This window comes from Myxococcus sp. CA039A (assembly GCF_013336645.1).
GTDB lineage: Bacteria > Myxococcota > Myxococcia > Myxococcales > Myxococcaceae > Myxococcus > Myxococcus llanfairpwllgwyngyllgogerychwyrndrobwllllantysiliogogogochensis.
Genome location: NZ_JABUMQ010000041.1, coordinates 1 through 45,682 on the forward strand (window position 1 = coordinate 1; position 45,682 = coordinate 45,682).

Sequence of the window (45,682 nt, forward strand, 5' to 3'; positions counted from 1 at the left end):
GGGTGCCAGGGGGGAGCTGGGACTTCCGACCGGAGGCGCTCGCGGCGGGAGTGACGCTGGAGCTGGCCGGGCGCGTGGTGCTGCTGTTGCACCGGGTGGCGGTGGACGAGGAGCGGTCCGCGGACACGTTGGGCATGGTGGGGCAGAGCTCCGCGCTGGGCCGGGTGCGCACGCGCGTCCGCCAGGTGGCGGACCTGGACGTGCCGGTGCTCATCCGGGGCGAGACGGGCTCGGGCAAGGAGCTGGTCGCGCGCGCGCTCCACCAGCGTGGCCCTCGTCGCAAGGGGCCCTTCGTCAGCGTCAACCTGGGCACGCTGGCCCGCGAGCTCGCCGCGGCGGAGCTGTTCGGCGCGCAGCGGGGCGCCTACACCGGCGCGTCCCAGAGCCGCGAGGGCTTCTTCCGCGCCGCGCACGGCGGCACGCTGTTCCTGGACGAAGTGGGCGAGGCCCCCGCCGAGGTGCAGGTGGCGCTCTTGCGCGTGCTGGAGACGGGGGAGGTGTACCCGGTGGGCGCGCACACTCCCATCGCCACGGACGTGCGACTGGTGGCGGCGACGGACGCGCCCCTGGAGGACCTCATCGAGCAGGGCCGCTTCCGGGCGCCCCTGCTGCACCGGCTCTCCGGCTACTCCATCCAGATGCCCCCGCTGCGCGAGCGGCGGGAGGACATCTCGCTGCTCTTCCACCACTTCGCGCGGGTGGAGTTGGAGGGGCTGGGGGAGGCCTGGCGCCTGGAGCCCACGGACCCCTATGCGGAGCCGTGGCTGCCGGCCGCCCTGGCGTCACGGCTGCTGCGGCACGACTGGCCCGGCAACGTCCGCCAGCTTCGCAACGTGGCCCGCCAGCTCGTCATCAGCGGCCGGGGGCAGGCTCGCCTCCAGGTGGACGCCGCGCTGGAGGCGGAGCTGGCACCGAAGCCCTCGGGCGAGGAGGCGCCAATCCATGAGCCCACGCTTGTTGCCCGTCGCAAGCCCTCGGACGTGACGGAGCCCGAGCTGCTGGAGGCGCTGCGCGAGTGCTCCTGGGACTTGAAGAACACGGCGGAGAAGCTCGGCATCACCCGGGCGTCGCTCTACAACCTCGTCGACCGCAGTCCCCACATCCGCACGGTGAAGGACCTGGGCGCGGAGGAAATCACCCGCTGCTTCCAGGCCTGCGGTGGCGACCTGGACGCCATGGTGCGGAAGCTGGAGGTGTCCCGTCGCGCCCTCCAGCGGCGGGTCAGGGAGCTGGGCCTCGAGCCTCCCGAGTCATGAAGCCGTGGGGCGTGGCAAGCTCCACGGGCCACCGTCCGGGTCGGGCCAGTCCCGCGCATCCCAAGCGACGTGGCGGGGAGGCTTGCACCATGGATGGGCACTTGAAGCATTGGCCGGGCGTCGTCATGTTGTCGCTGGGGTGGAGCTGCGCGCCCGACACGTCGGGGCCCGCGGAGGTCGATGCGCGGGGCGTGCAGTCCCAGGCGGAATACGACGCCTCCGCCTGCGCCAAGCTCCATGCCGTGCCCTGTCCCATGGTGGACGGGGATTGCCCCAAGCCCGAGGAGGGGACGCTGTGTTTCATCACCATCTCCCTGGGGGCCGACCCCGTGACGCCTCCCCGAAGCTGCGTCTGGCAGCGACACCTGCTCAAGTTTCAGCTCGCCCCGGGTGTCCCCTGGGCGTTGCTCAAGTTCCATGGAGAGGGCGCCGACGCCATCTTCGAGAACTACAACAAGGACGACATCAAGCTGGTGGCGGGGCCCATGTCGAGCTGGTGCCGCAGGGTCCGTCGCAATGCGGTCTGGAAGGACTACCCCTTCGTCGTCTCGACCGACACGGGCGAGGGCCAGCCCGGGGACCTGGAAGTGGTCAGGGATCCCAACGAGCCCGAGGAGGAGTGACGCTCCAGCTCTTCACGGAGGCGTCGCGCGGGAGCGGCCCGGCTCCGTGAGCAGGGGCGCCCAGGTCCGAGCGAGCAGGGGGCGCGCGGTGAGCGCGCTCGACAGGGCTTCCCGCGCGCGTGCCTGCTGACCGGGATGCTCGGCCGGGAAGGCCCGGGCCTGGGTGAGCTCCAGCGCCGCATGCAGCGCGCGCGCCTCTTCATCGTGGGGGCGCGCTTTCAGCACCGGGGCCACCCATGACAGGCCGCGCTCCAGCACCTCGCGAGGGTCCTTGTCCGCGCGCCGCCGCGCCAGCGCCCAGTCCAGGTGAAGCCGCGCCAGCGCGCGCCGGTCATCGTGGGGACGGGAGCTGACGGCGAGGGCGGCCTCGTGGGCCTGCTCGGCGCGAGTGAAGGCGGCCTCCCAGTCCTTCGCGTGGAGGACACTCCAGGCCGCGCTCAGGCCGCGAGCCTCCGCGGCGTAGCGCAGCGCTTCCTCGTCCCGGGGGTTGCGTCGCAGGGCCTCACCCAGGGCCTGCTCGGCGGCGTCGAGCTCGGGCCTGGCGTCTGTGCCTCGCTCCAGCGCGAAGGCGGCGAGCACCCGGTGGGCCTGTCCCAGGTTGGCCCAGGCCGTCGAAAGGTCCGGCTGGAGCGCGAGCGCGGCGCGGGCCTCGCGTTGCGCGGCGCGGGCGTCGTCTCGCGGGTCTTCTCCCCGGGCCAGGCGATGGGCCGCGCGGGTGGCGTGGGCTTCCGACAGGTTGCTGTGCGGCAGGCCCTGCTTCGGGGCCAGGGCCAGGGCGCGGCTGAAGGATGCATGCGCTTCGTCCAGGGCGGGGAAGGGGGCCTCGCCGCGAAGCCACGCGGCCCGCGCGCGCTCCAGGTGCACCAGCCCCACGCCCCCGTGGAGCTGGGGCACGTCCGCGTTGAGGGCCAGCGCGCTCCGGTACGACGCGAGCGCGGTGTCCAGGGAAGGACTCGCGTCGCCTCCACCGTCGCGCAGTCGCGTGGCGCGCAGCGCGTGGACCTGGGCCTCGTAGAAGTGGCTGACGAGGTTGCGGGGATTGAGCGTCCGCGCCTTCTCCAGCGCCTGTCGCGCGCGCTCCAGGTCCGCGTCCGCGTCGGGGTTGCGAGGGTTCGACGCGCGCTTGAACCAGGCGCTGCCCAGGTTGATCCACGCGTCGGGAAGCGCCTCGTCGATGCGGATGGCGGTGAGGTACGCGTCGATGGCGCGCTTGCGATGGCCGAGCGAGTCCTCGCCCACCGCGTCCTCGTGGTCCGCCCACACCTTGAAGATGAGGCCCAGGTTGGAGTGGTAGTCGTAGCCGCGCTCCTGGAGCGCCACGCCGTCGAAGGCCTCGATGGCCTGCTTCAGCGATTCCCGGGGGTCCTCGCTGCGCGCCTGTTGAATCCGGGCGCGCTGCCAGAGCACCAGCCCCAGCGCGTGGCGGACCTCGCTGCTCACGGGGTCCACGTCGAGCGCGGCCCGGGCCGCCTTCAGCGCCGCCTGGAGCGCGGCTTCCGCGTCGCCACCCTGTCGGCTCCGGAACTCGGCGAGCCTGCGATGGAGGTGGGCCTTGCGCACCAGGGACGGCAGGTGTCGGGGCGACGCGGTGAGCGCGCGCTCCAGGGCTTTGAGCGCCCGCTCGATGTGCGGTGTCACGTCACCCTGGCCATACAAGCCCATGCGCAGGGCCACCTGCTCGACGCCGGCCAGGGCCAGGTGTGACTCCGGCAGGCTCTCCGCCAGGGACGCGGCGCGGACATGGGCCTTCCTCGCCGCCTCCAGGTCTTCTTGCGCGCGCTCGCGACGTCCCGCGTCCCAGTGCCCGGTGGCGCGCGCCACCAGCACGTCACCCCTCAGGAGCGGGGCCTCGAAGAACCAGGGCAGCCGGTCTCCCAGCGCATCCAGCCGCTCCAGCGCGTCCTCGTATCGCTCCTCGTGGTACGCGAGCAGGGCCGCGACGTACTCGGCCGGGGGCAGGTCGGCGCCGCTGCCCTGTCGCAACCACGCCAGCGCGGGCTCCCGGTAGAGCGTCACCAGCTCGCGCCGCCGCGCCTGTCGCTCCGAGGCGGGCAGGTGCTCGTAGGCGCGCAGCCGCTCCTGGTAGAGCTGCCCGAGCGCGAGCGCCAGCGCGCACGCGACGCGAGGCGTGCGGGTGCCATGCTTCCACGCGGCCTCCAGGTGCTCCCGGGCCCGCGCCGGTTCTCCGAGCGCCAGCCAGCCCCGGCCCAGCGCCTCGTTGCCCGGCCCGAGCGCGTGCTCGCCGCCCTCGCGCATCTCCCCCGCGATGTCCTGGAGGCGCGTCTCCAGTACGTGCCGCTCATTCCGGGTGTCGTGCAGTCGCGTCAGGGCGGTGTAGCGCGCGCGGGACTCCACGTGCTCGGCCAGCTCGGAGAAGCGCCGCGCCAGGTGCTCGCGCACGTCCGCGTCCCGGCGGGCCAGCACGGCCTGCACTCCGGCCAGCAACATCAGCAGGCCCGCCACCGCCGCGAGCAGCAACCCACGCCAGTGTCTGCGCGTCAGCCGCGCCAGCCTCCAGGCCGTCCCCACCGAGCGCGCGAGCACCGGCTCCCCGTCGAGGAAGCGTTGCAGGTCCTCCGCGAGCGCGCGCGCCGAGTCGTAGCGGGCCGCGCGCTGCTTCTCCAGACACTTGAGGACGATGGCCTCCAGGTCCGCGGGAACCTCGGGCGCGAGCACGCGAGGCGGTGTGGGGTCCTCGGTGGGGATGCGGCTGAGCACCTCCAGCGCGTTGCCCCCGGGGATGGGCGGCTGGCCCACCAGGAGCGCGTAGAGCGTGGCGCCCAGGGCATAGACGTCCGCGCGGCGGTCCAGGCGGTTCACCTCTCCGCGCGCCTGCTCCGGCGCCATGTAGTGCGGCGTGCCGAGGATGGAGCCCGTGGCGGTGGCCCCCTCTCCCGGGTCCCTGGCGAGGCCGAAGTCCATGACGTACGGCTTCCACTGCCCGTCGGCCGTGCGCTCCACCAGGATGTTGGACGGCTTGAGGTCCCGGTGGATGAGGCCCGCGCGGTGGGCGGCGTGTACGCCCTCGGCGGCCTGGGCCAGTATCAGCGCCTTCTGCTCCAGGCTGAGCACGCCCGCGAGCTGGTGGAGGGGCTGTCCATCCACGTACTGCATGGCGATGTACGCGCGGCCCTGGACCTGGCCCACTTCGTACACCTTGCACACCCGCTCGTGGTCCACCCGCGCCTGGGCCTGCGCCTCGGCGACGAAGTGCCGCGCCCGGTCCGAGTCGTCGTCCCTCACGAACTTGAGCGCCACGGGGCGACGCAGCACCGGGTCCTGGACCAGGAAGACGCGCCCCATGCCGCCTTGTCCCAGGAAGCGGATGGGCGCGTAGCGCTCCCAGCCCGGCACGGGGAAGCCAGGCTCCGGCTCCGGCTCCAGCGCCTTGGGGGGGCCCACCTGTCCGGTGGCCGTGGGGGCGCCCACCAGCGCGCCCTGGAGGGCCGCGCGCGACGCGCTCCGCAGCGAGGCGAGCGTGTGCTCGGACAGTCGCCCCCGCTCCCGCAACAGCTCCAGGGGCGCGGCCTCGCGTCGCAGGGCCTCCGCCCGCAGCGCCTCCACTTCGCTGTCCGAGAGCAGGCCCTCGAAGAGCACCGCCCGCAGCTCCGCCTCGTAGTCCTCGCGCATCGGCGTTCCCAGGCTCGTGTGTCCGCGGCCTTCTCTACCGAGACGACGGGCGGGACGTTTTGTACCACCCGCCCCCCACGACATCCCCCGTGCACGGGGCGGGCCTCGTTGATATGCAGGGGGCGCCGGACGGCGGTCGTCGTCGTCCCGCGTGTCCCCTGGAGGCCCCATGCACGCCGACATTCATCTTGCCGCGGTGGGAGTCCTGTTCACCCGGAGGACGCGGGCCTGGTAAGGCCGGCGTGAAGGCCCGTCACAGCGCGGTCCACGTCCCCCCGGGTGCCCCTGAAGAACCGAGGTGCGCCGCAGGCACCGCTCTGTCCGGAGTCTTTCCACGTGTCACTTGAAACCTTTGGTTGGGGGCCCGAGCTGGCCCAGGCTTTCTCCGTCGTCGTCGCATCGTCCCCTCTGCCCCTCGTCCCCGGCCGCGTGGTGCGCCAGCACCGAGGGCTCGTCTCCGTGCAGACCGCCGAGCGCACCCTGTGGGCGCGCACGGCGGGAAAGCTGCTCCACCAGGCCCCCGGCGCCGAGTCGCTGCCCACCGTGGGGGACTGGGTCGCGATGCTCATGCCTCCCGGAAAAGGGGAGGGAATGCTGCACGCCGTCCTGCCGCGCAAAAGCCTGCTCGTGCGCCGGGAGGTCGGCCGCGAGCAGGGCGGCGGCCAGCTCATCGCCGCCAACCTGGACGTCGTGCTGCTCGTCGCCGGGCTGGATTCGAACTTCAACCCCCGCCGCATCGAGCGCGCGCTCACCCTGGCCTGGAGCAGCGGCGCCACCCCCGCGGTGCTGCTCACCAAGGTGGACCTCCACGACGACGCGACGTCGCTCGTCCAGGCCGTGGAGGCACTGGCCCCCGGGGTCCCCGTGCTCGCGCTGAGCTCATGGACTGGCGAGGGGCTCGACGCGGTTCGGGCGCTGCTGCCCTCCGGCAAGACGGGCGCGCTTTTGGGCTCCTCCGGCGTGGGCAAGTCCACCCTCGTCAACCGGCTGCTGGGCGAAGAGCGCCTGGCCACCCAGTCGGTTCGCGTGGAGGATGACAAGGGGCGTCACACGACGACGCACCGCGAGCTGTTCCTCCTGCCCCACGGCGCACTGCTCATCGACGGCCCCGGGATGCGCGAGCTGGGGCTGATGGGGGATGAGGAGGAAGGCATCGAGCAGACCTTCGCCGACATCCTCGAGCTGGCGGAAGGGTGCCGTTTCAACGACTGCACCCACCAGGGCGAGCCGGGGTGCGCCGTGCGCGCCGCCGTCAAGGCCGGAACACTTCCCGAGGAGCGGCTCTCGAGCTTCGAGAAGCTCCAGAAGGAGAAGGCGTTCCAGTCGCGCCAGGCGAGCCCCGCCGCGCAGCGTGAGCAGCGCAAGTTCGAAAAGGGCCGCACGATGATTGGCTGGGAAGTCTCTCGCGCCAAGCGCCGCCGCGACTGAACCCCCCGGGCTGAAAATCGCCGCGGAAATCCCGCGCTCAAGGATTTGGACCCGTCGCGTTTGGATATTTCGAAAGGTGGGGACACCCGGGCAGAGCCGGGGTGTCCAAGGGGTTCAGACGCAGAGCGTCTGAAGGGCGGTTGGGGGGAGTGTCCGGGCGGTTTGCCGGCACTCGAGTTTTCGAACGCACTGCGTTCGAGGGGGGACGAGGCGCGCCGGGGGGCTCGCCTCTGACCTTGTGAGGGGGCGCCCCTGGGGAGGGGCGTGGCTTCCGGAGGGCATGCCGAGGGGCGTGCCCGACGTTGGACCGGAAGTTCGAATTCGAGCAGTCCATACGGCGGGGAGCGCGTCGAGGGGGCGCGCTCCCCGCGGTTCTTTTCAGGGCCTGTCCAGGCCCGCCGCACGTGAGCTACCGCGCGGAGTCGGACGAGGGCATCAGCTTGATGGGCTGACCGTCGTCGCCCGTCACCACGTCACCCGTGGTCTTCTGCTGCTGCACGCTGGGCTCTCCCACGGAGAAGGTGGCCACCTTCGTCATCGGAGCGCCTCGGAAGGTGCCGCTGATGGCGACGACGAGGAGCGAGCGCCCGTCGCCCGGGGTGAAGTCCACGTCCAGGGTGGTGGTGGTGGCCTGCTCGAAGCGGGCGCCCCGCATGGGCGTGGTTTCGCTCGTCACGCGCAGCCCGTCCAGGCCGGAGATGTCCACCTGGACGTCGTCCGCGGGGCCCTGGAAGCGCAGGGTGACGGTGGCCTTGTCGCCGGCCAGACTGGCGCCCACCTCCACGGGCGCGCTGATCTTGCCGGTGGTGGCCCCGTTCGCCTGCGACGCGGTGTCCGCCGTGCCACTCCCGGCGGGGCTGCTCTTCGCGGGAGACGTGCAGGCCACCGGCGCCACGAGCGCGAGGAGGCCGGAGAGGAGCGCGGGTGCGATGCGATTCATGAGAACTCCTGGGGGAGACTGAAAGAGGCGAGGTCCGTTCATGGGCTGGTGATGGAGACGGAGTAGTTGTAGGTGCCCGTGCTGTCCTTGAAGCCCGTCACGATGAGCACGTATTGACGGTCCGCCTGGCTGGAGAAGCGGAAGGACTCCGTGCCTCTGAGGAAGTCGTCGGCGAAGCCCGCTCGGGTGCCCTGCTGGAGGGCCTGGATGCCCACGTCCTCGGTCGAGTTGGCGGAGACGATCACCGTCCTGCCCGTGCCGTTGAAGACGTAGTACCGGTTCTGCTGTTGCTGGTTGGAGGGCTTGCCACCCGTGAGAGTGCCGTTGGCGTTGTACGGCAGCGACGACACCGTGGTGTACATGGCCGCCAGTTGGGTGTCGCCTTCGCCGAAGGCGGAGCGAATCGAGCCGATCTGGTAGTGGGCCGCGAGCGTGTCCAGGGCCGCCGCGTTGACGCCCGGCTGCGCCTTGAGCCCGTAGATGAAGGAGCCGATGGTCGTCAGCGCGGGCGTCGTCTTCTGCGGTCCCACCAGCACGTCGTACAACGTGCCGAGACCGATGTTCACCTGGTCATACGAAGCCTCGGCCGCGCTCGAGGCGTCGAAGATGTCATAGAGCAGCCGCATGACGCTGAACTCGGAGAAGACGCTTGGCGTCGGGTCGTCCGCGGCCGCCGTCTCCATGTCGAAGCCGAAGGCGGTCTGCCGGCCTGCTCCCCAGGAGGTGTCGACGTAGAGGGGGTCCGGCAGGAGGATGGCGGAGAGCGCGTTGCCGTAGCCCTCGCCGAAGGCGATGCGCGGATCCAACACGTCGCCGCCGATATGCTGGCCGCCCGGGTTGTCCGAGCGGGAGAGGTTGGACTCGAAGTAGTGCCCCCACTCGTGGACGATGACGTGGTTGTCGAACTCGTCTGTGTCCGCGCCCTCCTTGCCCAGCACGTAGACTTCGTTCTCCGAGGGCGAGAAGTGCGAGGTGCCAATCTGCCCGGTGGACGTGTCGCCGCTGTTGTTGCGCTCCGCGATGTTGTTCGGGCTCCAGTTCACCTTGAGCGGCGGAAAGGGGACCGTGCGCACGGCGAGGAAGGCCCGTGACGCGGTGTACATGCTGTCCAGGATGGCGAAGGGCGCGGCGACCCGCTGGCTCGGGTTGTAGGAGGAGCCCGTCCAACCGTGGCCCGCGTGCAAATCCCTGCTCGTGGTGCCGCCGGTGATGGTGGCGGACACGGCCCAGATGGCGTTGCGCGCCGTGTTGTCCTCCACCTGGATGGCGGGCGTGGTCGTCTTGGCCAGGGTCGCGAGCGTCAGGTTGGCGCCGGTGCCGGCGGTGTAGGTGAGCTGGTAGCGGCCGTCCTCGTCCGTGGTCGCCGTGCCGAGCACGGTGGTGCCCCGCATCACCTGGACGGTGGCGTTGCGCACGGGCCGCACGCTCGTCTGTGCGAAGGCCAGCATGCCGCCACGGGTGGGCGTGGTCGTGAGAATGGCCGGAACAAAGTCGTACGTCACCCTGCCGGTGAGGGTGGCGGTGATCGGCGGGCCCGCATCGGGCTCGGGCACCCCCGCATCGGGATTGCCTCCGCCGTCGGGCTCGTCGTCGTTGCCGTTGTCGGTACAGCCGAACATGGTGAGACTGAGCGCGAGCGCCAGCATCGCGCTGGTGCGGCCCCAGACCGATTTGCGAGACACGTACATTCCGTCCTCCCCCTTCCTTTCGCTTTCGATGGGTGGCGGGCATTCTCGGCGGGTCCTCCTGGAACTTCAAACGTTGGAGGGCGGATGCGGCCCGTGAGCCGCGAATTGTCGGGGAAGGGTGTGCACTCTGGCCGGGAGCGTCCGGGCGTGCGGGCCCGTCCTCGAGGCTCGGCAGGCAGGCCGGCCTCGCCTCGGACCCAGGTGTGGGTTGGCGTTGGAGCAGGGCGCGCGCATCGTTCACGCAGGCGTCGCGCGCGCGGGGGGCGAGCGACCCCCTGGCCCATCGTCTCCTCGCCATGCCCTCTTCGACCGACAGTCCGAGCCTGCCTCACCCCGTCGGGAGGGATGTGCCTGTCGAGGGCGGCGAGAGCTTCTTCCAGTCCGTCGTCACCAGCATGGCGGAGGGCGTGGTGGTGGCGGACGAGCAGGGGAGGTTCGTCTTCATCAACCCCACCGCGGCGCAGTTGATGGGGGTGGACGCCTCGGGCACGGCGCTCTCCGAGTGGTCGTCGCACTTCGGCCTCTTCCTGCCGGACCAGGTCACGCCGTATCCCCCGGAGGACCTGCCGCTGGCGCGCGCCATCCGGGGCGAGTCGATGAGTCAGGTGGAGATCTTCCTGCGCAACCCCGAGAAGCCCTCGGGCGTCTGGCTGCTGGTGAGCTGCCGACCCGTGCGGGACGCGAGCGGAGCACCGCGCGGCGGGGTCGCCGTCTTCACCGACATCACCGAGTTCAAGCGGGCCGAGCAGGCCCTGCTCGAGAGTGAGCAGAAGCACCGGACGATCTACAACAACACGCCGGTGATGATGCACTCCATCGACCGCGAGGGCCGGCTGATCAGCGTCAGCGACTGCTGGCTGTCCACGCTGGGCTACCGGCGCGAGGAGGTGCTGGGCCACGACTCGGTGGAGTTCCTGTCCGAGGAGTCCACGCGGCTTGCCCGGGAGAAGGTGCTGCCCGCCTTCTTCGCGACGGGCTTCTGCAAGGACGTCCCGTACCGGCTTCGCAAGAAGAACGGCGAGTACCTCGACGTGTTGCTGTCCGCCATCGCCGAGCGCGACTCGAGCGGCGCGTGGGTCCGCTCGCTCGCGGTGCTGCTCGACGTGACGGAGCGCAAGCGCGCGGAGGAGGCCCTCCTGCAGAGCGAGCAGCAGCTGCGGGCCATCCTGGACAACGCCACCTCCATCTTCTTCCTGCTCGACACCCAGGGCCGCTACGTCTTCGTCAACCGGCAGTGGGAGCTGATGTTCCGCCGCACCCGCGAGGACGTCATCGGCAAACAGGTCCACGACCTCTTCCCGCCGGAGGTCGCGGACGGCTTCCATCGGATGACCGACGCGGTGCTCCAGCGACGGATGCCGCTGGTCCAGGAGGAGCGCATCCCCCAGAAGGACGGCCTCCACACGTACATCACCCAGAAGTTCCCGCTCATGGACGCCCTGGGCGTGCCCTATGCCGTCTGCGGCATCTCCACGGACATCACCGAGCGCAAGCGCCTGGAGGAAGCGCAGCGGTTTCTCGCCGAGGCGAGTCGCGAGCTGGGCACGTCGCTCGACTACGAGACGACGCTCCAGCGCGTCGCGGAGCTGACGGTGCCCCGGCTGGCGGACGTGTGCGTCGTCTTCATCCCGGGGGAGGGCGGGCGACTGCGTCCGGTGGCGGTGTCGGCCCGAGAGCCCGGGCAGGCCGAGGATGTGCGAGCGCTGCTCTCGGCCCACCCGCTGCTTCCAGACGTCCACCGGGGCCCGGTGGCGGTGATGGCGACGGGGCGCTCGGAGTGCTCGCGATTGCCTGGGGGCATCCTGGACAAGGATGGGCTGGATGCGAGGCAGTGGCGCCGCGTGCGCGCGCTGGGCGGTCGGCCCTCCCTCAGCGTGCCGCTCCAGGCGCGCGGCCGGAGCCTGGGCGTGCTGACGCTCCTGTCGACGTCGCGGTCCGCGCGAAGCTTCGGCGCGGACCAGGTGGCGCTGGCGGAGGAGCTGGGGCGCCGCGCGGCCTTCGCCATCGACAACGCGCAGCTGTACCGCAAGTCCCAGGAGGCCATTCGCGTCCGCGACGAGTTCCTCTCCATCGCCTCCCATGAGCTGAAGACGCCGCTGACGTCCATGAAGCTGCGCATGCAGCAGATGGCGGCCCTGCTGTCGCGGCCCCGGCCCGACTCGACGCTCGCCGCCAGGCTGTCCAGCATGCTCTTCGTCTGCGAAAGCCAGCTGTCCCGGCTGTCCCGACTGGTGGAGCACCTGCTCGACGTCTCCCGCATCCACGAGTCGCGGCTCGCCCTGCGCCCGGAGGAGATGGACCTGTCGGTGGTGGCGCGTGACGTGGCGGCCCACCTCCGGGAGCAACTGGAGAAGGCGGGCTGCGAGCTGGTGTTGGAGGCGCCGCCGTCGCTGCCGGGCCGCTGGGACAGGCTTCGCGTGGAGCAGGTGATGATGAATCTGCTGACCAACGCGGTGAAGTATGGGGCGGGCCAGCCCATCTGGATGCGGCTGGCCTCCCACGACGAGCGGGTGTGGCTGAGCGTGGAGGACCGGGGGATGGGCATCCCCCGCGAGGCCCAGGCGCGCATCTTCGAGCGCTTCGAGCGCGCCGCCTCACCCAACTACGGAGGGCTGGGGCTGGGCCTCTTCATCACCCGACAAATCGTGGAGGCCCACGGTGGCCGGGTGTGGGTGGAGAGCGAGCCGGGGCGGGGCGCCCGCTTCGTCGTCGAGCTGCCCCAGTGGACTCACGTCAGCGGGCCTTCCACCAGCCGCAGCACGTCCGCCAACACGCCGGACGCCGTCACCGCCGCGCCCGCGCCGTAGCCCCGGATGACGAGCGGCGTGGGGCTGTAGCGCTCGGAGAGGAAGCTGAGCGCGTTCTCTCCGCCCTTCACCGCCGCCAGCGGGTTCTCCAGGGGCACGGCCTTCAGGCCCACCGCGCAGCCCTCCTGTCCGACGCTGCCCACGTACCGCAGCACCTTCCCCTCGTCGCGCAGGCGCTCCACGCGGCGCTGGAAGGCGGCGTCGATGCTCGGCAGCCGCTCCAGGAACGCGTCGAGCGGGCCGTCCGCGTCGAAGTCCGTGGGCAGGAGCGACTCCAGCGCCACCTGCTCCAGCTCCACCTCGCGTCCCAGCTCCCGGGCGAGGATGAGCACCTTGCGCGCCACGTCGGTGCCCTGCAGGTCGTCGCGAGGGTCCGGTTCGGTGAAGCGCTTCTCCATGGCGGTGCCCACCGCCTGTGACAGCGGCACGCCCTGTTCGGTGAGGCCGAGGATGAAGGACAGCGAGCCGGAGAGGATGCCTTCGATGCGGTGCACCTGGTCTCCGGTGCGCAGCATGTTCTTCAGCGTGTCGATGACGGGCAGCGCCGCGCCCACGTTCGTCTCGTACAGGAAGCGGCGCTGGTGGCGCGAGGCCGTCTCGCGGATGGCGCGCCAGTGGGCCATGCGTCCCGCGTTGGCCTTCTTGTTGGCGGTGACGACGTGGAGCCCCGAGGCCAGGAGGGACGGGTAGGCGAGCGCCACGTCCTCGCTGCTGGTGCAGTCCACGAAGATGGGACGGCCCGGGCGCTTCTCGCGCGCCTGCTCGCGGAAGGAGTCCAGCGACGCGGACGCGGTGCCCGCCTCCAGCTTCTCCTTCCACTGCTCCAGGGGGATGCCCGCCGGCTCGATGACGCCCTTGCGGCTGTTGGCGATGGCGCACACCCGCAGGTCCACGCCCTGGGCGCGCAGGTGGGGGGCCTGCTGACGAATCTGCCGCATCAGCTCCCCGCCCACGCTGCCCACGCCGGCCACCAGCAGCTCCACCACCTCCGTGGTGCCGAAGTAGCGGTGGTGCACGTGGGCCATGGCGCGCGGGCCGTCCGCCTCGGTGATGACGGCGGAGATGCTGCGCTCACTGGAGCCCTGGGCGATGGCGGCGATGCTGCAACCCACGTCGGCCAGGCCACTGAAGAAGGTGCCGGCCACGCCCACGCGGTGGCGCATGCCGTCGCCGACGATGCTGAGCACCGCCAGCTGGCCCTGGCGCTCAATCGTGTCCACCTTGCCGGCCTCGCGCTCCACCTCGAACTCGGTCTCCAGCGCGCGCACGGCGGCGTCGGACTCCGACTGCTGCACGCAGAAGCTGATGGAGCACTCGCTGGAGCCCTGGGTGATGAGGACCACGGAGATGCCGGTGCGGGCCATGGACGCGAAGACGCGCGCGGCGGTGCCCGGCACGCCCTTGAGGCCCGCGCCGGCGATGTTGATGAGCGCCACGTCGCGCAGGAAGGACAGGCCGCGCACGGGGTGGTCCGGCGGCGCGGCGGAGTCCGTCACCAGGGTGCCGGGGTGCTCGGGCCGGAAGCTGTTGCACACGCGCACGGGGATGCCGCGCTCACGGGCGGGGGCAATCGTCTTGGGGTGGAGCACCTTGGCGCCGAAGTACGCTAGCTCCATCGCCTCCTCGAAGCTCACCTCCGCCAGCGGGAAGGCCTCCGGGACCAGCCTCGGGTCGGCGCTGAAGATGCCGTCCACGTCCGTCCAGATTTCCAGGAGCCGGGCATCCAGCGCGGCCGCGGCCAGCGCCGCCGAATAGTCCGAGCCACCGCGTCCCAGCGACAGCGTCTTGCCGCGCTCGTCACCGCCGAAGAAGCCCGGCATCAGCATCAGCCCGGGGCCGCTCGCGTCGCGCAGCGGGGCGAAGCGCGCGCGAATCTCGTCCATGCGCGGCGTGGCCTGGAGCGGGTCTCCCGTGCAGATGAGCACGTGGCGCGGCTCCACCGCGTGCGGGGACAGCTTGCGCGCCGACATCAGCGCCTCCAGCAGCAGACAGGAGGCGCGCTCGCCCAGTCCGGACAGGTGGGCGAGCACGGAAGGGGAGCACTCGCGCAGGAGGCCCACGCCCTGGAGCAGGCCGCGCAGCTCGGTGGAGATGGCCGCGAGCCCCAGCTCCAGCGGCGCGAGCGCCTCCAGCTCGCTCCCCAGCTCCCGGGCGATGGAGAGGTGGGTCTGCTCGAAGCGGGAGAGCGCGGCGTCCACCGCGCCGCCCTCCTGCGCGAGCCGCGCCGTGTCCACCAGGAGGTTGGTGATGCCGGTGACGGCCGAGGCCACCACCATCACCCGTGTCTCCTTGCGGGCCTGCTCCACCAGGTCCACCACGCGCCGAATCTGCGCGGTGCCGCCCACGCTCGTCCCGCCGAATTTCATCACGCGCATGACGGCACCTCGTGGAGGGCAGGGAGGCGCGAGACTGCGGACTGGCGGGGCGTCGTCGAGGTCTGGGTCTGCATGGCGTTCCAGGTGGGTGGAGGAAAACGAAAAAGGCCCCGCGCCGGGGAGCGCGGGGCCAGGTCGGAAGCACTGCCGATTCCGAGCTAGACCTCCCGCGCTCCGCGAGGAGTCGTGGTGGTAGTGGTCGTCGTCGTCGTCGTGCGAGTGGAGGGAGCGGTCGCCGCGCGCGCGAAGGACGAGGACGTCTGTCCCCGGGTCCACGCGAAGTCCTGGCGCATGCCGTTCACGAAGTGGAACGCTGACCGATGACCCTGGTGCGAGTCAAGCCACCCTCCCGAACGAGCGGGCGAGGGCCGTGTCGCTCCATCAGTCCCACGCCACCTGGTGGAGCGTCAGGGCGTCCTGCTTGCCCTTGACCCGGGTGGGCGGCAGCGTCGTCAGGCGCCAGGTCGACTCGCGCAGTCGGGCGCGCGTGGCCTCCGAGAGGACGACCTCTCCCGCCTTCGCCACGCCGCACACGCGACTGGCCACGTTGGTGACGTCACCCAGGGTGGCGTACTGCAGATAGTGCCCGGAGCCGATGTTGCCCGCCGCGGCGGGGCCGCTGTTGAGTCCCACGTGGATGCGCAGCTCCGGGTGGCCCTTCGCGCGGAAGCGCGCGTTGAGCGCCACCAGCGCGCGCTGCATGTCCACCGCCGCGCGCACGGCCCGGTCCGCGTCGTCGTCCCGGGAGAAGGGCGCGCCCCAGACGGCCATCAGCGCATCGCCGATGTACTTCTCCAGCGTCCCTTCGTGACGGAAGACCGCGTCCGCCATCACCGGGAAGTACTCGTTGAGCATGTCCACGACTTCCCGGGGACGCAGCGACGCCGACAGCGGCGTGAAGTCGGAGATGTCCGCGAAGAGCACCGTCACCTCCGTCTCCACCACCTCCAGCGACGCGCCCGGTGACGCGTTGAGCCTGCGGACCACGGCGGGAGGGAAGAAGCGCAGGTACGTGTTGCGCAGCACGGCCTCCTCTTCCAACCGTCGCGCCAGCCGCGCGTTGTCGATGGCGACCGCGGCCTGGTTGGCGAAGGCGGTGAGGAACTCCAGGTCCTGCTCCGTGAAGAGCCCGCCCTGCGAGCGGTTGTCCACGTAGAGCACGCCCAGCCAGGTGTCGCGCGGACGCAGCGGCACGCACATGGCGGAGAGGATGGCCTGCGAGCGGATGGAGGCGGAGCTGTCCAGGCGCACGTCTCGCTGGGCGTTGGCGAAGAGGGACGCCAGGCCGTGGGTGCGCACGAAGTCGACGATGCGCTGGCTGAAGAAGCGCTCCGGGAGCGTCTCTCCGCTCGCCGCGCGCGCCACGCGAGAGCGCAACTCTCCGGTGGCTTCGTCCACCAGCAACAGCGCCGCGCGGTCCACGCCGAGGATGCGGAAGACGAGCTGGAGGATGCGCTCCAGCAGCGTGTCCAGCGAGCCGGGCGAGGCGAGCAGCTGCGCCACGGCGAGCAGCACCTGGAGCCGCTCCCGCGTCGTGTCGCCCTCGGGTTCCGGTCGCACCCGCAGCCGGGGCGCGTCCGCGTCCAGCAGGGTCTCCAGGGGAGACAGGGTGAAGCGCGTGTCCAGCGTGCGCGTGTGCAGCGGACTCAGCTCCTCCTCGCGCTCGGGGTCGCCCGCAAGCAGTTGGAACCACACCTCGCCGCAGCGGAAGGCCTCGCCTTCCTGGAGCACGTGCCGCTCGACGCGGACCTCCCCCATGAACGTGCCGTTCTTGCTGCCCTGGTCCACCAGCACCACGCGCGAGCCCTGGCGCTCAAGCCGCGCATGGCGCCGCGAGATGCTCTTGTGGAGCACGCAGACGGAGCTCTCGTCCGTCCTGCCGATGGTGGTGGTGCCCTCGGAGAGCAGGAGCTCCTGCTCTCCCTCCCGCCCGGGGTTGAGGATGAGACGCATGGAGTGGGGAATGCTAGCACCCGCCCGCGGGCCTCCCGAAGGAAGTGGCCGGCGCGGGCGGGCAGGGGGATGCCGGACTCAACCCACCAGCCGGACGACCACCTGGGTAAGCCCGTAGACGAGCAGCGCCATGAGCGCGGCGGCGGGGATGGTGAACACCCAGGCCCAGATGATGCGGCCGGCCACGCCCCACTTCACCGCGCGCCAGCCGCGCGTGGAACCCACGCCGACGATGGCACCGGTGATGGTGTGGGTGGTGGACACGGGGATGCCCAGCTCCGCCAGCGCGATGATGGTGACGCCGCCACCCGTCTCCGCGCTGAAGCCTCCGATGGGCGCAAGCTTCGTGAGGCTGTGGCCCATGGTGCGGATGATGCGCCAGCCGCCGAAGAACGTGCCCAGGGCGATGGCCGCGTGACAGGAGATGATCATCCACCAGTCGATGTGGAACGGGCGGTCCTTCCAGATGGTGCCGAAGAGGACCACCGCGATGATGCCCATCACCTTCTGCGCGTCGTTGGTGCCGTGGCTGTACGAGAAGATGGCGGAGGACACGAGCTGGAGGCGGCGGAACCACCGGTCCACGTAGGTGGGCGTCTGCTTGTGCACCACCCAGGTGCTGATGAGCATCAGCGTCATGCCCAGGAACGTGCCGATGAGGGGGGAGAGCACGATGAAGGCGGCGATCTTCGCGATGCCCGCGCCCATCAGTCCCTTGAAGCCCAGCACCGGCACCGTCGCGCCAATCATTCCTCCAGCGAGCGCGTGTGACGAGGAGGAGGGCAGGCCCCACCACCACGTCAGGAGGTTCCAGGCGATGGCGCCCATCAGCGCGGCGAAGATGACCGACAGCACGGCCGAGGGGCCCGCGCCGCGCAGCATGTCGAAGTTGATGATGCCCTTGCCCATGGTGTTGGCGACATGGACACCCCCGCTGAAGGCGGCGATGAAGTTGAAGAAGGCGGCCCACGCCACGGCCAGGTTCGGTGACAACACCCGGGTGGACACCACGGTGGCGATGGAGTTCGCCGCGTCGTGGAAGCCGTTGATGAAGTCGAAGATGAGGGCGACTCCGACGATCAGGATGACGGCGGCGAGTAGCATCTCAGGAGTGCTCCAGCACCACACCCTCGATGACGTTCGCCACACCCTGACACTTGTCCGTGGCGGTCTCGATGAGGTCGTAGATCTCCTTCCACTTGATGATGGTCAGAGTGTCGACCCCGCTCTTGAAGAGCCGGCCCAGCCCGGAGCGCAGCACCTCGTCCGCCTGCGTCTCCAGCCGCTTGATTTCCTTGCAGCCGGCCAGAATCTGCTCGGGCTTCTTGATGAGCCGCAGCGCCGCCACCACCTCCTGCACCTTCTCTGAGGACAGGACCAGCAGGCGCGCCAGCTCCGTCGCATCCGGCAGGCTGCTCTGGATTTCGTAGTAGTGCAGCCGGGACGCGGCCGCGTTCGCCAGGTCCAGCACGTCGTCGATGCGCGACAGCAGCGAGTGAATCTGCGTCCGGTCGAACGGGGTGATGAACTGTTTGTGCAGACGGTTGAAGGCGGTGTGGGTGACTTCGTCGCCGTGGTGCTCCACGTCCTTGAGCGCGCGGACCCGTGCGGGCACATCGCGATAGTCGCTCAACAGTTCGTACAGCATCTTCGCGCCCTGGACTGTCGCGGCGCACTGCTTGTCGAAGTCGTCGAAGAACTCGTCCGACTTGGGCATCAGCCTTTCGAGCATGGCTACCTCCCGGTTGGGCATGCCCGGGGTGTCACCTGGTCGTGACGCTCCCGTGGCGCGCCCGTGACTACCTCACCTGGGGATAATCGCCAGCCTTCCTTTTTGACTTGCAACTGAAAGCCAGTCACCACAGAGGGCGGCCGTACTCCCGGCCGGTGCTACAGGCCGGGCGCGCCAGGGGTGGGCTGCTGTCGTCCTGGCGCCCCTCTGTCTCCAGCCATTAGCCGGGGCCTGTCTCAGAGCCAGGCGAGCAGCTCCTGCTCCAGCCTCGCCCGGGGCATCGCGCCCACGAGCTGGCGGACCACCTTGCCCTCCTTGAACATGAGCAGGCAGGGCAAGGCGCGGATGCCGTAGCGCTGCGCCGCCTCCTGGTGGGCGTCCACGTCGATTTTCGTCACCTTGAGCCGGCCCCGGTACTCGACCGCCAGCGCATCGAGGATGGGGGAGATGAACCTGCACGGGGGACACCACGCGGCGGTGAAGTCCACCAGCACGGGCCCCTTTGCTTCCAGTACTTCCCGGTCGAACTCCGCGTCTCCCAGCTCGATGACGTCCGCCGCCATGTCCTGTCCTCCTCGTGGGGCACGGCCCGCGGGGCCGCGCCTTGCGTGTGGAGGGAAGGTGTAGTGGCCCCAGGGCCCCGGAACGAGAGCCCCTGGCGGAACGCTTCGTTGCGGGAAGTGCTCCTAACGGGCGCGGCCCGGCGCGGTGGCTTCTTCCCAGGGAAGCGCGGCGCCGCGCTCACCCAGGAGCGTCAGGAAGGCGCGCACTTTGGGGGGAAGCTGCCGGCTGCTGGGGTAGACGGCGAAGATGGGGATGCCCGGCGGTGTCTCTGCCTCCAGCACGGGGACGAGCAGCCCGTTCCTCACGTCGTCGACGACGAGCGACGCGGGCAGCCTCACCACGCCCAGCCCCGCGCGAGCCGCCGCCTGTCCCGCGCGCACACTGGGCACCCGCAGCCTTCCGGTGACGGGGATGCTCTTCGCGGTGCGGCCCTCTCCGAAGAACCAGACCTCGTCGGTGCCGGGCTCGGCCAGCACGACGCAGGCGTGGCCCTGGAGCTCCGCCGGGCTTTTTGGAGTGCCCTGCCGGGAGAGGTAGGCGGCGCTGGCGTAGTAGCCGGTGCGCAGGCGCCCCAGCTTGCGCGCCACCAGCGACGAGTCCGCCAGCGGGCCCGTGCGCAGGGCCAGGTCGTACTCCTCCGCGATGAGGTCCACGTGGGCCTCGGCGAGGGAGACCTCCACGCGCAGGAGCGGGTGGCGCAGGAGCAGCTCGGCGATGACGGGCGTGAGCAGCTCGCCCAGCAGGGAGAGGGTGGCGATGCGCAGGGTGCCCTGGGGCGTGGTGCGGGACTCACCCAGCGCGCGGTTCACCTCGCGGGCCTCGGCGACCAGCCGCGCGCAGTGGGCGTGGTAGTCGCGCCCGGCCTCGGTGAGCCTCAAATGTCGGGCGTTGCGCTCCAGGAGGCGCACCCCCAGGCGCTCCTCCAGGGCGGAGAGCCGGCGGCTGACGGTGGACTTGCGCAGGCCCAGTCGCGTGGAGGCGGCGGTGATTCCGCCCGCGGTCACCACCTCCGAGAAGAGGAGCATGTCATCCAGAAGGGGCGGGCTTGGCGGCACGCGGACAGCCTAACCGGGACGGTTGTCCGGCTCCTCTCCCTTCGGGCCCCCGGGCCTCACTGGGGGGTGGGCACGGGAGGGAAAGCCGGGTAGAGGAGGTCCGATGCCTTCCCGACCCATGCCGTTGTGTGTCGCGCCGATGATGGACTGGACGGACCGCAACTGCCGGTACTTCCACCGTCAAATCAGCCAGCACACGCTGCTGTACACGGAGATGCTGACCACGGGCGCCGTGCTCCATGGCGACCGCGAGCGGCTGCTGGGCTACGAAGCGGCCGAGCATCCGGTGGCCATCCAGCTCGGTGGCTCGGAGCCGGAGGCCCTGGCCGAGTCCGCGCGCATCGCCGAGTCGTGGGGCTACGCCGAGGTGAACCTCAACGTGGGCTGCCCCAGCGACAGGGTGCAGTCCGGCCGGTTCGGCGCGTGTCTCATGGCGGAGCCGGAGCTGGTGGCGCGACTGGTGGGCGCCATGCGCGCGGCGGTGAAAATCCCGGTGACGGTGAAGTCGCGCATCGCCATCGACGAGATGGAGGAGTGGTCCACGCTGGAGCGCTTCGTGCGCCTGGTGGCCGCCGAGGGCTGCACGCGGTTCATCGTCCATGCGCGCAAGGCGTGGCTCCAGGGCTTGAGTCCCAAGGAGAACCGGGACGTGCCGCCCTTGCGCTACGACCTGGTCCACCGGCTCAAGCAGGAGCTGCCCCACCTGGACATCAGCATCAACGGGGGCATCAAGACGCTGGATGCCGCCGCCGAGCACCTCGCGCACGTGGACGGGGTGATGATTGGCCGCGCCGTCTACGAAAACCCCTACCTGCTCGCGGACGCGGACCGTCGCTTCTTCGGCGGGCAGGAGGCTCCGCGCGAGCGGCACGAAGTCGTGGAGGCCATGCTCCCGTACATCGAGCGCAGCCGTCAGCGGGGCGCGCCGCTCAGCGCCGTCACTCGGCACATGCTCGGCTTGTTCCAGGGGCTACCCGGTGCGCGCGCGTGGCGCAGGCACCTGAGCGAGAACGCGCACAAGCCGGGCGCGGGTCCGGAGGTCGTCGTGGCGGCGCTCGCGAAGGTGCGTCGCGAGCCGGAAGCGGTCGTCGCGGCCTGAGCGTCGCGCTGTCGGAGCGGACGTGGCGGTCCTCAAGGGAGCGAGAAGCGCCCGATGCGTCCTGCTTCCTCGGCGAACCACAGGGCTCCATCCGGGCCGACGGTGATTCCGTGTGGCTCCGCCTTCCGCGTGGGGATGGCGTACTCCGTGACGACCCCGGAGGTCGTCATCCGCCCGAGGTGATTGCTGCCCCACTGCGTGAACCACAGGGCCCCGTCGGCCCCCGTGACGATGGCGTGGGGACGTGCTCCCGAGCGGAGCAACGGGTACTCGGTGATGTTCCCCGCCGTCGTGATTCGTCCGAGCTGGTCCGCGAGAATCTCGACGAACCAGAGCGCGCCGTCGGGGCCCCACGTGATTCCCACGGGCCCCGCCTTGGCCGTGGGCAGGTCGTAGCCGGTGACCTGTCCATCCACGGTGATGCGTCCGATGCGGTTGCCCTGATTCTCCGTGAACCAGAGCGCGCCATCCGGCCCGGCGGTGATGAACGAGGGATAGCAACCGGCCTGGAGCAGGAACTCCGTGACGCCGCCGTCCGGTGTGAGCCGCCCAATCCGATGCACGGTCATCTCCGTGAACCAGAGCGCACCGTCAGGTCCGGCGCAGATGCCGAACGGACCGGCTTGCGGCGTCGGCAACGTGAACTCGGTCACCTCTCCGCTCATCGTCACGCGGCCCACGCGGTTCGCCTTCTGCTCGGTGAACCAGAGCGCGCCGTCGGGCCCGGCGGTGATGATGGACGGCCCGGCTTCAGGTGTCGGCAGCGGGAAGCTCGTCACCCGGCCCTGGACGTCGACGCGTCCGACTCGGCCCGAGTGAACCTCGGTGAACCACAGCGCCCCGTCCGCTCCCTTGACGATTCCATAGGGGCCCGTGGACGCGGACGCCAGGGGGTACTCAACGAACTGACCGTGCTCGGAACCAGGGGCCTGCGCCATCGGGTGTCTCCAGGAGGAACATGAAGTGCCCGTCGGACCCTCTCCCGTGAGGTCACCCACGTCCAGTGTGCGGAGCGCCCTGTCGCGCGCGTGTTCCGCTCAAGACACAACAAAGCCCGGGCCTCCTCGCGGGGACCCGGGCCTTGGGTGAAGCGGTCCGACTCAGCCGATGACCAGCTCGCCGGGCAGCGGCTTCTTGCCACCGTCCTGGAACAGCCCGAAGTAGCTCTCCGCCAGCTTGTACTCGTTGTACGCCGGCGAGCAGGCCATGTTGCGCACCGCCATCAGCGGGTCGTTCGGCTTGCCGTCGTAGTCAGTGAGCAGGACGTTGATGCCCATGTGCCCGCCGTTCTCCGCCTGGATGCCGGAGCGCCGCTGCATCTCCTGGATGTCGCTGGCGGTGAGGTTGAGCGTGATGGGCTTGTCGTTTTCACGGGCCGCCTTCGCCTTCGCCGAGTCACCCGTGTACGAGTACACGAGCAGCTCGCGCGCGTTGTCGTCCTTGGTGTCGAACTTCATCGCGAACTTCTCGGAGCCGGGGATGAGCTTGCCGTCCGTGCCGTACTTCTGCTCGATGGTGACGTCCGGGTGGTCGCCACCGTAGGTGATGTCGGACGTCATCGACTTCGTCCCATCCGGGTGGTGGGTGATGAGGTACTCGCCCGTGTTCGTCGTGCCGTCCGACTCGATGCTGAAGGGACCCACGTCGATGCCGACCTTGCCGCCCGTCGACTCGTAGTTGATCTTGTCGAAGCGCAGCGTGTTGGCCACGCCCGGGCCTTCCTTCTCCGGCATCCGGCCGTCCTTCGCGAAGGCGTCGTACGCCTTCTTCCCGTCCGGGTTGGACAGGTCGAACTCGGCGGTGCGCAGCTTGTACTCCTTCAGCGTGTCGGAGCGGCCCATGCTCACCGACACCGGACCCACGCCCAGGCTCACCTTGCCGTTGTTCTCGATGAACTCCGTGGGGCCCGCCGTCATCGACAGCTTGTCGCCATCGCGGCTCACTTCGATGGACATGCCCTTGCCGGACTTCACGTCGCCGGAGATGCCCAGCTCGGCCGCGTGGTAGGACAGGCCCACGTCCAGGCCGTAGCCGGCGAACTGGCCCTGCTCCATCTTCACGGAGGTGCCGTCCGGAATCGTCTCGGCGTTGAGCGGATGCGGAGGCGCGATTTCGCCACGCTTCAGCTTCTCGTAGTCGGCCTCCTTCATCTTCACTTCGTACGTCATCGTCTTGCCGGCCTCGACGCTCCCCTCCACGGAGGCGCCCACGCCGACCTTGGCCTTGGTGAACTCCACCGTCCCGGACGCGGACACGGACGTCTCGGCGTTGATGGAGACGGTGACGTACCCGTCCTCCTTCTTCACGTCCTTCTCGAGCGTGTCGCTGAACTCGACGGACACCGGACCCGCCTGGCCCGGAATCTTCGTCTCGTACGGCTCGGTGGTGACGGGGTTGGGCGCGCCGCCGATGTCCGCCGGGTAGTCGGCGACCATCATCTTCTGCAGCTCGGGCGACACGTTCGCGTCGGCCAGGGCCTGGGTGCGCTCGAGCGAGCCCGCCTCGGTGGAGAAGATCTTCGCGGCGGACGTGCCGGGGATGGTGCCCGCCTCGCTGTAGTGAGGCTGCTCCTTCAGGTACGCCGGCATGTCCTCGTAGCTCTTGCCGTTGCTCGGGTCCAACACGCGCTCGCCCTGGCGGACGACGACGTGGCCCGACTGGCCCTCGGCACCCGGGCGCGAGTCCTTGAGGAACACCAGGTCCGAGCGGCCCTGCAGCTCCGGAGAGGACTTGCTGACGAAGTCCGCGGCCTTGTCGAGGCAGTTGACCTTGCCGTCCTTGCTGTTCTCCGAGAACAGCGACGTGGAGGGCGCGCTCTTGCCGTCCAGGTTCAGCTTGTTCTTCGCGCCAGCGGGCTCGAAGGTCGACTTGTTCTTCTGCGCCTCCGCCACCTTGCGAGCGGCCTCGGCGGCCTGCTTCGCGGCGGCCTCCGCCGCCTTACGAGCGGCTTCCGCTGCCCGACGCGCCGCCTCTTCCGCGGCCCTGCGAGCCGCTTCCGCCGCACGTCGTGCCGCCTCTGCTGCCCCACCGTCACCAATGCGCTCGGTACCCATGGTGTCTCTCCTCGAAGTCGTACGAATTTCCCAATTCTCGGGAGAAGGAGCGAGAGGTTGCGTACGGGCTGGAAGTTCGTGGGGTTTTGCGGGCCGAGCCCTGTCACGGAGTGAGAAATCGGGGCGGAACCCATACGTGGAGCGAAGGTGGGCACCGGATGTGTGCCTGGTGCTCACGCCGTGTCGTGGCGGTGGATCAGCGCTTGGGGGGGCTGGTGCGGAAGCGCTGGAGCTTGGTGCGGTTGCCGCAGACGGCCATGGAGCACCAGCGTCCGGAGCGGTTCTTGGACGTGTCGTAGAAGGCTTCCTGGCAGGCGCCCGCCGCGCAGACCTTCATCCGGGGCCAGTGGCCGTCGCGTTGGGTGGAGACGACGGCGGCGAACAGTCCGCCCAGGGCCTTCCATCCGCCCGTGCCGGCGGGACGCAGCCGCACGCCGTCGGGGCCGAAGCCGACGGTGAGGGGACTGGAGGCGGCCACGCGGTCCAGGATGCGCGGCTCGGAGGCGGGCAGGGGCTCTCCGGTATGGGAGAGCAGCACGGCGCGCAGGGCCTCACGGGCCTCGATGGCGGCCTTGAAGGACTCGGGGGAGAAGGTCTCCGCTGAAGACAGGAGGCCGCGCGCGCGGCACCAGGTGGTGAGTGCGTCCGAGGTGGGCACCGCGTCGACGAGCTTCTCCACGTCCAGCGTGTTGACGAAGTCGAGCAGCAGCACGACATCCGTCGCAAGCCCGGGGCTGTGCGCATCGGCCATGGCCGGGGCCTATCGCGTCCTGGGCGTGGGCACCAGGGCCCCCAGCCCCGTGGCCAGGCTGTCCACCAGCGCGCGGGCCGCGTGGCGCTCGGGGTCAAGGCTCGGGTCGTAGATGGTGACGTCCATTCCCACCGCGAGCCCGGAGGCGACGAAGTGGGCCACCAGCTCGCCCAGCTCCTCCACGCTCAGTCCGTCGGGTTGGCGGGAGTCGACGGCGGGCATGACGTCGTCATCCATGACGTCCGCGTCCAGGTGCATCCAGAAGCCGCTCACGCCGGACGCGCGGAACCTCGCGAGGGCCTGCTCCACGCTGGCGGCGATGCCGTCCTGGCGCAACGTGTTCAAGTCCATCCAGCCCATGGCGGTGTCGCGCACATGTTCGGCGGAGACCTGCGCGCCCCAGTGCTCCAAATCCCTGACGCCGAGCACCGCCACGTCCGTATCCCGCACCAGGGGCCCGCGTCCCTCCAGGTTGGACAGCACCGCGGGGCCACGCCCGGAGGAGAACCAGAGGTCCATGCCGGCCGCGCCGCCCAGCTCGGAGGCCTCGGGGGGCCAGAAGTCGGTGTGCCCGTCCATGAAGGCGAGGCCATGGTGGGCGCCCGTGCGCTTCAGGCCGAGGAGGCAGCCGAGCAGGATGCTGCAATCGCCTCCGAGCACCAGCGGGAAGCGCCTGTCGCGTACGACTCCTTCCACCACGTCGGCGAGCCGCGAGCTGAACTCCGCGATTCCGCGTGGGTTGATGACCCGGGTTTCCTTGTCGCGCTGGGGCTCATAGGGACCGGGCTTCACGGTGTGCTCGACCTGGGCCTTGAGCCGGTGTCCCAGGCCCGCTTCCAGCAGGGCCTCCGGAAGCAGGTCCACCCGAGGCGTCCGCCTGTCGGGGCGACTCAGTCCAAGGCCAGAGGGCGCGGCGATGAGGGCGATGGGCGGTGGCATGGGCACTCCGCGGACGGATGGGTAACCGTCGTATTTGTTTAAGTGGTTTCTATGAAGGTAGCCCCGGTGCTGGGCGGATGCAACCATCCAAATTGAATGGGTGGTTACGCGGGGCACCCGAAGGGGAGGGTGGTCACCGAGCCTCAAGCGCACGACGTGCCGCGAGCTGCTGGAGCATCTCCGTGGCGCCACCCCGACGATGAAGTGGTGAATCAAGGGCCCCGGAACGCCTGAGTGCGCCCGGGGCCCCTCGAATTCATGACAAAGGGGTCAGCCCGCTGGTCCGCTACGGGAGGCGAACGAAGCGCAGGCCGTACCAGGAGCCGCCGATGCGGGTGCGACCGTAGAAGCTACCGGCCTTCATCGAGTACTTGTAGTTGACCTGGGTCGGCGGGGTGCCCGGCGGCCCGGCGACGCCGCCATTCTGGACGTAGCGGATGCCCGCGTTCGCGTCGAACCACCAGGTGTTCTGGTGGCTGTAGCACTGGGGCTTCTCACCCTGGCCGGAGACCCACCGGAGCTTGTGTGCCTCGTTGATGTCGCTCACCATCTTGGTGTGCGCCGCGTACCGCGTGTTGTAGGTCCAGTCGATGGCATCCATGACGTTCCGCTCGATGGCCTTCCAGACGTTGGTGTAGACGCTTCCGATGAGCGTGTTGATGGCCCCGCTGATCCAGTCCGCGACGTTCTGGGTGGTGATGGGGCCCCCAGGGCCGGGAGGATTGAAGTTCACGGCGATGTTGGCCGCCTTCACCACCCAGTTGCCAATCTTGTAGTCAGCCAGGCTGCCGAGCTTCGGCTTGACGAGGGTGTTGAAGTACTGGGGATAGGGAACGATGTAGCTGGTATCGAGCTTCATGTTGTCCATGCCGACGACAATCTCATCGCCGTAGGACGGTCCCCAGTAGCCGATGCCCAGGAAGCGCTTCTTGCGCTGCAGCTTGGCCTTGATGTCGATTTTGTGGAACCCGACCTCGACGCCGAAGAGCTTGAACTGGAAGCCGGGTGACTGGGCCTTGAAGACGAAGCGCCTGTTGCCGGGCATGCCGACCGACTCGGAGCGACTGAAGTTCGAGCCAACCGTATAGGCAGGCATGTTGAACGCGGGCGGCGTCAGGTTGCAGCTGGGCGGAGGCGTGGAGGCGCCATCGCAGATCCACTCCTGGAGGCCGTTGCCGGAGTACGTCTGACCGCAGCCCGCGACGTTCCACAGGTTGGGGGGCTTGGCGGTGACGGACACCGCGGTGACCGAGCTCGTCCCCGGGAAGAACTTCCGACAGTACGTCAGCGGCGCGATGCTGGCGCCCGAGGTGCAATCGGAGTCCTTGAGCCAGGCTCCGCCCGCGGCCTTGTGCGCGTTGACCTTGCCGGACCAGTACGAGATTCGACCGAGTTCCGTGCCGCCCAGCGCCCGGACCCGCGAGTCATCCTCTGCCTGGGGCGCGCCCCGCTGCCGGCCGAGGAAATCCGCGACCTGTGTGGCCCCACTCGCGGCGGAGGGCTCGTCGGCGAAGTCCGCCATGGCCAGCGTGGTGCCTCCGCCGCCGCCACCCTCGGCGTCGAGGCCGAGCAGCTTCACCGACGGCGTGCCGAAGTTTCCAACCTTGCGGATGACGCCCGGCAGGACCTGATACGCGCCGTTGGGGAGGGCGACCTCTCCCGGAATCGACACGAAGTTGGGGTCGGTGTTCATCGCATAGGCATGGGTGTTGAGCCAGGCGCGATAGGCGGGGATGGACGCCGCGTCGACCTGGAACACGCCCAGGTTGGTGAGCTGGTAGAGCTGGCCTTCGACCATCACCTGGAGCTCCTGGTCGACGAGGCGGCGCAGGGTGTCATCCTCGGCGAGGAAGGCCCTGAGGTCGTCGACGAACTCGGCGTAGTCGACGTCGACGATGGCGTCACCCGGCTGCTCTCCCGGGCGGGCGTTGTCCAGATACGTCTTCGCGCTCACGAACCCGGCGGGCAGCATCTGGTCCTGACTGGGAGCCGCGGTGATGTTGTAGACCACCGTTCCCTGGCAGGTGCCCGTCGAGAAGCAGCCGAGCCGCACCTCGAACGTACCCGTGCGGTCCGCGGTGTAGGCGATGCGACTGCCATGGTCGCTGCAGGCGTCGTCACTGCCGAAGATGTCGACATTGCCGTCGGCGTCGATGAGCTTCAGGTACGTATCACCCACCAGACCGGAGCCCGCGAGGCCGCAGGTGCCAACGTCGAGCACCTGCCCCTGCGTCAGGTGGAGGACCAGGGTGGAGTAGTTGGTGCTGGCGTTGTTCGTGTTCGAGCCCGTGAAGGTCCGTGCGCCGATGAGCGCCCCGTTCGCGTCGGGCGACAGGACCGAGTAGCTGACGGTGCCGCTGCAGGCGCCGTCCGAATAGCAGCCCATCCGGACTTCGTAGACCCCGTCGCTGGGGGCCGTGTAGGAGATGCGGCTGCCCGTGCCGCCACACGCGTCGTCGCCGGACGCGACCTCGGCGCCCCCGACGAGTGCCAGGCGCAGGAGGGTGTCTCCGGTGAAGGAGGCGCCGTCCAGGTCGCAGGTGCCGACCTCGAGCATCTGTCCGGCGTACAGTCGCACCTGGAAGCTCGGGGAGTTGGTGGTGGTGCTCGTCGTGGCGGAGGCGCTGAAGGGAGTGAGGCCGCTGCTGCCGGTGCTCCCGCCGGTGACTGAGTCCATCGCGGCATAGAAGGCGATGAAGTTGCTGGCCGTCCCGAAGTTCAGGACGCCATTCGGGAAGTTGCTGTCCACGAGCAGCGCTGGCGCCGTCCACGGGCGCGGTGGATAGACGCCATCCAGGTCGATGGAGCCGCTGGCGGCCTGGAGTTGGGAGGACGGCTCCTGTGGAACAACCGCCTCTTCGCCGCCACAGGCCAGAAGCCCGAGCGTACATGCTGCAATCAATAACGTTCTCATCCGAGTTGTCTCCGCTGGAAACCGGCGCGAGCCACGGTACGGCCGTAACTGATGCAACCGTGGAACCGCTGGTTGAGCGCCAATACCCTGTTTCAGGAGACACGCCAGGGTGTCACAGGGGACGTCGCGACGGGCATGCCAGGTGTGGTGACTGTTTTGACATTCCGAATCGCCCGATATAGCGCGCGAGCCCGCGAGGCCCCGGGAATGACACTGCTTTCGCGAGACATGGCTCAGTCGATGCGCTTCGCCAGGACTGCCCCCCAGGGAGTCCCTGGGCGTGACGTCACGGCGTGGCGGCCACGCCGACGTCCTCGGCGAAAGGCACCGTGAAGCGGAACGTCGCGCCGTGTCCCCACTCACTCTCCACCCAGATGCGGCCACCGTGTGCTTCGACGATTCCACTCGCGATGGCGAGCCCCAGGCCCGTCCCCTCGTACCGGGTCTCGCCGCTGCGCCAGTACCGGTCGAACAGGTGCTTGAGGTCCTCCCTCCGAATCCCCGGACCATCGTCCGCGACCGCGAACATGCACTCGTGCAGACGCGCCTCGACGCTGAGGGTGATGCTCCCGCCCTCCGCGGTGACCTTGGTGGCATTGCCGACCAGGTTGGACAGAACCTGGAGGATGCGAACGCTGTCGCAAAGAATGGGCGGGAGGCGCGGCTCGACCTCCGCGGTCATCGTCAGCAGATGTTCCTGCGCGACGCGCTCGAAGCTCGCCAGCGTCTCGTTGACCAGCGCGCCCGCGTCATTCGGCTGACGCTTGATGGAGAGGTGCCCGCGCTCGATGTTCACGAAGTCGAGCAGGTCGTCGATGAGCCGCATCATGCGCTCGGCCGCGCGTTGGATCCGCTCGACCCCCAGGGGAACAGGAAGCTCGGTCCGCCGCCTCGCGGTGGCTCCCTGCTGTGTGAGCGCGCCGGCGGTCATGATGATGGTCGAGAGGGGGTTCTTCAGGTCGTGAGACACCACCCCGAGGATCTGCTCACGCTCTCTCACCGCGACCTGCGCCTGTTTGTAGAGTTGGGCATTCTCCCTGGCGAGCGCCTCGTATTTGTCACTCGAACTCTCGGCGACGAGGCGGTCTCGGTCGGCCGCGGCGCCTCGCGTCTCCGCCTGGGAACGCTCCTCCTCGGCGTTCTCGCGTCGGGTGATGTCGCGCCGCCACGCGCGGTCGCGCTCGAGCGCGATCGCGAGCTGATTGGCGATGGCATTGACGAAGATCAGGTCCTTCTTGTCGAGGGACATGGCCCCTTCGAGCTGAAGGGCACCGAAGAGTGAGTGCTGGGCCACCACGAGCGGGATGACGATGAACCGCTTCTCTTCGTTCCCTTCAAGCTTCTCCTGCCAGGGCAGCAGGGTCTCACCCGGCTGCTCACTCAGTCCGAGGGACTCGGTCGACTTCGCGCCGACGAGGTAGGCGTAGGCTGCCTCCGCGTGTTCCTTGACCGCTCGCAGCCGTTCGGAATCCTGAAGTTCGGACGGCCAGACGATCATCTTCGACCGGCCGTTCTCTGTCTCGATGAGGACCGCGCTGCGCAGGGGCAGCGACTTCGCGAGGATGCCAAGCGCCGGGTCGAAGGACTTCGCGACGCTCTCGAAGCTCGCGAAGAGCTTGCTGATTTCATACAAGTGCTCGAGCCGCCGATAGGCCTGCTCCAGGCTCGCGAACGAAGGGTCGGCGGGGGGCGGGTCCCGCGTGCGCTGCCCGCCTGTCTCTTCTCGCGAATCAGGGTGAGGCCCCTTGTTTCGCCGACCAGAGCTCATCAGCGCCTCGTGTCTTCGGGGGCGGACCAGGAAGGCGTCGGGAGCTCACTCACGGACGAACCGATTCGCAGCCCCCCCCGCGAGACCGTCATGAAATACGTGCGTCGATCATGCTCACTGCCACGAGTCTTCACGACCGTCAGCGTAGGCGCCAGGCGGCCCGCTGCTTCCTCGTAGCGCAGCATGAGCAGGTTGTCGGCGATGGGGGAGAGCCCCTGGTCGGTGACTCGCTCCATGGAGAAGAGCGAGGCCGACTCGAGCGTGAGGACGCTGGTGATTCCGAGGGTCTTGAAGCGGACCACCAGTTTGTAGAGCACGTGACGGAACTCGTCGATGGGCGTGTGTGCGGTCAGCAACTGCGTCGCGGCGTCGAGCACGACGCGTGAGGCCTTCAGCGCCATGATCCGGTCCGACAGCACGGTCAGGAACTGCCCCGCGCGCAGGTGCTCCCGGGAGACGTAGAGCACCTGGATGAGGCCCGCGTCGAGCTGCGCGCGCAACGGCAATCCCAGGGCCTCGGCGCTGGCGAGCAGTTGCTCGGGCCCTTCCTCCATCGAGACATAGAGGCCCGGCTCCCCAGTCCTGGCGCCCTCCAGGAGGAACTGGATTCCGAAGGTGCTCTTGCCGACGCCCGCGCTGCCAGAGACGAGGGTGGCGCTTCGCCTGAGCAACCCGCCGCCCATCAGCCCGTCGAGCCCGGGAGTGCCAGAGCGCAGCCGGGAGGACGCCTCCAGCGCGGGGGGAGGGGCCTCCACGCGGAGCTCTTCTCCGTAACGAGGGAAGATGGAGATCCCCCCGGCGCCAATGGCCATGGCGTGTCGGCCCTTGAGGTGAGCGGTGTTGCGAAGCTTGTACACCTCGACGTAGCGCTCGCGCTCCAGGCCCTCCTCCGTGGAGCTGAGGATGATGACGCCGTCCACCACGGTCTCCTCGACGCCCCTTCGGCTGACCTGATGGGAGCCGTAGGGGATGTCGGTGGGAAAGAAGCCGACGGCCTGGGCGTTCTGGACGATGCTGCAGAGGTGGAAGACCTTCTCGCGGCTGAGCTGCGGGTCCGTCACCTTGTCCAGGAACACCGAGACGGAGTCGATGACCACGCGCCGGGCCTTCAGGGCCTTGATGCGCTCGCGAATCATCAAGAGGTGGGCCTCCACCATGATGTCGGGCTGGGGGATGAAGACGATCTCCACCATGCCGCGCTCAATCTCCCTGTCGAGCTCCCAGCCGAGGCCCTTCGCGGCGGCGCGGAGGCGCTCCTCGCTCTCCTCGAAAGAGAAGAGGATGCCTTTCTCGCCCGCGAGCGCGCCCCGGTAGATGAACTCGAGAGAGAGGACGGTCTTTCCAGTGCCCGCGACGCCGCTGAGGAGGAGGCTGGACCCCCAGGGGATGCCGGGCCCGAGAATCTCGTCGAGCTTGGTGATGTGAGTCCTGCAGCGCTCCTGCGAGTTCTCCGGAATCGACTCGCGTTTGATGGCCTCGCGGGGAGCGAACATCTCCAGTCCGCTGGAGGTGATGAGGAAGGGATGCTCGTCCCGGCTGTGGTCCGTCCCCCGCATCTTGACGATCCTGAAGAAGCGCTGCTGCTCGCCCTGGGACACGCGCTGGGAGAGGACGAGGAGGCCGTCGACGATGGAGAAGAGGGGATTGCTCTCGTAGTCGGCGGGCCCGTATTCGCCGAGGAGCAGCGCGGTGGTCTCCCAAGCCATCAGGTTCACGGCGATTTCATAGCCGAACATCCGGAGCTCCTCCTTGGAGGTCGCCAGGTCGTCAAAGGCCTTGAAGCTGTCGATGACGACGATGTCTGGCTTGACCTGCTTGAGGTTGTCCATGATGAGCGCGAGCGCCGCATCAAAGCTCCTCAGCCGCAGCATGGCGCCGAGGTCCACGAACTGAACGCCCTCCTCGAACTTCTTCGGGTCGAAGAACGAGAACTGCTGGAGGTGCCGCAGCGTCTTCGCGGTCGGCTCGGAGAGGGTGTTGAAGGCGAGGACGCGGTGGGCGGCCGAGGCGTTGTGGAAGCAGATCTGCTGGGTGAGGGTCGTCTTGCCAGACCCGGGCGGGCCGCACACGGCGGTGACGGAGCCCTTGGGCAGGCCGCCCTTGAAGAGTTCATCGAGGTTGGGGACGCCCGTCTGAAGGCGCGGGATTTCGAATCTCTTCGTCATGACGTTGTGTCCTCGCCCGCGGCGACGCGTGGGCGAACCGCCTCCGGAAGTGCGACTTTGGAGAGCTCCGCATGCAGCTCCGGCGTTAAGATTTCAGCGGTCAGGTTGCCGAGCACGGTGAGGAACTCCACGAGCACGAATCGACTGCCCTCCCTCAAACCGGAGTCGCGCCCGGCGCGGACCTGTGCCCGGAGCTCTTCGAACTGGAGCCCCCTCTGCCGTTCGACCTTGAGGGACGAGAAGAGCGGGAACTGCTCGGAGGCATTGTGCAGAACGCGTCCCGCGATGGCGCTCAGAGTCACTTCTCCCAGCGTGGTCAACGTCTGTTTCCACAGCACGGTGAGGGCCGCTTCGAAGAGCTGGAGAAAGGCCTCCGTCGACAGATTCCTGTCGGCTCGGTCGAGCCAGGCGTCGACGCAGGTCGCGTGTCGACCTTCGTCAAGCACGGTTGCCCTCACCCGCCTGAGCGCCCCGTATCTCTGCTGGAAGGGCGTCGTCCCCGTGCTGAAGGAGCAACGTGCTCAGCGTGGCGGTGGAGCGGCCCACGTGCTCACCGGTGCCAAGCGGAAGCCGGGACGCCAGGGCTGACGTGGCTTGGGTGATGCACGCCCGAAGTGCTCTGACTGCCCATCGCATTCTTTCCCGCTCTCGTCGTTTTGGACGCCCCGTCGAGATGGACGGGGCCGTACGGGCTGCACACAGGCGGACGAACAGATGCGTCAGACCGACTCAGTCGCAGGGCTGGTACTTCGAGGAAATATAGGGTCGATTGTTCAATCGAGGAGCGGCTGACAGGCGGGATGTGCGCCAGTTCGTACGCCAGTCAATACCACAAGGTGGCTCGCAAGGGCTCCGCCACCCCACCTTCAGGAATATTCCGCTGCTGAGCGCCGCCGGGTCGGCACGACGGCTGGGAGCACGGGAGCCTCACGCGAGCAGTCCGCCGCGACACCTTCCAACTACCCAGCGTCGCGGCGACAAACTCACTGGGAGATTCGTCGACCCCATGACGCGCCCGACCGCGATGGCATGTCGCAGCGTATCCATGCGAGCGCCGCCCTGCCGCCAGGGCGCGGGGACTCCCGGCGCATATCGCGAGCGCTCATCTACGTGGGTTACAGGTTGAAGGCGGGCGGCATGCAACTCGTCCGCCGGGACGCGAGGACCGGGGTCGCCACCTGGGATGTCCCCATTCCCCGCTCCAAGGACGGCTCGCTCCCCTCCAGCATCCGGAAACAGGGCGACCGGCTCTATGTGCCACACTGGATGTGGCTGGATGTCTTTGACGCGAAGACAGGCAACCTGCTGGGCACCCTCGGCACCGGGTAGTCCCGGCCCTCCACACTTCCTCCATACCCTCCACGCATCCTCCTCCCACCTTGCCTGGCGCTTGGGGCGCCACAGAGGGGGAGACAGTCATGACGGATGTGAATCAAGGGTGGGATGCGGCGGTCAACCTGGACGCGTCGCTGCTGACGACGATGGCGAAGAACTTCAGCGCGGGGGCGGAGGACCCGACCATTCCCCTGAAGAATGGCTCGGTGACGCTGGGGTTGACGGAGCTGGCGCTGACGTTGGACCCGAAGGCGGGCGAGGTCGTCTTCAGTGCCCCCTGCACGGGGACGGTGGCGCGCCAGGACATCGACGGGACGCTGAGCATCGGCATCAAGCTGGCGAGCCTCGCCATGGGCTGCGTCTATCCGGCGTCGTACCTCGCCACGAACGGCGCGGCAGACTGCCGTGCGCTCGCGGGCGGGACGTGGACCCTGGACAGTCAGGCGCTCACGCTCGAGGCCTGGGTGCGCGGACTCTCCACCGCGCCATGGACGCTGGTGTCGCTGCCCGCGGAGGGCTTCGTGCTGAGCGTGGAGGATGGCCTGCCCGTGGTGACGTGGGGCGGGCAGCGCTACCCGGCTCCGGGGACGGCGGCGGTGCTGGATGACGGCCTCTGGCACTTCGTGGCGGTGTCCGTTGCCGCGCAGGTCATCACCTTCTACGTGGACGGCCAGTCCAAGGGCACCGCGACGCTGTCCTCGCGGCAGAAGACCTCCGGCAAGGACCTGAGCTTCGGCCAGGGCTCTCAAGGAGACCTGACCCAGGTGCGGCTGTGGAACGTCGCTCGCACCACCGCGCAGCTCCAGCAGGCCATGAACGCCACGCTGCCCTTGCCCCAGCCAGGCCTCCTGGGCGTGTGGACGTTCGAGTCGAGCCAGGTGGTCAACGCCGTCAACAAGACGCAGGGCTCGCTCCAGGGAGGTGCCATGTCCGTCACCGCCTCGAAGTCGACGTCCGAGGACGACGCGAACGCCCACAACTTCCTCTGGTTCCTCGACCCGGAGAACACCTTCACCGTCACGATGAGCCCCCCGTCGAGCGTCTCGTCCCTCATCGAGTCGGCGACGCTCTCGCTCCTCCAGTCGTCCGTCACCCAGGGCAAGTCCCTCTCCGTGACGGCGGCGCCGCCGCGCCTGCCCACCACCGCGGTGTTCTCCGTGACGGACAGCAACGACCCGGACTGCATCCTCCTCCTGATGAACGGCCACGCGCCGCCGCCGAGCTGGCCCGCGCCGGTGCCTTTCCCCACCGCGCCCGCGTTCACCACCTCCGCGCAGCAGAACGCCGCCATCCTCATCGATGACGCCTATCTCCTGGAGCAGATGCTGCCGAACATCGCCGACAAGATGGACATCCCCGAGTCGGACCTGCACGTCACGGGGAGCCCGCCGGTGCTCTCGCTCATCAAGCCCACTGACGCCAGCCTCAACGGCTCCACGTTGCACCTGACCTCGCTCACGTTCAGCGTCACGAACCGCGGCATCGCCATGGCGATGAAGGGCACCGCGCATCACATGAAGGTCTCGGTGTCCGGCACCCTCACCCTCACCGTCAAGGCGAACAAGGAGGGCGTGCAGGAGCCGTACTACGACATCGCCAACCCGAAGGTGAGCATCACCCCGGACACGAGCGACCCGGTGGTGCAGACGTTCGAGGCACTGATGGGCAGCGGCCTGCCCATCATCGCGATGCTCGCGGGCGTCATCGCGGGCATCTACATGGCCGTGATGTATTTCATCCAGAACAAGGCGCAGTCGACGCTCGCCGACCTGCAGGACTTCATCGACCTGAAGGGCACGGGGCAGACGTTCGCGCTCCAGAAAATCCTGTTCGACAGCGGCGTGTACTTCTACGGGCAGCTCACGCCCGGCGGCTCCGGCGCCCAGGAGGGCGCGTCCAGTTCGGTGAAGAGGGCCGCCGCCCCCGTGGTGACGGACTTCAACCCCAAGGGGGGCGCGCCCGGCACCATGGTCACCATCACCGGTTCGGGGCTGGCGGGCGCGAGTTCGGTGAGCTTCAACCAGACGCCCGCCGACTACTTCCGCACCTGGAGCGACAAGCAGCTCGTCGCCCGCGTCGCGGAAGGAACCACCAGCGGCCCCATCCAGGTGTCCACGGCCGCGGGCAGCGCGGTGAGCACCCAGCCCTTCTCCGTGGCCCAGGCTCCGAACCTCACCGACGTCTACCCGCCCAGCGCCCAGCTCGGTGAGGACGTGAAGCTGTCGGGCACGGGGTTGCTCTCCACGCAGGCGGTCTACTTCAGCGAGGACATCCTCGCGTCGTTCTCCCCGGTGTCGGACGTGCTGCTCATCGTCACCGTGCCCGGCGGCGCCATCTCCGGCCCCATCACCGTGGTGACACCGAGCGGCACGGCCACCCAGGAGGGCTTCACCGTGCAGGGCAGTCAGGTGCCCTCCATCTCCGCCTTCACGCCCACCTCCGGCGCGGAGGGGACGGAAGTCACCGTGACGGGCTCGGGCTTCACCGGCGCCACGGCGGTGACATTCGGCGGGGTGCCCGCCTCCGGCTTCAACGTGCTGGATGACGGGCAGCTCACCGCGGAACTCGGACTGAGGACCCCCTCCGGCCCCGTGCGCGTCACCAACAGCCGGGGCACCGGCATCTCGAACGCGGCCTTCAACGTGCTCCCCGCGCCGCGCATCGACGGCGTCTCGCCTTCGCATGGAAAGCCGGGCACGGAGGTGACCATCACCGGCTCGGGGCTGTCGGGCACCACGGTGGTGCTCATCGGCACTCCCTCGGTGGAGGTGCCCTTCACCGTCGTGGGCGACACGAAGCTCACCGCCACGTCACCCTCGGGGACCACCAGTGGCCCCGTGTCCGTGCAGTCGCCCTCCGGCATGGCCCACTCCTCCGAGGACTTCACGGTGCTGAGCGTCACCGCGCCCGCCGTCACCGACGTGTCGCCCCTCACCGGAGGGCGGGGCACCGCCGTCACCCTCACGGGCACGGGCTTCACCGGGACGACGGGCGTCAAGTTCGGCGGAGTGTCCGCGGGCGTCTTCGAGGTGACGAGCGACACGCAGCTCCTCGCCTACGTGCCCAACAGCGCCAGGAGTGGCACCGTCAGCGTCACCAACACGGTGGACACCCGCGACTCGTCGCAGACCTTCACCTGCGTGGCGGCGCCCACGGTGACGCAGCTGTCGCCCACGTCGGGCAAGGCGGGCACGCAAGTCACGCTGTCGGGGACGAACCTTACCGGCGCCACGAGCGTGCGCTTCGGCACCCACTCCACCGCGGAGGCCCCCATCACCCTCCAGGGCAGCACCCGGCTCACCACCACCGTGCCGCCTGGTGCGGTCAGCGGCAACATCCTCGTCACCACCCCCGGGGGCACCACGGCCAGCCGCTCGGCCTTCACGGTGAGCACGAGCACGAAGCCCACCGTCGCCAGCTTCTCTCCGCACTCCGGTGGAGCGGGCACGCAGGTGACGGTGACGGGCAAGGGTTTCACCGGGACGACGGGGGTGAGCTTCGGCGCCACGCCCGCGCGGACCTACGAGGTGCACAGCGACACGGAGCTGGTGGCGGTGGTGGACACCGGCACGAAGACGGGGCCGCTGTCCGTCACCAACGACGCGGGCACGGGCTCGTCCTCGATGGCCTTCACCGTCCCGCACGCGGTGTGGATCGACAGCTTCTCGCCCGCGCGCGGCGGGGTGGGCACGCAGGTGTGCATCCGGGGTGGCGGCTTCACGGACGCGCAGCGCGTCAGCTTCGGCGACTCGGCCATGCCCGCGAGCTACACGGTGCAGAGCGACACGCAGCTGACGGCGGAGGTGCCCTCGGGCGCCATCCAGGGTCCCCTCCAGGTCGTCACCGCGCAGGGAGGCGCGGTGTCGACGCAGCGCTTCTCGGTGGACTCCAGTGTGCAGCCCACCGTCACGCGCATCACCCCGATGTCCGGCCCCACCGGCACGCAGGTCACGGTGGAGGGCTCCGGCTTCACCGGGACGACGGGCGTATTCATGTATGGCGGCACGCCGGTCGACCGCTACCAGGTGGTGAGCGACACGCAGCTTGGCTTCCACGTCCCTCAGGACGCGCAGTCGGGGCCCATCACCGTCGCGAACAGCCTGGGGACGACTCCCCCCGACCCGAACTCCACGTTCGAGGTGACGCCCGCCGCGAGCTCCACGCCCCGGGCCGTCGCCAGCTAGGCTGAACCCCGCATCGGAGGTCGTCCGCCATGGACTCGCAAGGCCCCATCCTGGTCGTGGAGGACGACGCTCCCATCGCCGCGGGCATCGTCCGCGGGCTCAAGCTCGCGGGCTTCCAGGTGTCGCTCGCCACCGACGGGCACCTGGCGCTGGAGGCCGCCCAGAAGGAGCCTCCCGCGCTGGTGGTGCTGGACCTGAACCTGCCGGGCCCGGACGGATTCGCGCTGCTCGAGGCCTGGCACCACCGGCTCCATGTCCCCATCATCGTCCTCACCGCGAGGCAGGAGCTGGAGGCGCGGCTGCGCTCCTTCGGGCTGGGCGCGGCGGACTACCTGGCCAAGCCCTTCTGGATGGAGGAACTCATCGCCCGCATCCGCGCCAGGCTCCGCCTGCCGGACACGCCCGCCCGCCGGGTGCTGCGCTGGGCGGACGTGAGCATCGACCTGGATGCGCGCACCGTCACTCGCGAGGGACAGGGCCTCGTGTCCTTCACCCGCACCGAGCTGGACGTGCTGCTGTACCTCGCCGAGCGCCCTGGCCGCGCCCTCACGCGAGAGCAGATCGCGGACCAGGTCCTGCCGACCAACGAGGAGCGGGACGCGCGGACGGTGGACTCCCACGTGGCCCGCATCCGCAAGAAGCTGGGCTCCGCGGGCGCGCACGTGCGCACGGCCTGGGGCATCGGCTACCGCTTCGACCTGGAGGGTGGCGCGTGAGGATGTGGCATGGACTGGTGTGGCGCACCGCCATCGCCTCGTTGCTCCTGGGGCTGCTGGCCACGATGTCGGCCGCGTATGTCGCGTTCCACAAGGCCGCGGAGCTGTCCGCGCGGAGCAGCGCGCGCCTCTTCACCGAGGCGATGCTGGAGACCCACGGCGACGCATGCCGCGCCGCGCCCGAGGGCTGGAGCCACACCTCGCCCCAGGGCCTCCAGGTCCGCGCCTTCGACGTGGCCCGCGTCCTCTCTCGTGCTCCGCTCCCTTCGGGCGAAGGGCCGGACCCCGCGTTGGTGGAGCAGCTCGCCGCGGGTGACGCGCAGCCCATGTCGATTCACTTCCCGCGCTTCGACGGGAGCGCGTGGGGCGGAAGCCTCCTGATGCGCGTGGCCGAAGCGGGGCCGTGCAGCCTGCTGGAGTACCGGTGGCCTCCCCTGGTCAGCCGCATGAGCGAGGCACGCTGGCTCATGCTCGCGGCCTTCACCTTCACCGCCTTCCTGGCGGCGGCGTCCACCATCTCCGTCATCACCCCGCTGCTCAAGCGCTTGAGGCGGCTGCACGGCGCGGCCAGCGGCCTGGGCAGCGCGGCCTATGTCTCCACGCGCGACGCGGCGCACGACGAGCTGGCGGACCTGTCGCGCGTCCTGGACGTCGCCCAGGCGAGAGTCCAGTCGGATGCCGCGCGCATCCTCGCGCAACAGCAGGCCCTGGAGCGCTTCCTGTCCAACGTGGCGCATGACCTCAAGACGCCCATCGCCTCGCTCCAGCTCTCCCTGGAGCTCGCCACGTCCGCCCCCGCCGAGGAACTCTCCGAGCTGCTGGTGCGCGGCATCGAGGACACCGTCTACCTCACCGCCCTGGTGGACAACCTTCGCCTGGCCTGCCAGCTGGGAGAGGGCGTGGACCCTCTGGACGGCGAGCCGCGCGCCGCGCTGGGGATGCTGGTGGAGCGCGTGGTGCGCCGGCTGTCATTGCTGGCGCGCCGCAAGCAACTCACGCTGGACGTGGCCCGCCCGGACCTCGAGCTGTGGACGCGGTGCAATCCGACGATGCTGGAGCAGGCGGTGGGCAACCTCATCCACAACGCCATCACCCATGGAACCCCGGGCGGCAACGTGGTGGCCGTGCTCGAGGAGGCAGGACCCGAACGCTTCCGGCTCACCGTCCTGGATGACGGCCCCGGCGTGCCCGCCGAGGACCTGGGACGGCTCGGCGAGCGCCTGTTCCGCGCCAGCGGCGCCCGGGAGAGAGACCCGCGAGGCAGTGGCCTGGGGGTCGCCATCGCTCGCGAGCTGTGTCAGCGCGCCCACCTGTCATTGACCTTCAGCCGCAACGAGCCGCGCGGCCTGAAGGTCGTCCTCGAAGGCGCCCGCGCTCAAGCCCGGTCCACTCCCGACTGAGCCTCGTCGACAGGGACAGGACGGAGGTGTGCGTCCTGATGGAACGCCCCGGTCACTCACTGCGTCCTCCTCATACGCGGCCTCGAACTCCCGCCCGCGCGACGCATGACTGAAGGTCGCGTGGTGCATCGCTTGCAGTGGGCCTCGGCTCCCCCCGAGAAGGCGCTGACTGGCTGATGCTCCTGAGACACCGCGACGACGGCCCCATCCGCCGCACAAGGCTCGCCCGAGCAGGGGCCTGCCTCGCGCGGTCGCAGCGATTCCACGGCGTCGGGGGAACTCATCTATCAAGGAACGAGGTCTATCGTGGCTGAGGTGTGGGATCCGTCAAAGCTTGACGTGAAGATCGAGGAGAATCCGACGCTTTGGTCTTCCCTCGATGAGGAGTGGCGGGAGTTGGTTGCCCGCGCCGTGCTGTCCGACAAGGGCATGCGCAAGCTGAACCGCATCAGCGGTCGCCTCAAGCGTGGCGCGGTGGGCCAGTTCCAGAACGCCACCGCCACCGCCGCGTCGCTCGATCAAACGATTCTGGGTTGCTATTCGCTGTTGAAGTATTGGTGCGCCGAGCGCAAGCCCAACGAACAACAATTCTATCTCAACAATCAGATTTCCACCGCGCTGAGCGCGGTTTGCCCGGGAAATGAAATCACCCGGAGGCTCGCCGAACGTCTCGACGCGCAGTGGAAGGAGCGCAACATGCGCTCCAAGGTCGTCGTCATCGCGCATCGCGGGGACGGGGCCACCTTCGAGAAGGTCCGCAAGGTGTATGAGCGACAAGTGTTCGACAGTCTCTTCACCTATACGCACGAAAATGAAAACAGCGAAGGCGCCGTAATCAAGGCGCTCGAAGCCTGGAGGAAGAAGAAGCTGAGCGGCGTCGAATGCGATGTCTGGTTCAGCCAGGACGCGGTTCCGATTGTCACCCACACGCAGCATATCGAGGCCCTGTTCAATCAAGAGAACAACAGGGGGCTCGTGCCTCCGCTGACGGGCGCGAAGGTCAAGGACGTGCCCTCGGGCAACCTGCCACCCAGATTCCTGACCCTCGACCGCTGGCTCCAGATCATCGAGGCCTACCTCCAAGAATATTCGATGGACCTCGACGGAAACCGACAGGTCCGCCTGGAGATCGAGATGAAGGACACGAACCTCGCCTTCGGTCCCAACACCGCCCAGAACGAAAAGGAGCAGGTGCTGGCCCGATGGCGGTCCGTCGAGCGGATCGTCAGCCGGTTCCTGAAGTCGTGCAACAGGCCCAGCATCTACCAGATTGCCCTCTTCAATGGCTCGGCGGCACCCAAGGGGGCGTACGACAAGTCCTCGAACGAGCACAAGACCCTGCTTTCGAGCGTCGTTTATGGAGGGAGCCCCGACTCCCCCGGCACCTCCGAACTGCAGGAGGTCAGGTATGGCCTGCACTCCTCGGGGCTCCTGGAGCTGATGTACAGCGGGCAGTTCGCGGGGAAGATCCTGACGCTCGCGCCGGGTGTCGAGGCCGTCCCCCTGGATCAACCCGTCCAGCTTGATACGCTCGGAGAATGGATTGAGAACAAGCAGTCCTTGACGGTCGAGCAAGCCATCCAGTGCGCGAGGCTGCGCAAGATCCTGTGGATGTTTGATGAGATGACTGCCGGCAGATTGCCCAGGGAGCGCAAGCCGCTCCGCATCCAGGTGCTGACCGATTTTTGCGAGATCGGCGCGAAATTCATCGTCAAGAACAAGGCCACACCCATTGGGCCGCGCGGCCTGTTCGATCAGGCTTTCGATGAACAAATCCTGAGGTGTGTCTGGCGGAAGTACAACCTCGAGGGGGCGCCTCAAGAGACGAAAAGGCAGGTCTGCCAGGTCTTGAATTCGTGCGGCAACGACCAGAACAAGCTGATTGAATTCGGGATGGAATTCCTCAGGTCGACGGGCGACTGGTACCAGGCATGAATGGGTTGAGCCAGGGCCGCCACGAAACACGTATTCGTTGGAGGGCAGGGTGGGCTAAAGCTGGAGGTCGCTGCTCCACACCCCTAGGGATACTCCATGTTGAACGGTGGTTTGCTGGCGCTGTGTCTCCTGGCCGCGTCGCCGCGTCTGCTCGCGGACCTCAACCCCCAGGCGCGTGAGGACTTCTCCGGTGCATCCGTCCTCGCTTCGGTCGGAGACACCGTCTTCTTCACCCTGAACACGCAGGCGGGCCTGGAGCTATGGGCCGCCAACGCGGCTGAAGGCCGTGTGTGGCTGGTGAAGGACATTCATCCAGGGTCGAGCGGCTCCCATCCCTTCTTCCTCGCCGTGCTGGGAGAGAGGGTCGTCTTCCGAGCGGATGACGGTGTCCATGGCCTGGAGCTCTGGACGTCGGACGGGACACCCGCGGGCACCCGGCTCTTGAGGGACAGCCTGCCCGGTGCCGGGGGCCTGTTGGCATTGAATGGCGCGAAGGTCTGGGGACAATCCCTCTACTTCCTGGCCAACGATGGTGTGCATGGACTCGAGCCGTGGGTGACGGACGGAACCCCGGAGGGCACCCGCCTCGTCGCCGACACGAGGGCCGGCCCGGAGGGCATCACCGACACGACCTATCACCTCGTCGAGTTTGACGGCGCGCTCTATCTGGGCGCCTACAACCAGCTCTGGCGGACCGATGGCACCGCCGCCGGCACGCGGCTCGTCCACGCGGTCGACCCGTCAGTGGGCTCTCGCGTCGTCCAGCCCTTCGTCAGGGGTGGGCAGCTCTGGTTCTCCTCGGGATTCTCTGGCGGGACGACCTCGCACCTCCACGTGACGGATGGAACCCCCGAGGGCACCCGGCTCGTTGTGACCATGACCTCCAAGATGAGCCTGGACCTGGACCTGGGGAGTCGCGTGGTGTTCGGGAGCTGGACGGCGGGCAGCACGTCCTACACCCACTGGTTGAAGGTGTCGGACGGCACCTCCGAGGGGACCCTGCCCCTCGCGACCATCACGTCCTCCAGCACCCTGGTGTGGGAACACGCCTTGAATCCAAGCGGAACGGTGAGGTCCATCGTCGTCCCTGTCGACGCGGGCTATCAGCTCTGGCGCACGGATGGCACCCCGGAGGGAACGCGCCTCGCGCAGTCGCTCACCCGGAAGGGAGGGGGCGTTGGACTGCTGGGCGACGAGTCCATCTATGTCGGCGCCGATGACCTGGGGCCCGCCCTGTTCGCCTGGGATGGGACGGCCGCGCCGCGCGTGGTGCGCCGCTTCGCCGCGCTTCCCTCGACCATCCTGAGCGCACAGGTCGGCTCGCTGTTCTATTTCACGGCGAGCGACGCGCTGACGGGCGAGGAGCTCTGGGTCTCGGATGGCACGGAGCAGGGCACCGTGATGGTCTCGGACCTCAGCGCGGGAGCCGACGGAACGGCGTTCGCCGCCCTTCATCCCGGAGCGGGGCAGTTGTTGTTCACCGCGACGCCGAAGGGTGGGGCGCTCTCGTTGTTGCGGACGGATGGCAGCGCGATGGGCGTGTCCCGGGTCGCCACCGGAATCACGAGCAGCGTGGTGATGACGACGGCGGGGATGGCGGCCTTCACCCTCGACGATGCAGCGGTGTGGCTCCATGTCCTCCCCGAGGGCGTGCCGGAGCGGCCGGTGACGCGGGTCTGGATGCCCCCGAACCAGGACTCATCACCCGAGAACTGGACGGTGGACGGTTCCTTCGCGTACTTCGGCACGCGGCCGGCGTACAACCGCATCGAGTTGCTGCGCACCGATGGCGTGGGCACGCAGGTGCTGCGCGGCGAGTCCTTTTCGGGAGGGAGCCCCTACGGGCGTCGAGCCCTCCTGGGGGGCACGCTCGTCTTCCTCGAGGGCCGCGCGGTCCGTGCCACCCAGGGCGCACCGGATGATGCCGTGTTCCTCTCCAGCGCCCTCGACATGGTGCAGGTGGGGGCCAGGGTGTTGATTGCCCGGGAGAGGGGCTCGTCGGGCTATGAGCTGGCCCGGAGCGATGGCACGAGCGCGGGGACCCAGGCGTTGCAGCCGCTCGTGGGGTACCCGCAGGGGCTCGTCGCGGCGGGAGCTCGCGCCTATTTCCGCCAGCCTGATTCCACCTCGGGGACCCAGCAGTTGTACCGAGCAACGGGGACGCTCGAAGCAGGAGCCCTGGTGCGGCTGGCGACCTTCGAGGCCGGTCTTCCCGTGGCCTATGGCGACAGGGTGGCCTTCGTCGCGAACGCGACCTCCCTCGCGTCGAGTGATGGAACACCGGCGGGGACAAGGCTCGTGCCTGGAACGGAGAACACGTCGCCCCGTGACCTTCAGGGTCTGGGGTCGTGGGCGTTCTTCACCGCCGTGGACGGGGCACGCGGGCGCGAGGTCTGGGTTCTTGACGGAGCCGGGGCGCGCGGCCTGGGAGACTTCGAGCCTGGGGCCGGGGACACGAAGCTGTTGGATGCCACCCTGCAAGCCGGGGAGGCCGTCCTGCTCATCCAGACGAATGCGGGCCGCTCGCTGGTGCGGACGAACGGCACTCCCTCGGGAACGCGGGTGCTGGGGCCCGTTCATGGCACGACCTGGTTGGAGACGCTCCACGGCACGGTGTACCTGGACTGTGATCCGGACGGGCAGGTGGGCGTGGAGCTCTGCTCCCTGGCCGTGAACGCGAATCAGCCCACGCTGGTCGCGGACTACGCGCCGGGCATCATGCCCTCGTCGCCATCGGCCCCCGTTTTCTTCGGCGGCGCGTTGTTCGTCGCGGCGACACACCCCGTCGTCGGGCGGGAGCCCTTCGCGCTGGACATGGACACGACGCCGCCGCACATCGCGCCGACGGTGACGGGAACCCTGGGGCAGAACGGCTTCTACGTGGGTGACGTCTCGCTCACCTGGTCCGTAGGGGACCTGGAATCCTCCGTCACCGACACGAACGGCTGCGGCAGCGCGGTGGTGACCGTGGACACGCTGGAGCGGGTGTTCACCTGCTCCGCCACCTCCGTGGGCGGAACGGCCGTCAACCGTGTGTCCATCCGACGCGACACTTCGCCGCCCCAGCTCACGTGCCCGACCCAGGTGACGGGCAAGAGCGGCATCCCCGTGGCGTTCTCCGTCACGGCTGTCGATGCGCTGGACCCGGCTCCCGTGGTGGTCAGCACGCCTCCTTCAGGGACCGTCTTCCCCGAGGGGCTCACCTCGGTCGAGGCATCGGCGACGGACCACGCGGGCCACCGTGCCTCCTGCCAGTTCTCCATGCTCGTGTCGCCAGCGCCGGATGCGGGTCCCGTGGACGCGGGGGCGGGTGACGCGGGCTCCGGCGACGGTGGGCCGCTGGACGCGGGGCAGGGTGACGCGGGGATGGTG

Annotated in this window: 29 protein-coding genes; 12 read left to right on the plus strand and 17 right to left on the minus strand. The window is 69.1% G+C overall.

All coding sequences use genetic code 11. The features are described 5' to 3' along the window. Positions 1-1,256, plus strand: a 1,256-nt coding sequence (locus HR086_RS09465; RefSeq protein WP_174465416.1) for a sigma 54-interacting transcriptional regulator, incomplete at its 5' end; no start/stop codon positions are given. A gap of 89 nt (positions 1,257-1,345) precedes the next feature. Further along, positions 1,346-1,879 (plus strand): hypothetical protein, encoded by a 534-nt coding sequence (locus tag HR086_RS09470; RefSeq protein WP_174458464.1) that lies wholly within the window; start codon positions 1,346-1,348, stop codon positions 1,877-1,879. A gap of 12 nt (positions 1,880-1,891) precedes the next feature. On the opposite strand, the gene HR086_RS09475 is transcribed toward HR086_RS09470, so the two are convergent. Beyond that, positions 1,892-5,509 carry a serine/threonine-protein kinase gene (locus HR086_RS09475; RefSeq protein WP_174465417.1) on the minus strand — a complete coding sequence of 1,206 codons (3,618 nt, stop codon included), beginning with the start codon at positions 5,507-5,509 and terminating at the stop codon, positions 1,892-1,894. Positions 5,510-5,845: 336 nt separating this feature from the next. Between HR086_RS09475 and rsgA the strand changes: the two genes are divergently transcribed. Continuing rightward, positions 5,846-6,937, plus strand: coding sequence for a ribosome small subunit-dependent GTPase A (rsgA, locus tag HR086_RS09480; protein ID WP_174461673.1), 1,092 nt, complete (start codon positions 5,846-5,848; stop codon positions 6,935-6,937). Between the two features lie 409 nt (positions 6,938-7,346). On the opposite strand, the gene HR086_RS09485 is transcribed toward rsgA, so the two are convergent. Together HR086_RS09485 and HR086_RS09490 are read right to left on the minus strand one after the other, a co-directional pair. Beyond that, positions 7,347-7,877 carry a hypothetical protein gene (locus HR086_RS09485; protein ID WP_174458461.1) on the minus strand — a complete coding sequence of 177 codons (531 nt, stop codon included), beginning with the start codon at positions 7,875-7,877 and terminating at the stop codon, positions 7,347-7,349. Positions 7,878-7,915: 38 nt separating this feature from the next. Beyond that, positions 7,916-9,565 (minus strand): hypothetical protein, encoded by a 1,650-nt coding sequence (locus HR086_RS09490; RefSeq protein WP_174465418.1) that lies wholly within the window; start codon positions 9,563-9,565, stop codon positions 7,916-7,918. Positions 9,566-9,912: 347 nt separating this feature from the next. Between HR086_RS09490 and HR086_RS09495 the strand changes: the two genes are divergently transcribed. Further along, positions 9,913-12,372, plus strand: coding sequence for a PAS domain S-box protein (locus HR086_RS09495; RefSeq protein WP_373564282.1), 2,460 nt, complete (start codon positions 9,913-9,915; stop codon positions 12,370-12,372). Here the strand turns inward: HR086_RS09495 and thrA are convergent. Continuing rightward, a complete protein-coding gene (gene thrA / locus HR086_RS09500; RefSeq protein ID WP_174458458.1) occupies positions 12,294-14,747 on the minus strand; it encodes a bifunctional aspartate kinase/homoserine dehydrogenase I in 2,454 nt (817 codons plus the stop codon). The genes HR086_RS09495 and thrA overlap by 79 nt on opposite strands. A gap of 186 nt (positions 14,748-14,933) precedes the next feature. On the opposite strand from thrA, the gene HR086_RS09505 reads away from it, so the two are divergent. Continuing rightward, a complete protein-coding gene (locus tag HR086_RS09505) occupies positions 14,934-15,071 on the plus strand; it encodes a hypothetical protein (RefSeq protein ID WP_174465420.1) in 138 nt (45 codons plus the stop codon). A 57-nt stretch (positions 15,072-15,128) separates the two neighbouring features. Here the strand turns inward: HR086_RS09505 and HR086_RS09510 are convergent, their stop codons facing one another. From HR086_RS09510 to HR086_RS09530, 5 genes are all read right to left on the minus strand, one after another. Beyond that, positions 15,129-16,700 (minus strand): adenylate/guanylate cyclase domain-containing protein, encoded by a 1,572-nt coding sequence (locus HR086_RS09510; RefSeq protein ID WP_174465421.1) that lies wholly within the window; start codon positions 16,698-16,700, stop codon positions 15,129-15,131. A gap of 78 nt (positions 16,701-16,778) precedes the next feature. Then, positions 16,779-17,804: an inorganic phosphate transporter gene (locus HR086_RS09515; RefSeq protein ID WP_141643834.1), complete on the minus strand. Its 1,026-nt coding sequence runs from the start codon at positions 17,802-17,804 to the stop codon at positions 16,779-16,781. Between the two features lies 1 nt (position 17,805). Then, positions 17,806-18,432, minus strand: a complete 627-nt coding sequence (locus HR086_RS09520) for a DUF47 domain-containing protein (protein WP_174458456.1) — start codon at positions 18,430-18,432, stop codon at positions 17,806-17,808. 236 nt (positions 18,433-18,668) lie between these two features. Next, complete coding sequence (gene trxA / locus HR086_RS09525; protein ID WP_174465422.1) at positions 18,669-18,995, minus strand: thioredoxin; 327 nt, start codon at positions 18,993-18,995, stop codon at positions 18,669-18,671. Positions 18,996-19,118: 123 nt separating this feature from the next. After that, positions 19,119-20,021 carry a LysR family transcriptional regulator gene (locus tag HR086_RS09530; protein ID WP_174465423.1) on the minus strand — a complete coding sequence of 301 codons (903 nt, stop codon included), beginning with the start codon at positions 20,019-20,021 and terminating at the stop codon, positions 19,119-19,121. A 133-nt stretch (positions 20,022-20,154) separates the two neighbouring features. Between HR086_RS09530 and dusA the strand changes: the two genes are divergently transcribed. Next, entirely contained in the window at positions 20,155-21,150 is a 996-nt protein-coding gene (gene dusA, locus HR086_RS09535; RefSeq protein WP_141646607.1) for a tRNA dihydrouridine(20/20a) synthase DusA, read from the plus strand. A gap of 32 nt (positions 21,151-21,182) precedes the next feature. Here dusA and HR086_RS09540 read toward each other — a convergent pair whose 3' ends face one another. The 8 genes from HR086_RS09540 to HR086_RS09575 all read right to left on the minus strand — a co-directional run bounded on the left by HR086_RS09540 (position 21,183) and on the right by HR086_RS09575 (position 33,198). Further along, on the minus strand, positions 21,183-22,088 hold the full coding sequence (locus tag HR086_RS09540; protein WP_174465424.1) for a Virginiamycin B lyase: 906 nt from the start codon (positions 22,086-22,088) through the stop codon (positions 21,183-21,185). 162 nt (positions 22,089-22,250) lie between these two features. Beyond that, positions 22,251-24,203 (minus strand): hypothetical protein, encoded by a 1,953-nt coding sequence (locus HR086_RS09545; protein ID WP_174458453.1) that lies wholly within the window; start codon positions 24,201-24,203, stop codon positions 22,251-22,253. Positions 24,204-24,399: 196 nt separating this feature from the next. Beyond that, complete coding sequence (locus HR086_RS09550) at positions 24,400-24,954, minus strand: CGNR zinc finger domain-containing protein (RefSeq protein WP_174465425.1); 555 nt, start codon at positions 24,952-24,954, stop codon at positions 24,400-24,402. 9 nt (positions 24,955-24,963) lie between these two features. After that, on the minus strand, positions 24,964-25,893 hold the full coding sequence (locus tag HR086_RS09555; protein ID WP_174465426.1) for an arginase family protein: 930 nt from the start codon (positions 25,891-25,893) through the stop codon (positions 24,964-24,966). 286 nt (positions 25,894-26,179) lie between these two features. Continuing rightward, positions 26,180-28,807 carry a hypothetical protein gene (locus HR086_RS09560; protein WP_174465427.1) on the minus strand — a complete coding sequence of 876 codons (2,628 nt, stop codon included), beginning with the start codon at positions 28,805-28,807 and terminating at the stop codon, positions 26,180-26,182. Between the two features lie 286 nt (positions 28,808-29,093). Further along, the gene (locus HR086_RS09565) at positions 29,094-30,575 is read right to left on the minus strand and encodes a sensor histidine kinase KdpD (protein ID WP_174465428.1); all 1,482 of its coding nucleotides are present in this window, start codon (positions 30,573-30,575) and stop codon (positions 29,094-29,096) included. Next, positions 30,575-32,740 carry an ATPase domain-containing protein gene (locus HR086_RS09570; RefSeq protein WP_174465429.1) on the minus strand — a complete coding sequence of 722 codons (2,166 nt, stop codon included), beginning with the start codon at positions 32,738-32,740 and terminating at the stop codon, positions 30,575-30,577. Before HR086_RS09570 ends, HR086_RS09565 begins: the two co-directional genes overlap by 1 nt. Beyond that, positions 32,737-33,198 carry a hypothetical protein gene (locus tag HR086_RS09575; protein WP_174465430.1) on the minus strand — a complete coding sequence of 154 codons (462 nt, stop codon included), beginning with the start codon at positions 33,196-33,198 and terminating at the stop codon, positions 32,737-32,739. Before HR086_RS09575 ends, HR086_RS09570 begins: the two co-directional genes overlap by 4 nt. A gap of 571 nt (positions 33,199-33,769) precedes the next feature. Here HR086_RS09575 and HR086_RS09580 point away from each other — a divergent pair. The 6 genes from HR086_RS09580 to HR086_RS09605 form a co-directional block, all read left to right on the plus strand. Beyond that, positions 33,770-34,069, plus strand: coding sequence for a hypothetical protein (locus HR086_RS09580; protein WP_246137575.1), 300 nt, complete (start codon positions 33,770-33,772; stop codon positions 34,067-34,069). A gap of 89 nt (positions 34,070-34,158) precedes the next feature. Beyond that, complete coding sequence (locus tag HR086_RS09585) at positions 34,159-38,259, plus strand: IPT/TIG domain-containing protein (RefSeq protein ID WP_174465431.1); 4,101 nt, start codon at positions 34,159-34,161, stop codon at positions 38,257-38,259. Between the two features lie 29 nt (positions 38,260-38,288). Beyond that, positions 38,289-38,975, plus strand: a complete 687-nt coding sequence (locus tag HR086_RS09590; RefSeq protein WP_174465432.1) for a response regulator transcription factor — start codon at positions 38,289-38,291, stop codon at positions 38,973-38,975. A 2-nt stretch (positions 38,976-38,977) separates the two neighbouring features. Further along, positions 38,978-40,375 carry a cell wall metabolism sensor histidine kinase WalK gene (locus HR086_RS09595; protein ID WP_217441739.1) on the plus strand — a complete coding sequence of 466 codons (1,398 nt, stop codon included), beginning with the start codon at positions 38,978-38,980 and terminating at the stop codon, positions 40,373-40,375. 306 nt (positions 40,376-40,681) lie between these two features. Beyond that, entirely contained in the window at positions 40,682-42,310 is a 1,629-nt protein-coding gene (locus HR086_RS09600; protein ID WP_174465434.1) for a hypothetical protein, read from the plus strand. Between the two features lie 96 nt (positions 42,311-42,406). Continuing rightward, the coding region (locus HR086_RS09605; RefSeq protein ID WP_174465435.1) for an HYR domain-containing protein at positions 42,407-45,682 on the plus strand (3,276 nt) is incomplete at its 3' end.

Bases quoted from the DNA above. Each gene is read 5' to 3' on its own strand.
- HR086_RS09470 (WP_174458464.1), top strand. From the start codon at position 1,346: ATGGATGGGCACTTGAAGCATTGGCCGGGCGTCGTCATGTTGTCGCTG.
- HR086_RS09475 (WP_174465417.1), bottom strand. From the start codon at position 5,509: ATGCGCGAGGACTACGAGGCGGAGCTGCGGGCGGTGCTCTTCGAGGGC.
- HR086_RS09485 (WP_174458461.1), bottom strand. From the start codon at position 7,877: ATGAATCGCATCGCACCCGCGCTCCTCTCCGGCCTCCTCGCGCTCGTG.
- HR086_RS09490 (WP_174465418.1), bottom strand. From the start codon at position 9,565: ATGTACGTGTCTCGCAAATCGGTCTGGGGCCGCACCAGCGCGATGCTG.
- thrA (WP_174458458.1), bottom strand. From the start codon at position 14,747: ATGCGCGTGATGAAATTCGGCGGGACGAGCGTGGGCGGCACCGCGCAG.
- HR086_RS09510 (WP_174465421.1), bottom strand. From the start codon at position 16,700: ATGCGTCTCATCCTCAACCCCGGGCGGGAGGGAGAGCAGGAGCTCCTG.
- HR086_RS09515 (WP_141643834.1), bottom strand. From the start codon at position 17,804: ATGCTACTCGCCGCCGTCATCCTGATCGTCGGAGTCGCCCTCATCTTC.
- HR086_RS09520 (WP_174458456.1), bottom strand. From the start codon at position 18,432: ATGCTCGAAAGGCTGATGCCCAAGTCGGACGAGTTCTTCGACGACTTC.
- trxA (WP_174465422.1), bottom strand. From the start codon at position 18,995: ATGGCGGCGGACGTCATCGAGCTGGGAGACGCGGAGTTCGACCGGGAA.
- HR086_RS09530 (WP_174465423.1), bottom strand. From the start codon at position 20,021: ATGCTCCTCTTCTCGGAGGTGGTGACCGCGGGCGGAATCACCGCCGCC.
- dusA (WP_141646607.1), top strand. From the start codon at position 20,155: ATGCCTTCCCGACCCATGCCGTTGTGTGTCGCGCCGATGATGGACTGG.
- HR086_RS09540 (WP_174465424.1), bottom strand. From the start codon at position 22,088: ATGGCGCAGGCCCCTGGTTCCGAGCACGGTCAGTTCGTTGAGTACCCC.
- HR086_RS09545 (WP_174458453.1), bottom strand. From the start codon at position 24,203: ATGGGTACCGAGCGCATTGGTGACGGTGGGGCAGCAGAGGCGGCACGA.
- HR086_RS09550 (WP_174465425.1), bottom strand. From the start codon at position 24,954: ATGGCCGATGCGCACAGCCCCGGGCTTGCGACGGATGTCGTGCTGCTG.
- HR086_RS09555 (WP_174465426.1), bottom strand. From the start codon at position 25,893: ATGCCACCGCCCATCGCCCTCATCGCCGCGCCCTCTGGCCTTGGACTG.
- HR086_RS09560 (WP_174465427.1), bottom strand. From the start codon at position 28,807: ATGAGAACGTTATTGATTGCAGCATGTACGCTCGGGCTTCTGGCCTGT.
- HR086_RS09565 (WP_174465428.1), bottom strand. From the start codon at position 30,575: ATGAGCTCTGGTCGGCGAAACAAGGGGCCTCACCCTGATTCGCGAGAA.
- HR086_RS09570 (WP_174465429.1), bottom strand. From the start codon at position 32,740: ATGACGAAGAGATTCGAAATCCCGCGCCTTCAGACGGGCGTCCCCAAC.
- HR086_RS09580 (WP_246137575.1), top strand. From the start codon at position 33,770: ATGTCGCAGCGTATCCATGCGAGCGCCGCCCTGCCGCCAGGGCGCGGG.
- HR086_RS09585 (WP_174465431.1), top strand. From the start codon at position 34,159: ATGACGGATGTGAATCAAGGGTGGGATGCGGCGGTCAACCTGGACGCG.
- HR086_RS09590 (WP_174465432.1), top strand. From the start codon at position 38,289: ATGGACTCGCAAGGCCCCATCCTGGTCGTGGAGGACGACGCTCCCATC.
- HR086_RS09595 (WP_217441739.1), top strand. From the start codon at position 38,978: ATGTGGCATGGACTGGTGTGGCGCACCGCCATCGCCTCGTTGCTCCTG.